Genomic DNA, 57,182 nt, shown 5'->3' with positions numbered 1-57,182 from the left:
AATCATACGCATAAGAAAATTACGTATTGAATTTCCCCTTTCCCATTGAGAAATATTTCCGATAGTCCGGCTTGTGTTGACAATATAATCTACTTTTTTCCTCCTGATGTTTTGAAACGACTCAAAAACCGCATTGAAATCCTGATTTTTCTCCAGTAATTTTCCAATGATATAAGCATCTTCAATCGCCTGGCAGGCCCCTTGTCCCATATTGGGAGTTGTGGCATGGGCAGCGTCTCCGATCAGGCATAGATTTTCAGAATGCCATTTGGAAATAGGAGCGAGGTCGGAAATGGTATTACAGATAATATTTTCGTCTGGTGTAGCGTCAATAAGTTGTAAAACCAAAGGATCAAAATCATTAAAAATCTCTGTGATTTCAACATATTCCCTAAAACTTCTTTCGTTCACGCAGGCGTACCAGTATACTTTTCTGTCAGAAATTTTTACAAATCCAAAACGTTTTCCTTTCCCCCACATTTCAAAGGCTTCCTGATGATGTTTCTCGGGAAGATCGAAATCTAAAAGACCGCGCCAGCATTTCTGTCCGGAGTTCCTTATGGTTCCGGTTTTCAGGACCTGATTTCGGATAGAAGATTTTATGCCATCTGCTCCAAAAACGATTTTACTTTCAATCCGATTTCCGTTTTCAAAGTCTAAAATATAATTTTCCTCTTTTTCAATTTTTTGTAGAGAATGATTCAGTTTAATGGAATCGGGAGCAAGGTTTTCAGCTAAAATCTTCTGAAGCTCAGCCCGGTGAATCGCAACATTGCATGAATTGTATTGAGTTTCCAGTTCCAGAATTTCTGTCTTGGAGATGGTCTGTAACGATTCAGTGGCAATAACAATTCTGTGAATTTTATTACCAGCTTTTTCAATTTTTTCTTTTAAACCCAAACGGTCAAAAACCTGCATTGCATTTACTGCCATCATAATCCCGGCTCCTACAGGTTTTATTTCAGGAGCAGATTCATAGATCGTGAAATCATACTGATGTTGCTTCAGGACATTTCCGAGGGTCAATCCCCCGATTCCGGCTCCGATGATTGAAATGGTGTTCATAAAGTTTAGGTTCTTGATAATGTAGATGAAAGAGATTTAATTTATATTGTTAAAATATAGCTTTCTGATACCTTTTTAAAACCATACTTGCTAAAAAAGTTGTGAGCGCCATGATTGTTGACCCCACTTTCCAATAGGATAAAGCTGATATTCCAGTTTTTAGATTCATGAATGGCTTTCTCCAAAAGCTTACTTCCAAGTGACTGACCTCTTACAGACTGATCCAGAAGCATGTCTTCCAAAATCGCATATTTTTTAAAAGGGCTGTTGATCACATTGAAAACCATCATTCCCACAATTTCTTCATTTTCGTTTTCTGCAATCAGAATATTCAGTTTAGAACTGCCATCTGAATTAAAATCGGTAATCAGCTGCTCGGTAAGAATCAGTTCAAGATCCGGATTCCAGTGATGGGAATCAATGGCTCTGCCGGACATCATTTCGCCATGGGAAATATAAGAGTCTGTTTTATGGGTAATAAAAAAGTCTACCAGCTCTTTAACGCGGGCTTTATCAGTGAGCCATTTTGTAATATATTTCATGAGGTGTAACAGTGTTTATTTTAATTTTTTCAGCTCTTCAAGCAATTTATTCTGTTTATTGATAAATTGATTAAGGCTGTCCGTTTTCAAAGGATGGGCATTCTGGTATTTTTCAATTTCAGGAATGGTCTTTCTGATTTTGAAAGCAGCATATAAGCTATAAATACTTTGCTTGTTACTATTAATTTTATGCTTAAGTTCTTTTATTTTTTGAACCTTTAGACCATATTTATCTGAACTTTCTTCGATAAGCTTAATCATTTCCTTTCTTAAAACGGAATCATTAATAGATTTTGCCTCATTTTTTGCAATCAAATAATAATCTTCTGAGTTAGAAATAATGTCATCATATATATATTGCATTTTTTTGGCATCCTCTTGCATTAAAGAAATTTTTTCATCCAGTTTCTTTAATCCTTCATCATTTTTTATTTTTTCATAATAAATACCATTGAATATATCCTGGGTTTTACCTAACCTCTTTATTGGCATACTGGATTCCGTATTCTCAGCTGCTTTTTCAACAATATCATGTTTTTGGGATTTATTTTCTCTACAAGAAAGTATAGATAACGCAAGGATAGAGGCGAAGAGTATTTTTTTCATAGAATGTTTTGTTTTGGTGTATTATCAACATCATATCTCAACAACTAAAATTAATCATTTAAATTTTAGTGCAAATGAGTAAAGGATATGATTTTGATTAGTTGAACAAATGATGGAGAATGTTACATAAATCTGCAGATTGAATGTAATTAGTCCTGTTTATAACCTCTGATGTAAACAAGAAAGCAGAGCCTGAAACCAGACTCCGCTTATAAAATTAATGACATATTTAAAAATGTCATACCTGTGCTATACCCATGTCATATCTGTGTAATAGGCATTTTTTAGAAGTGGGTTTTACTCTTTTGTATTATTGCGACTTAAATATTTAAAAATATGGTAATGAAAAAAAAAACTATTCTCATATGCTCTTTGATCATCTCATCAGTGGCATATTCTCAGGTTGGAATTAATACGACTAACCCTCAAGGCACTTTCCATGTTGATGGAGCTAAAGACAATCCTTCTACGGGAGCCCCTTCAGTAGCTCAACAGGCTAATGATTTTACTGTAACTCCTGCCGGAGCTGTGGGAATTGGAGTAACAGTTCCAACTAACACGCTTGATGTTAACGGGACTGCAAGAATAAGAACTATCAACCCTGCCTCATCAGGAACCGTTTTGTCTTCTGTTTATGTAGATGCTACGGGGGTTGTAATGAAACAAGAAAGTTCAACCACTGGTGAAGTAAGATCTCATAGCGGTACTATTGGTGCGGGCGTTAATGGCTTATATTTGTCAGGTATCCCGAATGGTTTATACAGGCTTACTATTACAAATGTTAACGGTTGTGGTGATGCTACTACTGTAAATTATTTGGTTCATAGTTATTCAACTAACAGTTATTACGGTCTTAAAGGAATAAATGGCTTTTTAACCAGTACTTTTGGTTCTCCAATATATACTCAGACAGCAAGGAATACTGTTGCTGTGACATGGTCAGGCCTTGGAGGATGTGCTGATGGTGGTAATGCAACAGCATTTAATTATACGGTAACTATGCCAACTGCAGGACAGATCAATATAATAAATAACGGAAACGTAGCGAGAAATTACAAAGTAACTCTTACTAGAAATGACTAAAACCAGCTTGTTTTTTTGAAATCGGGATATCGTCTCCGAATAAATTGACGATAATATTACGGTACTTAGTTATCCGGGGAAGGATATTTCTCCGGGTTTTTTGTGTATCTGATCTCAAAGAAAGTGAAATTGATGTATTGTTTGAACCAACTAAAAATGTTACATCAATTATACAATGCATTAAATAAGTTGCTTTATTGATGAATTACAATAAAAAAAACGGAGCCTGAAAAACAGACTCCGCCTATAAAATTTTTTTACGCTAAAATTATTTACCCAGGTAAGATTTAAGAATCTTGCTTCTGGTATTGTGTTTTAGTCTCTTAATTGCTTTTTCTTTGATCTGACGAACTCTCTCTCTTGTAAGATCGAAAGTTTCACCAATTTCCTCTAAAGTCATTGGGTGTTTTCCGTTCAGTCCGAAGTATAATCTTACCAGATCAGCCTCTCTTGGCGTCAGAGTATTCAATGCTCTTTCAATCTCAATTTGCAGAGATTCAAGCATCAGATCTTTATCAGGACTTGGAGATTCTCCTGAACGCAATACATCATAAAGATTAGAATCCTCACCTTCAACTAAAGGTGCATCCATAGACAAGTGTCTTCCGGAGTTTTTCATTGATTCTTTGATATCTTCCTCGCTCATGTCAAGAACTTCAGCCAATTCTTCCGGAGAAGGCGGTCTTTCATTTTCCTGCTCAAGGTGAGCGTATGCTTTATTGATTTTGTTGATAGAACCAATTTTGTTCAATGGCAGTCTTACAATTCTTGACTGCTCAGCCAATGCCTGTAAAATTGATTGACGGATCCACCATACTGCATAAGAGATAAATTTGAAACCTCTAGTTTCATCGTACCTTTTTGCCGCTTTCATTAATCCTAGGTTACCTTCATTGATCAAATCGGGTAAAGAAAGACCTTGATTTTGGTATTGCTTGGATACAGAAACTACGAAACGAAGGTTGGCTTTGATTAATTTCTCCAGTGCGGCTCTGTCGCCTGCACGTATTCTTTGTGCCAATTCTACTTCTTCGTCCGCAGTGATCAGTTCCACTTTACCAATTTCCTGCAAATACTTGTCTAATGAAGCAGTTTCCCTGTTGGTAACCTGCTTAGTGATTTTTAATTGTCTCATTTATTTTATCCTCAAAAAAAGAGTTACTATAATATATACGTATGAAAAGGTAAAAAGGTTACACAAGTTTTAATTTTTTTGTAAAATGTGCAAAGTAAAATAGGGTCATGTATTTTGTTTTTATGTAATTGGTTGATATAAAGTGAATTATCGTGATCTAAGTAGTGTGTTTTTGTACAATGTAAAAAATAAAATGGATGAATGTTTTGAGAAGTATTTTAATCAGTTGATAATAAGTGTATTATGTTTTATTTTATTTTATTTTATTTGAAAATTAAAGAATACATTCAATAGAGGAATAGAAATTCTTTAAAACCTAGTAATTTCCCTAAACCCTAAACCCTAAACCCTAAACCCTAAACTTTAAACAAAAAAAAACGAAACCGAAGTTCCGTTTTCATATCTCTTTGTCAAAATAAGTTTTTACTAGAAAAGCTCGTTTAATACTTTTGCCAGTCTCAGTCCCCCGTACAATAATTGTCTTTCTACTGTATCGTTGAACTTATACTGATAGTCGTAAGATAGCTTAGAGTCGTTAGGAGTCTGCGCATAGATCTTGTTGGCAATTTTATGAGAATCATACAGCCAGTCTTCAAGTGTTCCGGACTGTATCTGTGCTACTTCTTCTTTAGATTTGATATCTAAAAGTTTAGAATACTCTGTGTAGCTGTATTTTTGAGAATCTACCAATTTTCCGTCCCAAACAGAGTGTAAATTTGTTTTTTCCCCGAAATAGGTCACATTGATTTTGTTTCCACCTAAATCTTCTGCTCTTCCCACGTGAAGGGGTTGGGCAAGATCTCCCATAATATGGATAAGGAAGATTAAAGCAATTTTTCTGTCTTTTTCAGAAGTGTTTTTGTCTTTGATCTGGCTGGATAATGTGTTTACCTGAGTGTAAAGGCTTGGTCCTGCCTGTGCTTTTAAGTTTTGTTCAAAAGCTTTAAAGTCGGTCATCGGATCAATATTTACATAATGCCATGATGAAGCCTGTTTCCATGCTCCGGTGGTATCAGATTTGATGAAATCCGGCCAGTTGGCCCAGTAAGCCAGGCGCTCTTTTCCCATCATCTTTTTAATTTCTCTTCTTGCTTTCCGGGAAAGATGGTTTTCTGCAATGTCTGCAATAACCCTGTGTCCCGTTAATCCCCATGCATAAGAATAAAGTGAAGAGGCCATGAATGCTAAAATCAGAATTTTAGAATAAATACTTTTCATTTTAAATAACAATTTTCAGTCTGCAAAGATACGGCCCGCTTTCGGAATGAGCACGCATTATCCTGAATTTATTCTATGAGATGATGTTAATAAAATTTAATCTAAATAAAAGACCTTTTTATATTACGTTTGGAAACTTAATTTTTCAGAAGAAGATAGATAAATGATGAGAAGTAGAAGAGTATAGAATGAGAATAGCAGGACATAGGATTCTTTATATAAGGAAGACCTAAAAATCTTAATCCTAATCTTGCGCCCTGAATCCTGAATTTTTAACCTTTAACCATCTGATTCTGAATAATTAATTTTAAATTTTAAAAAGCAAATAAACTTTCTATTTACCGTATTTTTACGGAATTTGCTTAAAATTATTCCTTTTAATGTCAATAAATTATTATTTTTAGGATAAAATTATTCGTAAAATATTTTTTCAAACTTATGAGATATATTATCTTTACAAGTCATAATCAGAGGAAACACTATGTATGAGACTAATATTGTAGATATGCATTACAATAAGCTGCAGACAGACTTTAAGGCTGAAGCTGTGGCTGTTAATCTATTGAAATACCACCGTGCAGTAAGCAATATATTCATTGAGCGTGTTGGCGTGAATGACCGTGCTTACCTGAAGGATATAAAGAGCATTTCAAGCAGTTATTTGGGATTTGATGAGGAAGTATTCACTATAGAGAGTTACAGGGAGGGTATTTATGACTATCTTCCGGAAGGCTTATTTCATCCGCCATCTCTTGGAGCTTCCCGAAAGAATGTAGATACTGTGGTAAGGGAAATCCGCAAACAGAAAAGGGTAGAAGATGATGCCCGTAAGTTTTTCCGCCCTTTTGAACTGGAAGTTTTTTTTACGGAAATCAGTGCTTTACTTAAAGAATCTGAATTTGATATTACAAGCAATACAGATTCTTTATTGGAAACGGTAAGTGAGCTTTGGCCTCTGATAAAGATGCTGGATAAGCAGAGTGCTTATATCTTTATGCATATTCTTCCGTTTTTCCACCAGATAAGAGGGGATAAAAAATGGTTTGAAAGATGTATGACCGCTTTTCTGCAGGTGCCGGTAAATGTAACTTTTTCACCCAATATCATTGATGAAATTGAGAAAAATGATAACTCCATGCTATTGGGAAATTCAAGATTAGGAGTAACCTATATTCCAAGTGGCCCGCATATGGACGGGCAGCGAAACTGGGTGGTCAATATTGGTCCTATTCCTTATGAAGATATGAAAAAATATATCCCCGGAAGTCCGTTCAGAAATGTACTTCAGTCACTATATGATTATTTTCTTCCGGTAACAGTTGACGTGGAAGAGAATTTTGTTACAGAAAAAGAGGAATATTCATTCAGTCTTGAGGATGATGGAAGAAATGCCAGCCGCCTTGGATACTCTACATTCCTCTAAATTATTTTATTATATTTACAACTGCCAACAAAGTATAAATTCGAAAAGAAACAAATGGAAATTTCTTCAGTAAAAGGTATTTTTTTAAGGTATATCTTAATGCCTTTAATCGCAATTATTATGATGGTTATACTGGGTGTAATCCGGAGAAATAAGCCTGCGATAAAAATTAAAGTAATTATTATATACGTACTTCTGTGCAGTCTGTGCCTGGCTATTCCGGGATTTTTTGGATTTGCCGGAAATCTCTTTAATCCGTATTGGTATCTTATTGCACAGGTTATTTACCTTATTTTTGGGATTATTCATGTGAATTTGCTGCATAAGTATTTCAAAAAACACATCGAATCTCTGGCCATGAGCATTCTGTTTGAATCTATACTTTCATTAACGTGTATTGCTTTGGGAGGGTATCTTTTTACCCTGATCTTTAACTGGATGAGTAAAGGACTGGGATATTCTGTAATGGCAGCAACAAGTATGCTGATCTTTGTAGTTCCGATGGTGTTTTATTACTGTTATATCCAGTTTATCACGATTCCTTTTGATATTTATAAAACATGGAGATATTCACCGGAGCAGAAGCTGCCTGATTTTGAAGGTGCAGATTTTGACAGGTTAATGGTATTGAATGTTGAACTAAGCAAAAAATTAGAAGATACCAACCGTTTCAGAATCAAAGCGAAAACGCTTCCAACGGGAGTTACTTTCGGAGATTGGTTCTACAGGGTAGTAGATGATTACAACCATAAGAATCCGGGATCTGTCATTCATCTTTCAGACGAAGGAAATGAGCCTTATTACTGGATTTTTTACACTAAAAAATCGTTTTTCAGCTTTAGAAAATATATAGATTTCGACCACGACATTACAACAAACAGCATTTCTGAAAATGAAGTGGTGATTTGTAAGAGAGTTATTCAGCATGAAGAGGAGGGAGTCGCAAAAAGATCATAATCACAAAAATTAAAAAGTATTAAACATGATACAGCCTATTAAACATTTTGCAATCAATTGGGTGGATGGGATGAAGGTTTCCCAGAGACACCTGAATGATCAGGATAATTTCTTAATTGATACCATCAGAGATTCCAATTCACTTGGAATTACTACATATAATTACGGACTTCTGCCTATTTCCAACGAATTTACCGACCGTACTATTTTTGATGTTCACAATACGGCAACCAATGATGTACAGCTGGTAATTAAACGTTGCAGCGCTGTAACAATGGCTGGGTACCGTATTGAGCTGACAGACAGAAGAATCAGTGTGAAGTCTTTGGCAAAATCCATGAATGAAGAGCAGGCAGACGGAGAATATTATATCTTAATCTCGGTAAATCCTTTTGATAAAGTTCCTTTTGGAGATATTGACCCTGAAGAAATTCCGCCTCGACACCCAAGTGCACAGCCAAATCACCATATTGAACTGCTTCCTGTAACCTCCTTGAACAGCAGCTATTCGGGAGGGAATTACCTTATCATTGGAAAAGTAGATTTAAAAGGGAATATTGCGCAGGTAGATTCCAACTTTATTCCGCCTTGTACTTCTGTACAGAGTCATCCGGCTTTGGTTGAGTATTACAGCAGTTATGCAAAGTCTATCGGAAATCTTCAGCAGTATGCTTTTAAAATTATTCAGAAGACCTCTCACAAAAATCAAAATACAGCTTTGGCACAAAACGTTAAGTTTCTGTGCAGCACCATGGTGAATACCTTTGGGGATATGTATTTCCAGTTCCGAAATATTACCCCTTGGCAGCCGCCTGTATTTCTGATTGAGTCTTTTGCAAGATTGGCTCTTCATTTATATAATTCTACCCAGCTTCTTGTTCCTGCTGAATTGGAAGAAATGCTGAACTATAGCCTGGAGTGGAGTGAGATTGCTCCTCATACTTTACTGAACCAGCTTTCTATTGTAGCAGAAACCAATTATGATCATCATAACTGTGGTGAGCCATTGCTTTACATTCAGCAGATGTTGAGAAGCCTTGAAACAATTTTCTCTAAACTGAGCGAGCTTGACTACATCGGCCAGAGAAAAGAAAACATCATTGTTAATGAGCAGGAAGTTTCTACCAATACGAATCCTAAGAGAGGCTGGAGTGTATTAGATTAATACAGCCAGTCATTAAAATATAAATCCCGAATGAAAATTCGGGATTTTTTGTGGTATATAAATACATTATTATTCTGATTTTTTGTTTTTGTTAAGAAGATCAAGCGTATGTTCTACATGTCCGCCTCCTTTCCATTCATCGTGGCCAGGAATCACAAGAGTAGCTTGTGAATATTTATTTTTCAGCTTTGCCATGGTTTGTGGCCATTGTGCAACATTGGCTTCTCCGGTGTAGCCGAGATCAACGGCTGCTTTGCTTTTTATAAGACATCCTCCATCCAGTATTTTATATTTTGGGAACCATACCACTACATTATCAGCCGTATGACCTTCACCCAAAAAGTCTACGATAAATTCTTCACCACCAATACGGTAAGGTTTTCCTGTTTTGATAAGTTCAGTAGAGGTAGCTTTCCCATCTTTCTTTAAAAGCTCATTGGTTTTTGCTGTTGCATAAGTTTTAATTCCTTTATTGTTATAAAAGCTTAAATCTCCGGCTCTGTCTTCATGTGAATGCGTAGCAAATACTGCAATCACAGGAAGATTATGTCGTTTTTGAATGGTATCCAGCAAGCTTTGATATTGGGTTTTCTGCCATGGAACATCAAACAAAACAACCCCTTTTTTGGTAACCAGATAAACGGCATTGGTAGAATATTCTTTACCTCCAAATACTCCAAAAGTTTTGTAAATATAAAAGTTGGGTTTAATCTGAGGCTCAATCACAAAATCTCTTACCTGAGTAGTCTGAGCGTTTGTAAATGGGCTTAATAACATCGAAATAATAAAAAATGGAATGCTTTTTTTCATAATTTTTTTGGATAATAATTAAAATGTTGGAATTTGTCAGAAAGACAAAGTCTGTAGAATGTTTTACAAACCTAATTAAAAATTAATTTTCAGGTATTTTCTGAAAGAAAGTTTAACCGTTTTTTAACAGTTGCAGGAATAGAAACATACTGTTTTTAAAGATTTCAAAAACTTATTTTAAAGTGATGCCGCTGGAATGATAAGCCTCACGGATTGTACAATCTGTGAGGCTTATTTCGACCGTTAAGATTATTTCTTAACCAATATTTTTTCAGTTGCTTTTTTGCTTAGAATTTCTGTTTTGCCATCAATTTCTATGGTCATCGATTTATCAAAACTTTCCACTTTAACAATTTTTACTTTGGTATTAAGGAGCAGCTTCCTGTCATTAAGATAAGTCAGGAAAGCATCATCAGATAAAGTGACAGAGGCAAAAATAACATTTTCACCAACTTCACAGTTGCTTAGCTTCTGCAGATCCTGGGAAATGATATTTCCGTCTTTATCAGGAATAGGCTCTCCATGGGGATCAAATTTAGGATAATCCAGAATTTCATCCATTTTATCAAAGAAGATTTGAGAATGTACATGCTCAAGCTGTTCCGCAATTTCATGAACATTTTCCCAGCCAAAATTCATTTTTTTAACCAGAAACATTTCGGTAAGTCTATGTTTTCGGACTACCAGAGCAGCTTCCCGCCTTCCGCTTTCTGTAACGATTAAAGGTTTGTAGGTTTCATAAATGACCCACTTTTTCTCTGCAAACTTTTTCATCATATTATTGACACTCGGCATTTTTACATTCAAAAATTTGCTGAGCTCATTAATCGTAACCTTTCCTTCATTGTCAACTAAATGAAACAAAGCTTTCAGGTAATTCTCTTCTGTTAGGGTTGTTTTCAAAATGTTAGATGATTTTCAACACAAATCTAACAAAATAAAATGAAAAGTTCACTCTTGTTATTTTAACTTTTTTTACTTTTACTCTATGAAATTTTCATTTAAAAACGACTATTCTGAAGGGTGCCACCCCAATATTTTACAGGCTCTTTTACAGTATAATCTTGATCAGCAGGCCGGATATGGAGAAGATGAGTATTCATTAAAAGCAAAAACATTAATTAAAGAAAAAATTAACAATCACAATTCTGAAGTTTTTTTGGTCTCAGGAGGTACACAGGCTAACTTAATTGTTATTTCAGCAATCTTAAAGCCTTATCAATGTGTAATCTCTGCCGCTCCCGGCCACATTCTGAATAATGAAACAGGTGCTATTGAAGCCACAGGTCATAAAGTATTGAGTATTGACACTGCGGATGGAAAATTAAAACCATCGGACATCATCCCTGTTTTAGAAGGACATAGTAATGTACCGCATCAGGTGATGCCTAAGCTGGTGTATATATCCAATTCTACAGAGCTGGGAACTATTTATCAGGCAAAAGAACTGGAAGAGCTTTCGGTATTTTGTAAGCAAAATAAGCTATACCTGTTTATGGATGGAGCAAGGTTAGGACATGGGCTGACTTCAGAAATCAGTGATCTTACCCTGGAAAAAGTAGCTCTTCTGACAGATGTTTTTTACCTGGGAGGAACGAAAAACGGAGCGTTGATAGGAGAAGCTATTATCGTTAACAATCCGGTTCTTCAGGAGGATTTTGCATTTAATATTAAACAGAAAGGTGCATTATTAGCGAAAGGAAGACTGTTGGGAATACAGTTTATGGAACTGATGAAAGACAATCTGTATTTTGATCTGGCAAAGCATGCCAATCAGCAGGCAATGAAAATTAAGAATGCATTGCAGAAAAAAGGAGCTGCGTTTTTGTCAGATACCTATACCAATCAGATTTTTCCTATTCTGAGTAATGACCTTATTGAGACCCTGTCTGAAAAATTTGAGTTCTATGTCTGGAAAAAAGTAGATGAGAACTTTTCAGCAATTCGTCTTATTACTTCCTGGAATACAGGTGATGAAGCCGTGAACCGCTTTATTGAAATTATTGAAACGGAATTGCCCTAATAAAAAAACAGCCTATCTCAAGGCTGTTTTTTATTTTATAATGCGTTATTTTTTTAAGGCTTCACTTACCACTTTACAGTCTGCAGTGCTTAGCTTCTGTCCGTCTTTATAGCTGATTTTTTTCTCATCAGCATATTTAGACTGTCCGTCTTCTTCTTTATGATCCCCAATTCCTTCTGTCAAGGCATTGTCTTTCTGGATGAAGTAAATATCTCTTTTGCTTTTTTTGCCTTCTGAAGCAAATTCGTAAGTCAGTTTTAGGGTGTCTCCGGATTTGAAACCGGTTACATCTCCTGTTGAACTGTCTTTTTCACTGTTTTTATAAGATAATTTTCCGGTGATTGTTCCTAAATTGTCATCAATAGAAGCAAAAACACTGTCTTTTCCTGTTACCCCGATATAGCAGAACGATTTTGGTCCAAGAGTATCTATTACAGGTTCCTCAACAGCGATGATATCTGCAGCTGCCTTGGGAGCCGGAGCTTCAGTTTTCTTATTACAGTTGATTAAAAAAGCTGAAACAGCACCCAATAAGATTAATTTTTTCATATCCTTAATTGTTAAATCAAATTTCTATTCTGCTAAAATAACAATAGTATTTGTATATTGAAAATAGGATATAAAGAGATAATCATTTTATGATGAAAATTAGTGTTTTTTAAAAGAGATTTTAAGAAAAAATATTAATTAAAATGCGGTTTGATATGTTGAATTGTTTCTTATTTTTTGACCACAATACTCAATTCCTATAACCTTGTAATTCTGATCTTTAATTATTAAACAGGTTTAGGCACGGAAAATGATTGACTATGCAAAATTAATTGTAATGATAAAAATGACTAAAGGCCTGGGATTAGGTTTGCTTATGCTCGGTCTGCATTGTATGTCAGGTCAGACCCCTCAGAATTATATTTATACTTCTTCAGGAGATCTTAAGAACATAGAAAAAATGATTACCCGTCAGGATATTGGAGGCGTGCAGATTGTTTACAATTGGAGAGCTTTGGAAACATCAAAAGATGTGTATGATTTTTCTGTGATTGAAAAAGATTTGGAATATTTAACTTCTTTGCATAAAAAATTATTTATTCAGCTTCAGGACAGATTTTTTGAGCCACAGGCCAGATATATTCCTGATTACGTGTTGAATGATAAAGAGTATACGGGAGGACTGGTTCCTCAATATGATAATCCGGGGGAAGATAAACCTGTTGGAAGCGGATGGGTTACCCAGCAATGGAACCCTGCTGTCCGGGAACGGTTCCAGAAGCTTATAGGAGCGCTGGCACAGAAGTTTGACGGCAGAATTCAAGGAATTAATCTTCCCGAAACATCAATAGATATAGAAATGAAAGCAGATAAAACTGGTTTTAGCTGTGACCGTTATTTTCAGGCTGAACTGGAAAATCTAAAGTTTGCGAGAGATTCTTTCCATCAATCCAATGTCTTGCAATATGTCAATTTTTTTCCCTGTGAATGGGATAATGACCATGAATACATGTCCAGGCTGTTTGACTTTGCCTATAAAAATAATATAGGGTTGGGGGGACCTGATATTGTTCCGAATAAAAAAGGCCAGATGAAAAACTCTTACCCTTTCTTCAATCAATACAAAGGAAAGCTGTCCTTAGTTGCTATGGCAGTTCAGGAGCCGACTCTTACGTATAAAAATCCGAAAACTAAAAAACCTTTTACCAAAGAAGAATTTGTAGAATATGCTGAAAATTATCTTGGAGTAAAAATTATCTTCTGGAGTGTGGAATCTCCCTGGTTGAGAGATTCCTGATATATTCTGATAAAAAAGAGCTCTGTGAATTCTCCCTTTTATACTTTTAGTATTCCTCTAAACCCTCTTGCTGCATAATAAGAATCTGCACCATTGTGATAAGTGAATACAGTGTTGTACCTCCTGTCACAGAAAAGGGCACCTCCAAGTTCTCTTACCTGTGATGGTGTTTTTATCCAGCTTGAGGTCTTTTGATCGAACTTTCCAAGTTCCTGAAGGCTGCGGTATTGTTCTTCTGTTAAAAGCTCAATACCCATTTCTTTAGCTTTGTCGATGACATTGCTTTCTGGTTTATTGGCTTTTCTGGCATCCCAGGCCTGATAATCGTAGCAGAGGCTTCTGCGTTTCGGGCTTTCCGGAGAACAGTCAACGAAAAAATATTCATCTGTTTTTTTATTGTAATCTACGATGTCGGGTTCACCTTCTGTAGTTTCCATTTCATATAAAGACCATATTTTTTCAGGGTTTGCTTCCAGTTTTTGCTGGATTTTTTCCCATTTCAGGTCCTTATGGCGGTTCATATTTTTTTCAAAACGGGCTTTTAGTGTTTTTAAAAGTTCGTTGATTTGTTCTTGAGTGAGTTTATTTTTCATGTCAAATTTTGTTTTAAGGTTTGCTTTGTTGTGTTGTTGGAAATCGCAAAGGCGCAAATTATACTAATGAGAATTTTTTTAGGCACAAGGATTTTATCTTCGATAAAATTTCTGGCTTTTTATTTTAAAAATGATTAATCAATACTAATGATTTTTCTGTCTGCAGGTCTGAAATACCATGAAATAAGAACCAATACCAATAATAATACTGCCGGAAAAGTCCTTCCTGCGGTATCACCTACGATAATATGGGAGATTACAGCTCCTGACATGACAAAGAAAAATCCTGCATAGGCCCATTCTTTCAGGATCAGACGCTTAGGAATCAGTATGGCAATAACGCCTAGAATTTTCCATACTCCGATGATGGTCATCAGATAAGAAGGGTAGCCGAGGTTGGTGAAATTGGCCAGTTCATCTTTGTTTTTCATAAGTTGGACAATGGCTGTTGAAACCATTCCCAGTGCCATCCAGAGGGTAAATATCCAATAGATAATTTTTGTTCTTTTTTGTGATTGTTGTGGTGTGTTCATGATATATTTTTTTATAGTTAGTCGTTTAATCCTATTCCGTCCATGATTTGTGGAATGCATTTTTCAATGCGGGCTTCACGGGTCTTGGACTGTTTGGCAGAAGAAAAGTGGAGCAGGTAAGCTCTTTGTCTTCCGGGAGTTAATGCTTTGAAAGCTTCCTGTAATGCTGGGTTTTGATCCAGTTTTTCCTGGAATTCTTCGACCATTTCGAACTCTTTTGTTTTCTTCATTTCAACTTTAGCACCTGATTCTTCTATTTCAACAGCTTCAAACATATAGCTGCGAAGAATATCTTCCAAATCATTGATTTGCTCTACCTCTGTAAAACGAACCTGCCTTGCAGCCTGTACATTTTTAGACTGCTGGATCAGAATATGATCGGGATCTTTCATCAAAGCACCCTTAAAGAAAAGGATCGCACAATATTCTTTAAAACCGTGGATCAGGAAAATATTTTTCCCTTCATAGGTATAACACGGGCATCCCCATTTTAAATCTTCTACAAGTTCAGTGCTTAGGGCAATTGTTCTTAATTTTTCAAATTCTTTGTGCCATTGCTGGCTTTTATCAAAGAAGAAATTAACTTTTGGATTCATGTATTTTGGATTTGAGGGTTTGAGAGTATTAGAGTGGAAGAGTATAAGGGTTCAAGGTTTAACGTTTAAAGTTGTTATTCTTTCCCTGATCATTGACGATTCATTTGCAAAGCAAAATTCACTATTGACATTGATGTTCACAGTTTAAACTATGGCATCCATGTCCCTCATCTTTTTTTATCTGCTACCTGCCACCTACAATTTCCTGCAAACGATTATGAGCCATATTGATACCCTGTGCAAATGGCATTTTCAGATGCTGATCTCTGAAGTCTACGGATTTATAAATGGTTTGGATGGTAATTTTGCTGGTGGTATCTGTTAATTTTTCAAATTCTAAGAACTCCATTTGAACCGGAAAAGGAGTGTTTTCCATCTGAAAAGTTCTTATAATTTTCTCATTTTGAACAATGTCATGAATAGTTCCATTGGCGCTGAAAACTACATCTCCTTGTGGGTTGGAGGTTTCAAAACGATAACTTCCGTGTTGTTTGTTTTCAAATTTTGTCACCTTAGTTCCCATCCATTGTTCAAAAAGTTCAGCTTCTGTATACGCTTTGAAAAGGAGTTCTACCGGAAGATCAAATTCTCTGATGATGAAAATTTCCTGTTTTCCGTCTTCTGCTTGGATTTTTGTTTTAAGTTCCATATTTTAGTTTTGGTGTTTGAGGGTTTTCTGAGTATTAGAGTGGGAGAGTAGAAAAGTTCAAGGTTTAAAGTTTTAGTTAAGTTACTGGTTGCTGGTTTCTTTTGTTGCAAATTTATTTCGTTGATGCTTAAAATTAAAGATAGACGTTCTAACTCTATTAAAAAATTTACCATTCACTTGCAAAACAAAATTCACTATTGATAATGATGCTCTCAATTTAAACTTTTACGTCCATTGTCTCTCATCTCTTCGTCTATTATCTTTTTATCTCTTATCACTATTGTTCTGATACGCTTTCATTACACTTTCCAGCTTGTTGAATTTCTCGTCCCACATTTTGCGGAAAGGTTCTATAAAATCGGCTATTTCTTTCATTTTATTGGGATTTAGGTGATAAATAATTTCTCTTCCGTTTTGTTCAGATCTTAAAAGTTCACATTCCGTAAGGATCTGGAGATGCTTTGAAACAGTAGGTCTCGCTGTATCAAAATTGGAGGCAATGGCTCCCGCTGTCATCGACTGTGCCGCTACCAACATCAATATAGATCGTCTTGTAGGATCTGCTATCGCCTGAAATACATCTCTTCTTAAATTCATCGTGTAGTTATTTGACTACAAATATATGTGTAGTTATTTAGCTACGCAAGTTTTTTTGAGAAAATTTTTATTAAATAATTAAAATCCTGCCTGTTAAAAGAAAAATGGAGAACTAATTGCCCTCCATTTTATTAGCTAAATAAAGCTTGAGTATATTTTTTATTTACTACTTTGTCTCTCATTGAAGCTTTATCTGTGAAGTTTCTAGAAATATTTCTTATCATTTCACTGTAATTATCAGTTCCATCATCCTTTTTACGATAATAAGGTTTTACAGAACTACAGTTTTTGTGCTCAAAGAGAGTGTTAAGTAAAGTCCTATCTGAAATTCCACAAGAATGGCCGAATATGAAAACTTGATAATTATTTGAATTTATAAAATCCAGTAACCTTTTGTAAGAATCACTTTCAAGATATTTCATTGACTTAATATTTTGTAAATATTCGTTGTCATTAAGATTCTCAATTTCTAAGTAATCTTTATCTATCTCGTCTCCAAAACCAAAAATGATCTTATTATCTGTTTTGTTATTTAAAATTCCGTGGATATGTATAACATCTGTAGATATATCTCTACCAAATTCACGATCAATAGGAGGATTATCATAATAGACCTCAGTCGATGTATAATTAAAGTTTACAAATAAAACTTCTTTTGGCCTATGGCGGAAATAATTATTTGCAGCTTCCGATGTTAGTAATTCTTTTATTTTTTGCTTTTTATTTTGATTATTAATCAGAACCTGATATAATCTTAAATCTCTTTCTGATAATTCATTATCCGACAATGAAATATGCCCTTCTTCAATACTTTTTATTTCACTATAAACTCTTTGGAACTCTATTTCAGTCAAATTATTAATAGAGGTTTCTGAAAAGTCTCTGAGATTAAAATCCGAATATATGACTTCATTTATGGATCTCTTAAAACTTATTTCATCATCATTATTAGGAAATCCTTTTGAAAATTCTTTTTCTACTTTAGTAAGATATTCTTCAAGCAAACATTCAATGACAGAGAATTCTTTGTTTAATTGCGTTATTGTATATTTAGAAGGTTTTTTGTAACAATTTTTCAATAGAAAATAGTAATCATTTTCAATATCTACCCAATTTAAAAAAGACTTGTGTTTATTAAGAACAGCAAAAAATTCATTTTTAAAAACTATTTCATCGTCAGCATATCTTAAACTTCTCTGAATACTTTCATAGTCACTTTCAGGTAAACTATATTTTATATTTGGAACTCTTTTGATTAATATACAATCATCTTCAAATTCTTTACCTAGATAGTGGTTGAAAATTTCCTCTTTTTTGTTATACCAATAATCATCTATAAAGCTACCATAGCTTGTTGGCATCCCATGAGCAAGGTCGAACCCATTCCCAATTAAAATTATACGATTCATTGTTATTATTTTCTTAGTATGTTTTAATAGAGTAAGTCTTTGAAAATTAGCTAGGCTGTACTAATATTATTTCCTCAGCCTTAAGGCCTGGTTTAATAAATAATTCTGGTGTACTTTCTTCAGGAATATCTTCCATCATTAATAATCCTTTTGCTTGTTGGAATGCTTTTTCAACTGACAGACCAAAGCTTATTGCTGAATAAAACTGTGATGAAAATACTCTAGCTGCTTCATCCCCAATTGAGGTATTCATCCCTATTGTTGCATCTACAAATTGAGAAATAGCCTCTGCCTGATTCTTTGAAAAACATGTATTAAAGAATACAAGTCTGATATTATCAGAAGATGCCATCATTGTTTGTACAAGGGCTTCTTTTTTTACGAGTTTGGTAACTCCATCTTGGCTTTGAAATACTATTTCGTCATTATCTGAACCGTGTCCACTAAAATGTACAATAGTTGGATCATGCTCATTAATTGCTTGTAATAAATCTATTGTTTGAAGAGCCCAGCGTGATTCAAACTTAACTGAGTCACGGTGCCTAGCTTTTCTAATCATTTCGGTGATACTTCTTGCTTCCTCATCCAGCCTTAAAGGTGCTTGATCAATTGGATTCGAGGCTAAGAACAATACAGTTATTTTTTCAGGAATTTTCTTTAATTCTTGAATTTCGTTAAAAGTAGTTCTATGCAATGTGTTATGATGATTTAAGGTATCATTTATAGTTCTTAAACTTCTTTCTTGGTCTTTTTGAAGTTTATCATTTTCTATTCTTCTTTTTTTATCAATAGAATTTTGTTCATTATTAATCTTTTTTTGATAATCAAATATTTCTTTATTTTTCTTTACAATTTTAGATTCGAAATCGGCAATTTTTTTGGTAACATTTGCTATATCTTTATTATATCGTTCAATTTCTTTTAATTTCGAATTAATAGTACTTATAGTTTTTGTTCTTCGAATAGCATCGGAAGCAGAATTTATTTTTTTATTTAAATCGGCAATTTTTATTTGTTCTTTTGCTTTATCTGCTGTGAGTTTTGATAATTCATTTTGCCTATTCATTAACGAACTTCGATAAGAATCAATTTGTGCCATTATATTGTTATTAGTTTTAAGAAAGTACGTGCTTATTTCTTCTCAATCAACCTCTCCAATTTCTCAATCATTTCCTTTTGTTGTTCAAGCATACGCTCATAAAGCTCAACCATTTTATCAAGAGGATTAAAAGTAGGCTGTACATTTATTGCATTTAAAGTTGATGTATCATTACTTGTGAAAGTATTAGAAATAATATTCACGGCCTGTTCCTCATCAAAATTCTCAATCGCTTCTGCGGGAACTTTCAAAATTTGTGCTACCTGCGCCAGAATATCAGATTCTACGGTTTCTTTTTGTTCTAAAAGAGAAACTTTTTTCTGGTTCCAGTCATCACCCAGTTCAAAAGCCAATGCTTCCTGTTTGATGCCCAGCATTTCGCGAAAACGCTTTATATTTCTTCCCTGGTGTATTTTTTTATTTTGCATATCTGTGTAACTCATAATAACAAATATAAAGCTTTAGAACAAAAAAATGAAGCTCTGTTTTAAAATAAATACTATTCTAAAATATCCCTCTTTCTGAATAAAATATTCTGCCCTCAACTGGTTTATCTTTCTAATTATGTCTTGATTTGTTGGAAAATAACAAAGATGAAAAGAAAAAGAAGAATGAACAGCAGCAAATATAATGAACTGCACAATCGTAACCTTACGGTTTTCCTCAAATCGTTTTCAAGAGCTTATGGCAAAATAGTGTACTTCCCCGAAATAAGAACTGCAGGGAAGTGGGTACAGCAATGTGGTTTTCAGGCAGGAGATAAGATATTGGTTTCGGTAAGCAAAAACCAGATTATTTTGGAAAGGGAAGTGAATTATGAAGGATCAGTATAATTTTTTGATGGTCTCTCACAGATTTAGGAGATTGAGCAGCTTTTTTTAGAATTATAATTTGCGATATCTGTTTGATCTGCGGGAGATTATTTTTTTGAACCATTAAGTAGGATTTAAGGTTTTAATTAAAGTTAAGATTCAAATAAATCTGAATGAAGCGTTGTACTTTAGAATGTCTTTAGATATTCTCTTAATATTCTTAATTACTTATCTATTCCTAATGGTTTTTAAAATTAAGTATAGTTTTATCTCATCAATTGCGTTATTTAGCTCTGATGAGCGGAACATATTCTTTTACAAAAATGCCAATGTATTTCCCATTGTATTCTACAACAAAAGTGCTGATATCCATTCTATTGCAAAAATCCTGATAAGCGGAATTGTCACCAATATCATCACTGATAAACACAGCGCCAGGTCTAAGTTTTTTATAAATCTTATGATAAGCCCACATTCTTCCGTGGTAACTTTTATCAGAATCATAATGGAAAACATCAAATGAGGAAACTTTTTTTAAAATTTTCGGCAAAGATTCTCTGTCTGCAAAACGGAATAGCTGCCAATATTTTTTAAGGTGTTCAGGAACAACATAGCCTACATACTGATCACCATTCTGAGCAAGATAGGGCATATCTGAGCTATAGAGCGTACCATTTCTTTTTTTAACTGAAAGCAATATGGCTAAAGAAGACCATCCATAAGCCACTCCTGTTTCCAGAACGTTTTGTGCTTTGGTGAATTCACATGCATAATAAATAAGCTCCAATGCACCAGAGCCGCCCATTATAATAGGACATTCTTTTTCTTTTAAACTGGCTTTTTCCAGGATATCAGCATAGGTAGATCTGAAATGAGTGATATTCATAGAGAAAAGTCTGGAAATCACCTCTTCCTGTGAAACTGCTATGGATGCAGCCCAGAAATTTGCTTTTGCTTTTCCTTTGAACGGACTTCTTCTGCTTACCGTATTTTTAATGATTTTTCTGCCCAGTTCAGGATAAAGAGCAGGTCTTTTAAGATAGGCTACAAATGTTTTGAGAACTGTTGACATTTTGTTATTATGTTAAATTGTACAAGACAAATGTATTTTTTTTGAAACCATATTATATTGAGATAATGTTAATTTTAATATTAAATCTTTTAACAATATGATTTATCCGTGATAATATCTCATTTTAATTTAAAATAAAATTTTAAAGTGATGATTTTCTTTAATTTACGGAAATGAAGAATTGTAATGGGTACACAATGTAGTTTTCAGGCAGAAGATCAGTAATAGTTTTCAGTAAATAGAAACCAGATTATTTTGGAAAGGGAAGTAGTACAGTATGAAGATAGCAACAGGACCTAATGCTCACATCGTTTTGCTGTAAAAACAATGTTTTGAAATGGTGAACGAGAATGCATTTAAAGAGGATTGGGGAGTTTCGGCCGCCAAAGGCGGCCGAAATATGTTGTTATAAGGCTGCTATATTTAATTTGGAGTCTTTGTTTTTTCTTTACAAAAATGTCTGTCCAAAAATATATGAAGTACAGTCATCAGAACGGTGATTCTTTTCTTCTTTTTCATTGGGTAGGGTATTTTAACTTTCATTAACACACTAAAAAGTGTGTTGTTTGATGGCTGCAAATGTATAAAATTATTGTATAAATAGAAAAAAAATGATACGAAATTGTTCTGATAATTTTAATTGTCTGTCGCTGTTAATACCTTAAAATATAAAAACCTGTTATAATAAACAGGATACCATTTATTGGATCTTCTTCATAGGAAATGCCTGTCTGGCCATTTTTCCGTTCATAATTCCGGAAATTTCTGCAAATAAAGAATCTCTGCCCACTTTTTTATAGGTGATAGTTTGAGGGAAATCATGCTGGAGATTTTCAAAGACAAGCGAAGCCGGATCTTTCATCGGTTTAGAGGCAAAATCTACAGACTGCTCATTGTTCTGATTTTTTACAGAAACAATGTAGTGCAATTTTTTTTCTTTCTCTATCAGTCGGACAGTTTCAAAAAGAATAGTGTCTTTTTGTTTCAGATAATAGCTTTTTCCCTGAAATTCTGTATTACTTTTTCGGATCCAGGTTTCGTAGAGGTTTCCTTTGGAGGTTTTGGTTTCCCAGGTTCCGAGAAGCCATTCAATTTTTTTGGTTTCACTTTGTTGTTGTGCCCAGCTGCCTGCTATGGATAAACCGATTGCAAGGATTAATATTCTTTTCATTGCCTAATTATTTTATTTCAGCAAAGTTCAAGATAAGTGAGGTTTTAAAATTGTAAAAATGCGACATCAGGAATCTTTTCCGTAAAACAGGAGAGACATCTGGAGCGCATCTCCGTAAAATTCTTTGGGCGTGAGTCCTGTAAACTCTTTGAAATCTTTGATGAAATGAGCCTGATCATAATATTCCGATTCGTAGGCGAGCGCTGTAAGACTGACATATTCTTTATTGAGAAGATGTCTGAGTGTAGTTTGAAGCCGTATGGTTTTTGAAAGTTGTTTCGGACTTAATCCAATAGTAGATGAGAATTTGCGTTCCAGTTGTCTTCTGTTGATATTCGTTTGTCTGGAAAGTTCTTTTACGGATATTTTTCCTTCAACATTTAAAAGCAGGTCTACGGTAGACTGTACAATTCTGTCAATAGTTTCTCTATTAAGTCTTTCCAATAAAAAGGTTTCTATAATATGTATTCTTTCTTCTGTGGTGGAGGTTTGTAATACATTTTTTTCCAATTCAGTTCCCTGTATTCCGAAGAGTTTTTCCAGTGAAACAGCCTGATTATCCATTTCTTTAATAGGAATGGTAGCAAAAGGAATAAAACCATCATGATGAAAACGCACAGAGAAGATACCGGTAATCCCTGTCGGTTCTATTTTTAACGGCTCGGTTAGCTGCCCAAAAACACAGCTTCTGGGCTGCAGAACTGCTTTCCCGTCAATATATTGGTTGTAAAGATCACCATAATGAAAAATCATTTCCATACAGCCATCCGGAATAATGGTTTGTATCTGAGGAATGGCTTCCACAGGACTGTCCAGGGTCCAATAGCATTTTATTATAGAAGCCAGATCGGGCTGTGGCAGAAATGTTTGATAATCCATTGTACTTCATATTCTGAACTTATAAATTTATTAAATAAAAAATGAAATTGCTTCAAACAAACCTTTGAAAATGTATTGCAAAGGCGGTCATCAGGAAAATACCTACCTTTGTAATCCGATGTTTTCTATACATTAATCAATATTATATGAAGTTTTTACTAGACCTATTATTTCGTGTTTTACAGCTTTTTGCAGAACCTTATTTCTTATTATTTCTTGCGGTAGTAATAATCGCTCTTCTGAAAAGAAAAAATAAACGCAAAAATCTGAGAATAGGAATTGGTGTATTGGTAGTCTTAATGATCATCTTTATAGGAAATGGTTTTCTAGGGAAACTCATCTCAGGATATCTGCAGAAAAGCTACGTCAATACTTCTGAGATGAAGAACGCAGCGGGTCAGAATCCCGTTATTGTTGTATTAGGAGGTGGAGTTGTAGATATTAACAATACTGAAAAACTGCATACGATGTCTTTTTCCAGAATCGTTACAGCTTATCAATTGTATCATGAATTCAAGAAAAATAATATACCATGTAAAATAATCATTTCCGGAAAGGGAAAAGGGCATACAAGTGAAGCAGAATTATTCAGTGAAAACTTTAAAAAAATGGGCGTATCAGATTTTGATATTATAAAGGAAGATAAAAGTATGAATACGTATCAGAATGCAAAATTCTCAAGTCCGATTGTGAAAAAGATGGCTCCTACAAGTGTTTATCTGGTTACTTCGGGTTTTCATATGAAAAGATCTGTTGCTCTGTTTCAGACATTCGGATTAAAACCTATTCCGCAGGCATCAGATTTTATAAACACCGAAATAACGATCTTTCCCAATAGTTATAATGCTGCATTTACTTTTGTAATGCTTAAAGAAATACTGGGAATATGGCAGGTGCAGATATATAATAACCTGGGAATGAATGGATAAATCTAAATAAAAAACCTCTCATAATATTATTTCTGAGAGGCAAATGTTTTATTCGAAACCATGCGTTTGACGGTGGTATTGTAGATTTGAAAGATTCAATGTATGATTATCATTAATTGTTAGTTTTCCGGATAAACAACCAATTAATTGTAAGTCATCTTTAATTGAAAATACACCTTTATCAAACATGATATGATGATTAGGACAAAGACAAATAAGATTATTAGGATTATCATCTCCATCATGAGGTTTGCCTAAAGGTTTGATATGGGCGCCTTCTGCATAATGACCTAATTTGGTTGGAATAGAAATCTGACAAACTTGGCATTTAAAATCATATAATCTTTTTATCTGCCATGCTACTTTAGTATCTCGCACAATCCTTAAAACAGTACTTTCTATTCTTTTTTTTATTTTTTCAGAATAGTCTAATTCAATTTGATGTATTGTTTTTTTATGCTGATTATTACCTGAATATTCTAAGCGAAACCTACAAATTTTGAAACCGCTTTTACCAGTTTCTTCCCAAGCATCAACAACACTATATAATCCAGCATAAGAATAACCTTTTTTAGGCGAGAATTCGGATTTATGTGTTGATCCGCGAATAACTCTTACGGGTAATCCTTGATCCATACTTATGAGAAGCCCTGCATTTCCTTTTTCCCATGTTTGATCTCTTACTTGTTTTCCAGTATTGCTATCATTTCCGCCCGCACCCGTATAAACGATTTCTTCTCCAAAATCTAAATCATCTTCATATCCTCCAGAAAGAACAATTGCAGCGGTACCTTCTTTAGAATTTCCGTCAATTCCTGCTCCCCAATTTCTATGAAAGCTTGTTGGCATCATTTCTTTTCTATTATTAAAATGATATCCTTCTTCAATGTCTTCAATCTCACCAAATAGAATAGGTTTACTCACAGTTATTTTTGTTTACCAGCAAATATATGATTTTAGCGAAAAAAAATAGCTTTTAGTGATTTGTTTTAGAATATTTTATTTGTCAACATATTAGTCTCTAATATGTTTTTAATCGAAATCAACATCTATAAAATAACAGAAGCAATAAAACGTCCAAATAAGCCGTGTTTTTAAAAGCAGGAACTATGCTATCTTACTGGAAATAGAGTAGATATACGGGCAAAACGTTCCCGGAATAAAATATCACAATTATCTGGTAATAGTTGATCACTTTATTATAAGTGAAAACGAAATACAAAAAATATCTTTTGATTCTACATGAAAAATACATTAAACTTGTGTCCATCAGGATCTGCAAAAACAAACCCGTAATAGTTTTCTCCAAAACTTTCAGGTTCTGAAACAATAGTTCCTCCGGCATTTTTTACCTCTTGAGCCCAATCATCTACCTGTTCTTTATTTTCAGCAGAGAGGGTGAAAATGATTTCATTGGAACTTTGAGGGTCTCCAAATTTTATTGTTCTTAAATTTCTTTCGATGATATTTTTTAAGAAAAAGTGAATGACAAATTCATTGTCACCAGCAAAAAAACTTACCAATTCATTAGAGCTGTGCGGGTTATTGGGCCTGAATCCCAGCTCTGTATAAAATTTCTGTGTGCGTTCAAGGTTGGCTACAGCCAGATTGGCCCAGATCATTTTAGGTTTCATATTATATTTTTTTGGTTAAGATAAAGGTAATCTGTTTTGGTATTATAAAAACTGTCATGTGGCAATATTTTGTATTTTTTAAATCAAAAGAGGGACTCTTTAATAATTTTAATTTAACATAATATATGCGGGAAAATAAATTATAGCCGTGAATGAGAGTATTATAAAGAAAATCAAAAGTTAGGAGGAAATACAGACGCTGCACGGGCTGACAAAAATTTTGCCGAGAACTGGCGAAGTATTAGTTTCGGACATCATCTTTATGACAGAGATTGGGATATATCTGAACATTATTTTTCTGACCATGAATTGCCATATGGGCAATTTTTTTCAGAGACTGTTTTTTCACGCTGTTTAAAACGTACAGACGATTTACAGCACAGATCACGAAGTTTATTTTTCAGGAGATTGAAAATGAAGGTTACCTGGAAGATTTTCTGGATCGGTTTATGACTAAGAAGAGTTCTTAGAATCCGTTAATGGATATCTGGAAGGAAAAATTAAAATATAAGTGATTCTGGAGTGGTTAGTACACTCTTTTGAATAGCAAATTAAATATCCTATAATTTATATTATGTTAAATTGAATATAGTATTTGCTTTTCAATCACCTTTATGATATTCAGTATCAGTTACAGGTTTTAACCACATTACTGCGCCTTTGCCATTATTTGAAATTGCCAAATGAACAAGATGACTGCTTGGACTTGCTCCATGCCAATGTTCAACATTTGGTGGACATTTTATAACATCGCCTTTATGCAATACTTTTTTCAATTGACCTTTTTCTTGATAATATCCAATACCTTCAGTTACAAGTATAATCTGCCCTCCAGGATGCAAATGCCACTTGGTTCTTGCTCCTGGTTCAAAAGTTACATTACCTATACTCATTTGCTCATCCTGGGCCAGCATTTGCAGCCAGACGTTACCTGTAAAATTTTTATTGGTAACTTTTTCACCTTTTGGAAAAATGTAAGTCTTTCCAACTTCTAATATAGACTTAGTACAACAGCTTGATAACAATAACACTGATAGAAATAATACAACTGCTTGTTTCATTTTATATTAGAACTTATATTGGTTATAAATTTTTTTCAAAGAATTCAGTTAGTTTATGCATTGCTTTTTCTACATATTCTAGTCTCCAATAAGTTTGGATATGCGTTGCACCGTCAATAATGAACAATTCTTTTTCTTTTGCATTTACCGCTTTTAGAAATGCTTCATCTGTCATATATTTTGTATCTGCTTTACTGCCAGTCATCATCAATAAAGGTTGATTGATCAAATCCATATTTTCTACAGCATCCCAGGTCATTAAATCCATTAAATTACTGGTCGGATATAAAAATGTTGAATTGGGATGTGCATTGGTTCTGTAGTAATAAATATATCCTTCACGATAAAGATCTGTACTGATCTTTTTAATTTCTTCATCGGTAATGCTTGCAACACCGGAATAAAGAATTTCACCACCTGCAGCTTCCTGAGCTCTTGCGTCAGAAGCTTGTTTCAATCGTTCCTGGATTGTTTTTAATCCCGAATTTTGAAATCCGTTTCTTCGTACTTCACCGGAGTTAAACATACTTAAAGTAGCAACTGCTTTAAATCTTTTGTCAGACTGAGTCGCCTTCAAAGTATAGCCACCGCCGCCACAGATACCGAATGCGCCTATTCGATTGGTATCAACTCCGGGATATTGTGAAATAAAATCTGCCATTCCGTGAATGTCTTCTGTTCTATAAACAGGCTTATCTGTGTGACGAGGTTCTCCCCCACTTGCTCCCTGGTAAGATGCATCTGCAGCAATTGTAATATAGCCCGCTTCCGCTAAGCGTTGTGCATAAAGTCCCGCAGTCTGTTCCTTAACACCTCCGTTTGGGTGTGCAACAGTGATTGCTGCATATTTTTTTGAAGAGTCATAATTTGCAGGAGTGTAAACATTGGCTGCAATTTCAATTCCATTCAATTTATACTTTACAGGATGAATATTTACTTTTCCTGTTGTATTTTCTGTGATTGCACCATCATAAACCAATCCGAAAGGATTATTACGTTTGATTACTTCAATTTTTCCCATTTTTGATTGACTATTTTTTTTCGTTTGGGCATGAATACTAACGCTTGTAGCAATCAGGATGAATGCTATTATTGATATTGTTATCTTTTTCATTTTTTTATTTTTATGGCTTATTTAGATTTATTTTTTAAAACCTGATTTAAAACCATTTTTGCTGCATTTGATTTTTCAATACTAACGGTAGAGCTGATAACAGTAACAAACTCGTTCAACTGCGGTGGTGACCAACCAACGTTTAGTGAAATGCCTAGATGAGATTGCAACATTGGTTCTGCATTACCAATAGCACTGATTACAGAAATCGTCACCAGTTCTCTTTGCGCATAAGTCAAAAGATCTCTCTCGAAAATATCAGCAAATAGATGTTCTTTTAGAAATGTATCTATTGTCGGAGCAAATGCTGAATAGCCCGAAAGTTTGTCTGGTTGCTTTGTTTGGGTAGTAAGTTGACCAAGAATTTCCTTTCCACGTTCATACTTGTTGTTTTCACTCTCAACAATAGAAGCTTCTTTTCCAACAATATCATTAATTCCTTTTGCCTTCCTTTCATCAAGAACTTCCATAAAAGTCTGTAAACCTCTTATGCTTCTCGGAAAACCACAATAAGCATAAGTATGTACCAAAATTTCTTTTATTTCATTGATTGTTAATCCTGCATCCAGACCTTTATTTAAACTTGCTTTTAATTCCTCTAATTTACCTTGTGCCGTAAATGAAGAAATGATGATGATGTTTTTATCTTTTTCGCTTAGCTGCGAATTGGAGCTTGTCATTTTTTGTGCGTTTATGGTATTTGTAAATAGTGAAACACACATTAATACTGCTATAAAACCCAAATATTTCAGTTGTCTCATTCTTTTTACTTTTAAAAATTATTATAATTATGCTATTTTGACATCCCGATTTTATTCAGCCATTCTTTCACTTTCTTTTCCGCTTCAACTTTCTTCTTTCCTTCCATTACGAATAAAATTCCATCCCGTTCAACTCCTCCTTTAATCGTAAAACCTTCTAATATTCTGCTTTCAGGACTTAGCTCTTTCACAGTTTCAAAGCTGCTTCCAATCCCGTAGCCAGCATTGGTATTAAAAGGAATAATTGTTTTTCCTTTAAAATTATTCCGGCTCAAAAAACTTTTCATCGGAGGTGGTAACTGCATTCCCCAGGTTGGAAACCCTAAGAAGATCACGTCATATTTTTCAATATTTTCAATCTTTGTTTTAAGCGGAGGTAAAAAATTGGTTTCATTTTCCTTCGCCACCTGATCTACAATTGCTTTGTAATCTTTGGGATAAGGATTCTGTAATGCCAACTCAATTAAGGTTCCACCAATATTTTGATGAATGATGTCGGCAATTGTTTTTGTATTTTTTGTTCGTGATAGATAAACAATCAATACATTTTTGTCTTTCAGCATTTCCTTTTCTTCAGATATTGATTTCTGAGCTTTTGAGCAAGATGATAATAGTAGAAGTATTGCACAAAACCATACGCCAAAATTTTTCAACTTTTCCATATATCAATTATTGTTTAATCAATATTACTTATCCAAACCTTTCTCCTTCAGCCATTTTGATAAGAGCTCTGCAACTTCTACATTATTCAAATCAGACATTAGAAAATGGGTATTCCCCTTAATGCCCAGTTCAGGAAGATGAACAATAGTAACATCTCCACCGTGACTATTTACGATTTTTGCCCATTGTCTTGCTGTCGTAAGAACGTTTTTCCAAAAATTTAATGATGCTGCATTAGTTTCTTCAGTTGGAATATAATCCCCATAGTAAACTACAATGGGAATTTTAGTCAGTTTCATAAATTCGTTCATCGGAACACCCTTTCCTCCTCGGTTTCCTTCTGGTTCTTCACCTTCCGGAAATGTGAATCCTCCGGGTTCATAGGCAACGACAGCTTTAATTTTTTCATTTTTAATGGCTGTTTTCCATCCGGGTGAACCTCCTGCCGAATGTGTGAAAAGAATTCCGTTTCCGGATTTATCCATAACCGAAGACATTGCATTAACAATCGTTGCTTCATCTATATTTCCTGTATTAGGTGTCATCATACGGAAAAATTGATCCATAGAAGTGCTGTCTTTTGGAAACTGAACTCCTTCATTGAATTTGGGATATAGACCAATTCGAAATTGGGTAAACCAAGTCTGGTCATCTGGCGTACCGCTAATTTGTCCGGGTTTTGTAGTTTGCCCGGCCTCTCCACGACCTGGTTGATCAACCAGATAGACACTATAACCTTTTCTTAAAAAAATATTGGAAAAACCTTCTCTTCCATCCGCTGTGGTCTGCCAGCTTCGTCTAGACTGTCCGTAACCGTGCAGGAAAATCATCGAAAGTTTTTTAGATTTGACAGAAATTTGGTAAAAAACATCAGCGTGATCTCCGTGTCTTGTTTGCCCTCCTTGAGACACATTCCATGGTTTTAACGGATCGAAAACGCCTTCACTTTTGATAACCGAACCTCCGGCTGAGAAATTGCCTTGTGACGCAATAGTAATTGGTTTTTGTGTCACCTTATTTTGTGCTTTAACAAAAAAATTGGAGACTAAAATTAAGGTGATTAAACTTATATATTTTATTGTCTTATTTTTCATTGCTAACCTATTCATTTGATCATATTTTTACTGATGAAATTGGATTACAAGTCCAATTTTCTTTCACTTAGCCATTTAACCATGTTGGGGTCTCTATGATCAAAAAACAAGCTGGATTCAGTGTCTAAGGTTGCTATTGAATTCATATCTTCAGAAGAAAGTTCAAAATCAAAAATGTTGAAATTTTCAGCCATTCTTTCTTTTCTTACAGATTTTGGAATAACGATAACATTTCTACTCGTCAACCAGTTCAAAATGACCTGAGCTACAGATTTGTTATATTTTTCTGCGATCGTTTTTAAAACTTCATTATTAAAAATATCATTCTTTCCTTCTGCAAAAGGCCCCCAGGATTCAATCTGTACATTATTTTCAATTAAGAATTTTTGTGTTTCAACCTGTTGATGGAAAGGATGAGTCTCGATTTGATTGATTGCTGGTGTAAATCCACTGTTGGCAACCAAATCTGCGATCCTGTCAGGATGGAAATTGGAAACTCCTATAGCTCTTACTTTTCCTTGTTCATACAATTCCTGCATTGCTTTCCAGGATCCGAAAATATCTCCGTACGGCTGATGAATAAGGTATAAATCCAGATATTCCAACTGAAGTTTATTCAATGATGTTTCAAAAGCTTTTAAAGTTTTTTCATATCCTGTGTCTTGTACCCAAAGTTTTGTCGTGATAAATAAATCTTCTCTTGCAACTCCACTGTTTTTAATGGCATTACCAACCGCTTGTTCATTACCGTAAGATGCAGCAGTATCAATTAATCGATAGCCTGTATCAATTGCATCAATAACAGCTTTTTCACATTCTGCGGGATCCGGGACCTGAAATACTCCGAATCCTAAAACCGGCATTTCTATGCTATTGTTCAATATTACTTTTTTCATTTTTTATCTTATTTATTTTTTGTTTCGCAAAGAATAAAATTGGTTAATCAATTTGTTACTGCAAATTTCCAACTTATTGACAAGCCTGTTGGTAGATAGATTACGGAACTTGTAACCAATATTACTGTTCTGGGGAATAATGTAAAAAAGCGGGTATTTTTATCTTTAGATTTGTATTACAAAATGATACCGTTATGAGCCAATCAATCTATTTTGAAACAGTAAACGATTATAATCAATTTAATAATCACGAGACCCTTCACCCTTTGGTAAGTGTAATAGATTTTTCGAAAGCACATAAAAGAACAGGATCTAAAATGTATTTTAATCTGTACTGCATTTTTTTAAAAGATGTAAAATGTGGTGATCTGAAATATGGTCGGGCAACCTATGACTATCAGGAAGGAACATTGGTTTTTGTTTCTCCGGGACAAGTTGTTGATGTAGAAAACAAAATTGATAAGTATCAGCCTTTGGGGCATGGATTAGTATTTCATCCGGATTTAATTAAAGGAACTTCTTTAGGTAAGGGCATCTCTGAATATGGATTTTTTGGTTACCAGACCAATGAAGCGCTGCATCTATCAGCAAAAGAGCAACAAATGGTTTTGGAAATGTTTGCTGATATTCAATTTGAATTGAGCCGCCCAGTAGATAAACATAGTAAAAAAGTCATCACATCGAATATTGAACTTTTTCTTAATCACTGTGACCGCTTCTATGACCGTCAGTTTATCACTAGAGAAAATGTGAATAAAGGCATTTTAGAAAAATTTGAAGAATTATTAAACAACTACTTCTCATCTGAGAAACCTAATACTGTAGGGCTTCCATCTGTGGCATATTGTGCAGATGAATTACATTTATCACCCAACTATTTTGGAGATTTGATCAAGAAAGAAACAGGAAAAACTGCGCAGGAATATATTCAGAATAAAATTATTGATGTTGCCAAGCAAAGAGTATTCAATGTTGATAAATCTATTAGTCAGATTGCTTATGAATTGGGTTTTAAATATCCGCAGCATTTTATTCGATTATTCAAGCAGAGAACTGGTGTTACCCCTAATGAATTTCGGAATTTAAATTAAAATTTAATGAATCGTTTTTGAGATTTTTATATTCATTTTAAACGTTATTTTGTGGCTTTGTGATGGTGCAGCAATAAAATTCAAATCTTCAATTTTATACAAAAGTTGAATTGAAAAAATACCGTTGAACTTTGCAGTTTCGCACCACTATTGCAAAACCCTTGTTGAAGGAAGTTTTGTTATAATTAAATAATCATTGATAAGAAAGAAACTCCTACTGCCTCATTTTGTCTTATTTCTTTCATGGAGGCTAACACTACTTAAAAGTAATTGGTTTGTGATCAATAGGTACCGACAGAATAGAATAAGTTCTTGTTGTGCCAAATTTACTCAAGCGATCCAGGACTAAAGTAATTTCTTGTGTTGATTTCAGAAACATATGTAAAAAGAAACAATATTCTCCTATAGTATGTACCATTTTTACAATCCCCTCTATTTCTTCAGTTTCTTTTAAAAAGGACATAATCATAATACTAGGGTGTAATTTTATTGCAATTAAAACATTTTGTGTGTATTGCAATTCTGTATATTTCACAACAGCAGTATAGCCTTTTATTATCCCTGTTTCCTCCAGCTTTTTTATACGTGCTGCAACAGCCGGAGCTGTAAGTCCTATTTTTCGGCCTATTTCAGCATTGCTCGCTCTGGCGTTTAATTGTAGTTCGTTTAAAATTGCGTAGTGCAGTTTATCTAGTTGCATATCGAAATAAAAATAATTAAAAAACATTGATTCGAAAGTTTGAGGCAGCTACTTCTATCGAAATGATAGCCCGGTTTAAATGCCCCTATCAGATCTTTGTAAAGATAAAAATTTAATACTGAAACATACCTATAAGAATATGAAACATAAAGAATTACCTGGTGATGTTAGCTTGAATCATGGGATGGCAGTTATCAGCAGTACATTACGTATACATTACGCAGAAGCAGGAAATGGAGAGAATATAATTATTCTGATACATGGTTTTCCGCAGACATGGTGGGAATGGCGATTGGTAATACCTGCATTGGTTAATAAGGGATTTCGAGTTATTGCCTTGGATTACCGAGGAGCCGGAGATTCCTGGAAACCTGCGGGCGGATATGATAAACGCACTATGGCCAGTGATATTCACCACCTGTTAAAGGAACACCTTAAGATACAAACCCCTGTAGTCCTTATAGGACATGATATAGGTTTAATGATTGCGTATGCTTATGCACAAGAATACCGTACATCCGTATCTCAGCTGGTAGTAATAGACGCTCCTTTACCCGGCACAAAAATATTTGATAAAATAAGAACAGATCACAGGGTCTGGCATTTTGCATTCCATAACGTACACAACCTGCCTGAAATGCTTATTACTGGTCGTGAACGGGAATATTTACATTATTTTTTCAACTATCGTATTTATAATACAGCTGCCATTAATGAAACTGATATGGATGTTTTTAGTCAGGCATATTCTTCAGCCGGTGCTATGAAAGCCGGATTGGAAGTTTACCGGGCATTTGACCAAGATATACTGGACAATAAAGAAAGCTTGGCCAAAAATGGGAAACTAACTATTCCCGTTCTGGCAGTTGGAGGAGAAATAAGTACAAGTGGACCTTTTATGAAAGAAATGATGGAAGAAGTAGCCGAAAGGGTTACATCAGTACGCATTCCTAAAACAGCACATTGGGTAGCTGAAGAAAATCCGGAGGCATTTATAAAAGAACTCTTAACGTTTCTCGGTTAAACAATCATCACACGAATAAACTAAAAAATCAATAATTTAATTTTAATATAGAAGTTTTCAAAGGTATTTCATGCTGCCTGATCGCCTTCTATAACTGATAATTATGAAAAATATAATATTCTCTTTTTTACTAATATATATGCAAAGCTTAACATTTGGACAGAAATTACGGGCCAGGGATATAGGAATTCCATTTAGCGGAACCGTTGGCGCATTCAATTCTATAACAGACGTAAAGGGAGTTGAGGTAGGTTATAGTACAATTATTTCGGGAAAAGGTAAAAATACAATCGGGAAAGGACCTGTCCGGACAGGAGTTACAGCTATTTTACCAAGGGGCCGGAATAATAATCCTGTTTTTGCCAACTGGTACACACTGAACGGGAATGGCGAAATGACAGGTACTACCTGGGTAACGGAATCCGGTTTTTTAGAAACCCCTATCATGATTACCAATACCAATAGTGTGGGAGTAGTGAGAGATGCAGTTCTCAAATGGTTTGTGAAGGAACATTGGTATAAAGAAGATTGGTGGTACACTTATCCTGTAGTGGCTGAAACGTATGATGGTTTTTTAAACGACATCTATGGTTTTCAGGTAAAAGAAAGTAATGTTTACGAGGCGTTAAATAGTGCGAAATCCGGTAAAATCCAGGAAGGAAATGTTGGCGGAGGAACCGGAATGATGTGCCTTGGTTTTAAAGGCGGAACAGGAACGGCATCAAGGATTGTGAAAATCGGAGATTCTACTTATACGGTTGGCGCTCTGGTTCAGGCTAATTTTGGGAGGAAAGAATCCCTGAAGATCGCAGGTGTACCGGTAGGAAAAGAACTGGAGCATACAGTGGGCAGCGAATTAAAACTGCCTTCACAGTCTTACCGGCAGGAAGGTGACGGTTCCATCATTGTGGTCATTGCAACCGATGCGCCGTTATTACCCCATCAATTAAAACGTATTGCATCAAGAGTTCCTTTGGGAATCGGGAATGTAGGCGGCTATGGAATGAACAGTTCAGGGGACATTTTCATTGCTTTTTCAACAGCCAATCCCACAGCTTTCCAGAGGAAAGATTTTTCCACAGTGAAGGTGCTTCCCAATGATCTGATAGATCCTCTGTTTGATGCAACTGTACAAGCCGTTGAAGAATCTATCATTAATGCCATGATCGCCGCCGAAACAATGGAAGGTGTCAATGGAAATAAATCATATGCCCTTCCCCATCAGCCTGTAATTGATATCTTAAGAAAATATAAAAGAATACCATAAGAAGAGAAATTTATCTGTTTCAGTTTAATCTAATACTAACTCATTAAAATTTTTCTATGAAAAAACTATGGTTTCTAACATTTCTGACTGCTGCTTTTGCTGCGATGAATTCCTGCAGGGATGATCAATCTATTAATGTACCCACCGAGCACCCGAATGCAAAAAAATATCAGCGTATCGTTGATCAGTTTATAGCGGCCGGTGCTGTGGGTGTCAACATTACAGTCATTTCTCCTGAAGGAATATGGAGCGGTTCAGGCGGACTAGCCGACAGGGAAAAAGGTATCAGGATGTCTGCCAATAACAGGCTCCGCATCGGAAGTATGACGAAAATGTTTGCCTCCACAACTATTCTGAAATTGCAGGAAGAAGGTCTCCTGAATATCAAGGATAAAATCAATAAATATCTTCCTCACACTATTACAGATCATATTGCCAATGCCAATGAGGTAACGATTGAGCAGTGCCTTAATCACAGAGCGGGAATCCGGAATTATTTACAGGATATCGCCCCCGGTGTTTTTGACGGGAGTATTGTCAATTATTCCGCAGAGCAGACTCTTCAGCTGATCTATGATAAACCTGCCGACGATCCGGTTGGAAAGGGATATTATAGTAATTCCAATTATCTTCTGCTTTCCCTGGTTATAAAAAAAGTAACGGGAAAACCTTCCTATCGGGTAATTACCGAGAAAATAATCAACCCCCTGGGGCTGAAAAACACGACAGCAAGCACTCTGCTCCCCGATCAGCTCACCCGATCCTATTATGCTGAAACCGCTAATGAGGCATTGACTGAAGTAACGCATATAGATAATAACGGAATCGGTGGTGAAGGAGCAATTGACGGTGGAATGATTTCAACATCTTCTGATGTAGCTCAATTTTTGGAGACCCTGTTAACGAATAAAATACTTTCTCCTGCTTCAATGCAGCAGCTTCAGACTTTTGTAGATAATGATCCTGATCGCCTGGAACCAGACTTAAAATACAATAAACAATATGGATTGGGATTAATGAAACTGAATACCAATCAGGGAGCGGCCCTGGGCCATGACGGACACGTATTCGGCTTTGGAGGTAAATCCTATTATTTTCCAAAGCAAAAAGTAACGGTATGCATACTTCTCAACACATGGTCTCCAAAAGTAGTTGCATTACTTAATGCAAAAGACACTTTCAACTTATTGTTCTGATCTTTATCAATCTGGTAGTAAAAAATTTGATTCAAAGGTTTTTCGGCCTTTATTCTTTAGAAAATAAAGCATTATTAATCAATTATAATATGATCTTTACTCCAACGGTAATGATTATCCGTCCGAATCAAATCTCCAAAAAAGATCAAAATACATGATAGAAAAAATAAGTAATTATTCATAAATCATATAAATTATAACTAACCTAAAATTTTAAGAATGAAAAAATCACAAAACAGAAAGGTGCTCTCAAGAGAGTATTTAAAAAATGTAATGGGCAATGGAATGAATATCACTATCAAAGAATGTTTATATGAATGCTGCCCTCCTGCCGGGATCCCCCGGTGCCCAAGCCTTAGTGCATGCCCAGCAGTGGTATGTCCACAATAATTAACATATTTCTTAACCAAAAAATATTACAATGAAAAATTTAAAAAACAAAAAAAGCCTTTCCAGAGAACAATTGAAAAGCATTGCCGGAGGTAATGTACAAGGAGTCTGCAGACTTTCCAATGGTAGCTATGTGATAAGAGACTGTACATTAAAATGTCCAAACGGAGGATATCCTATCTGTCCTGCTTAAGGATTAATTTTTATTTAAACTTCAGTCAGCCCGGATAAACAAATAATCTATCCGGGCTGATTATATATACACATTCTGCATATAGCTCTATTGAGCGGGTTTCTGTTTATAGCTTTTCTCATTATAATTCAGGATATCTGCAGTACTATTTGGTTCGCGATGTAATACTTGTGATATCTCGAATGTCTTATTTAAATAGATTCATGATTAATTCATGAATTGTATACATGTATATTGTATAACAAGCTACATTGTAATGCATAAAATAAAAAACATAAATATATGAAACGTCTGATCCATTTAATCATTGTACTGAGCGGAACAATTGTAACTGCACAAGAAAAAAAAGATACAGCAGCAACAAAGAAAATAAATGAAATTGTACTGAAAAAAAATAAATTCCAGAGAAAAAATGACCGGTTTATATATGATGTAGGAGCTTCCCCGGCAGCAAAAGGGGCTACGGTCTTTAGTCTTTTAAAAGAAACTCCCCTGATTTCATCAATGGATGATAAAACTTTACGGATTGCCGGAAAATCAAATGCTGTAATCTATATCAATGGTAAAAAAAATCAAATGGATGCTGATGCTCTGGCAGCCTTTTTAAAAAGTATGCCATCTGATAGCATACAGAAAATAGAGATTATTACGATGCCCGGCAGCGAATTTCAAGTTGAATCTTCAGATGGGGTTATTAATATTATTCTAAAAAAGATAACAGAAAATGGCCTGAACGGAAGCTTAAGAATGAGCAATAATCAGGGATATTATAACAATCCGGGAATGGGATTTTCTATCAATTATAGAAAAAATAATCTCGGAATTAATTCAAGTTTTAATAGTAGTGAAAACACCAAACGGCAGTATTATATATTGGAAAATGGCAGCAATATAGCTTCAAATCGTTCGGAAGGGATCGTATCTATTCCGAACAAGGACTATGGAGGATATCTGAATATAGATTATGCTTTAAATGACAAAAGCAGCATTGCATTGAGCTATAACAACTGGTATAACAAAAATTTTACTTCGGTTACCAATTTATTTAACGCTGTAAATGTATTAAATGATACCGTCTGGAAAACTTCTTATAACCGAAGCATAAATCATGAAAACGCTGAATCTTATAATAATTCTGTCAATTTAAACTATGAATTAAAAACGGATTCTATCGGCAGTAAATTAAATCTAAATGCAGCCTATCTAAACTTCAGAAAAAAACAGAATGGCCTCAATACGACATCAGCATCAGATTCCAATGGAAATATGGGAGAAGATATAAGCCAGATTATTCAGGAAACACCACAGATTATTAACAGTTTTTCGGTAACGGTAGATTATTATAAGAAATTTAAAAATGATTTCACACTGTCTTTTGGAGGAAATTACAGCTATACGAAAACAGATAATGATACAGAAACAAGTCTATATCAATTGGCTACCGGTGTAGCAGTTAGAAATCCAAATCATTTTTTTTATCTGGAGAATATTTACGGAGGATATTTGACTGCTGAAAAAAAAGTAAACGATAAAATCTCTGCAAAAGCCGGAATCCGTTATGAATTAACACAAAATAAAGGAAACTCTTATAACGCTCAGGACGACAATTTAAAAAATCTTACGAGAAACTATCATAATATTTTACCTTACCTAAACCTGAACTACTCTATCAATAAAGATCATAATCTTTCATATTCTTTTTCAGGCCGTATGAAAAGACCTTCATTTTGGGAAGTAAACCCTGTAAGAACTTATTTAACGGAAACCAATTATGTTCAGAATAATCCGTTTATGAAAGCTTCCGCAGTTTATTCCCAGGAACTTAATTATATGTTCAAAAATTCATATTTTTTCATTGTCGGTCATAAATATTATAAAGATGTTATCCTGCAAATACCTTTGCAGGGAATAATTGAAAATAACGGCAGCCATGTAAATGTATTAAGGTATATAAGAACCAATTTTGGCAACCGTCAAGAATTCAACTTTATAATCGGTTTCCAGAAATCATTTTTTAAACAGTATTGGAATACCAATGTAAGTATTGGTTTACAGCATAATATTAATGATGGAAGTATTGATACGGATCCGTTAACAGGTGAAAAGTTTCCGGCATATATTAATTCCAGAAAATCAAATGGAATAACCATTTCAACTAATAATAATATAAGACTTGATCAGGCTAAAACATGGTTTGCCAGTATTAACTATTGGTACGTTGGCAATTACCAGATAGAACTGGGTCAGTTAAGGCCTCTCGGCAGTTTGGAAATAGGGCTCAAAAAAATATGGAATGACTGGACCTTTGCAGCCACTGTTTATGATGTTTTAAATACCAATAGGGTTATAATTGATGATCCGCAACAAAACGGAAACTACAATTATATCAATATTTATAACTATCCACGTCAATTAAATATTTCTATCTCTTATAACTTCGGAAACAAAAAAATTGGAAAAATACGTGATTTCAATAATGCTTCTGATGAAATCAAAAACAGAACAAAATAATAAAATTGTTATGTTAATCTAAATGGAATTCAGATTTGATGAGAGTTACTATTCAATTTTCTTTTTACAGTAAGCATTTGATTAGGGATGAATTATAAACGGAGAATTATTCTCAGATTCCTGCCCTTGTTCAAGAGAAACCAATTTTCCACCTTTAAAAGTTAAAATATTTGTTATTGATCTATTTCCCATATTTAAACTTTCTCTATAGTATAAAGATTCTTTAATTTCTCCGGCTTCTTTATTTTCTGTAAATGAAGATTTATAGGGTTTTCCAAATTTTGATATAACCTGTTCTTTTGTCATTCCAATGCTCAATGATTCAGAGGTGAATTTACTTCTTGAAGAGCAGGAAATTAACATTATACCTGTTATAATTAATGCTAATAATTTAAACTTTAAAACATTCATATTTAATTGTTTAGGATGTATTACTGCGGGACATTGAAAATCTGAACATCATAGTAATGAGCTATCATCACAGCATTTGTAAGTGCATGGGAAGATAAATCCATTTCCTGAAATTTCTTTCAATCGTTCGATTGAAAGAAATTTTCTGTTTACTGATTTTTTCACAAAACTTTGTATAGCTAAATTAATAAATTATTTCACTTTGACAAGAAAAAATAATTAATAGTAATTGCTCATTATCAGCATTATACAGTGTTGAAAAATGTTATTTTATATTAAATTAATTAAAATAAATATCTATTAAAAGTATTTTGCTTTCATTTATGCTGAATACTTTTATTATGATGAAAAAATGATCATTTTCGAGGCTGCTTTATTTCTTTATAATTTTTTAGTACTGGAAAGATTTATTTTGATCCTGCTGTCTAAAAATAAAAGGATTGCAGAAATACAACACATGATGAGTGAATGCCCATAATGATGATACTCCTGATGTGCCATGTGAGTAGTAAAGGCACCAATCGCAAAGGGAAACAGGAATAATATGCCTATAGTTCTGAATTGAGACCTGTAGAGTCCCAGAATCACCAGAACAACTCCGATCACTTCGGCAATTCCGATGGCCAGAGTCCATGTTTTGTTAAAACCTAATGATTCCATGCTTTGCATCATCGCCGGGCGTTGAAAAATTTTAAACAATGAGGATGGTACTATGATGTACAGGTATCCTATGTACAAAACCCAGTACAGAATGTTTTTAAAAGTTATTTTCATTCTTCAGTTGTTAATAATCCACACTTACTGCAATCTCTTCGGTTAATGCTATACAATTCTGTAAATCAGCAATTTTGGCTTTCATAGTTTCGATAGTACCCGCTGTAAGAGGTAACCTGAAGGTTGGAACATCATTATTTACAGCCCTGATGATAGCCTGTGCAGCGGCAACAGGATTACCGGGTTGATTACCGTTGATCTTTTTTGTATTTATCCTTATATCCCCTAATTTTTCTGCATATAGAGGAAATTTGTTCCGGGCATAATACACAGATTCCCCAAAAAAATCGGTACGCAGAGCCCCAGGCTCTACCAGCAACACTTTTATACCAAATGGTTTCACTTCCTGTTCAAGTGATTCACTCATTCCCTCAAGAGCAAATTTACTGGCTGCATAAATACCGTTCCCAATACCAGCCGTAATGCCAACCCTTGAAGAAAGCTGCACAATTACTCCCTGACCCTTATTTCTCATATATGGAATGACGGCCTGGCAAAGTTTCCATACAGACATAAAATTGACATTGAATTGCCTGATAATTTCCTGTTCCTCAAACTCTTCAATCATTCCAAATACACCGAAACCCGCATTGTTTACCAAAACATCAATCTGACCGTATTGTTCAATGACCTCATTAATAAGTGAATCAATATGATCTGTTTTGGTAAGATCAATAATAAAAGATTTTGCATTTACATTATTGTCGAAGGTCTGCTGGTCCTCCTCATTCCGCACAGTTCCTATAACAATATCCCCGGCATCAAGGATTTGTTTTGAAAGCTCTTTTCCCAATCCTTTGGAAACACCTGTAATTAGCCATACTTTTTGTCCCATTTTAATTTTGTTTTATATCTAGACAAAAATATTTTATACCTTTACCATAAACAAGTACCTACAAAATTGTATGTACCCACCCATGTATATGAGAAAAGAAAATTCAACAAATTTTTTAAACGAAACAGACCTTATTAAAAACTGCGGGATGTTCTATACCCTATCAGTTATCGGAGGCAGATGGAAAGTGGGAATACTGGCTTCGTTGCTGGATAATGATGAACTCCGATATTCTGAAATAAAAGGGAGGCTGCATAACATTACCGAAAGAATGCTGATCAAACAGCTTAAAGAACTGCAGGATGAAGGACTTATCATCCGGAAAGATTATAAAGAAGTGCCTCCCCGGGTTCATTACAGCATCAGTGATAAAGGCAGAAGCCTTCAGGATGTGCTGATAACCCTAAGATACTGGGGGAAAAAATACAGAAATGAGTAGATAATAACTGTTAAACCTATCCCTTTTAGTTGGTTACAAGTTTGTTATTAATCTCAATGTGGTTGTAAACAATCCATCGTTTTAAATTTCCAACCATTCTTTTTAAATGATCTTCATTCAAGAAAATATTTGTCCAATATTCAAATCTGTCACACTGAACGCTTATATAATAGGTCATAATTGCTAAACATGCGTAGGGTAAAAACTCTTTCTCTTCGCTACTAATTTTAGTTACAGTCTCGTAACCTTTTATGAAACTATCTGCTTTTACCTGATATTCCTCTTCGTTCAAATTGGTAGTAAATAACTGAAACAGGAAATAAGAAATGTCAAAGCATAAATAACCGTTGCCACAAAAATCAAAGTCAAAAAATGTTATTTCCTTTTCATCGTCAATGTGCAGATTGTCAAACCAAACGTCAAGATGAACGGCTCCATATCTCATTTTCTGTTTGTCTGTATTTTCCATTTTTAGCGTTAAAAAAGCAGAAAGGGTTTCTAAAAATTCAATTTCGGCAACATTTTTACTATAGAATTCTTTTGTTTTTAAGACAGGGTTCTTAAGCAGGTTTTGAACATTGTAAGACATTCTCATCAGTTCAATATTTTCTGTGGACTGATGAACTTTTGCTAATGCCTGTCCAATTAGAAAACTTGTTTGGGATGAAAATTTTGCTGTCTTTATGCCTTTAGCATACGAAAATAAAACGCCCAATCTCTTTCCTTCCGGAGTTTCAATTTCTTGAATAAATTTGTTCGATTGATCAGCTATTGGAAAAGCAACCTGTCGGTCTGCTTCTTTTAGCAGGATTAAAAGTCTTAATTCTTCCTCAATTTCTAATTTTGTCCGCCAGTTATGGGTGTACACTCTAAAAACGTATTTGTTTTCATCATCATGAACAATGTATAAATGATTCATAGCAAGCCGAAATATGCTGCATTCCGTTTTGTCGGTCAGTTTATATTTTTGTTGAATAAGTTTACCAAGTTCATTGGGTGAAAGGGTACTGTTTATTATAGGGAATTTCTCTGTCATCAATTCTTAGTGAGTCGTTGGTTATTCTTCTTAGTTGACACAAATATAACACACTTAACATTAAAGCTCCAAAGTACAAAGACTATGGAGCTTATTTGATAGAGGTAACCTTTCGGCTGATCTATTATTTCTTAATTATTTTACTGAAAATAGTATTTCCTTTTAAAAGATAATTCCCTGAAGGAAATTCGGTAAGATCGATCGTGTTTTTTCCTTTTATAAACGTCATATTTTTAATGAGTTTTCCAGTGATATCATATAAATAAGCATTTTCATTTGCAGTAGCCTCCACAGTGATCATTCCTGTTGTTGGATTTGGATACGCTGGAGTTTTTGTTTTTTTTGAAACTTCTGCTGTTGATAAAAAGCATCCTGGGTTATAGGTGTCTCCAACAATAGTAAAGCCTCTGTTAACCAATTGAGCTCTTGCCATAATGGCTTGTGGTGTGGAATAGATCAACCCTGTTGCATCTATACTTCCGGATGTCAATGTTGTGTTCACCCATGTAGGATTATTATTGAGAGCAATTAGAAAATTATTATAGTTTGTACATGATAAACCGGAGTTTTTTAATCCGAAAACGATTGAACCTCCGAAAAAATTTTGAAGTCGGATGTTCCAGCCAGAAATATCCTGATCAAAAAGTACAGCACCATTAAACATGTTAAAACCTGAGTAATAACTAATCTTGGCTACATTCCAGTTTCCAATAGGCTGGTTGAATGAGACTGCATTTTCAAACATATGTTCAAAATCTGTTACTTTAGCGGTGTTCCAATTATTAAGAGGCTGATTAAATGCTGCTGCATTAGAGAATACATAGCGAAAATTAGTAGCATTTGATGTGTTCCATGAATTTAATGGCTGGTTAAAAGCTACAGCATCCTTGAACATTGCCGAGAAGTTGGTTCCGGATGCAGTATTCCAACCGGAAATATTCTGATTAAAAGCAGATGCAAAAGAAAACATTCCATTAAAATCTTTTACATTCGCTGTATTCCAGCTTCCAATATTCTGATTAAATAGCTTTGCTCTGCTAAACATATTACTCATATTAGTAATTGTACTGGTGTTCCAACTTGAAAATGAATTATTGCCGATCAAAGACGAACAATTATAGAACATTTCTGATAAATTGTTTATCTGTGTCAGATTGGGAATATCTGCAGCTGTTACATTAAGGTTCGGACAGCCTGCAAATCCCTGATTAAATTGTTGAAGCCAAATGATGTCTCCCCACTGACTGATCTCGGTGAATTCCGGATTGGCATTTGGATCAATAGCGTTTGTGCTGGCTCTGAACCCGTAAAATAGCCCGCTGCCATTGGATACTTTCAATTTGTAGACTGCCTGGACAGGATTTGTATGTAAAGAGGTTCCAAAAGAAATGGTAATTGGATTGGTACTATTAGATGTAACAGAATTAAGGACTCCATTATGTTGTGGGTATCCTACTTCTTCCCAGCTAATGGTATAATTGGTTCCTGTACCGCCGAAAGATATTGCATGATCAATGGTACCGTTTACATTAGGTTTCCACAAAGTAATAAATTCAGTCTGTGCATAAGAACAGAAAAATAGAAAAAGGAAAATGATTACTAGTTGTTTTTTGTGCATAATTAAAAAAATAGTTGTTAAAAAGTTAATTTTGGTTTTAGTAAGACAATAATTTCCCGGGATTGTTTATCTTATCTCTAACATAAAGATATAGACGCGCAGCGACAGAACTTGTCGTATTAAAATTTTATTACTTTTTTTTTGATATTTTTTGAATAAATAAATGGGATAGAAACTGCACAAATGGTTTGCATTCTAAGACTGATTTTGAATAGATAACCTAAAAAAAATCTGCAGCTATTATTTATTAATGACAACTGCAGAAATAAGATTGATTTATATCGTTATTTTCACACCTGCTGAAACATTTATTCCAGGAAGCGGACTTATAAATTTTAACTGGGAGTTTTGTAGTCTTGCCTCGGTGTTCAGAAGATTATTTCCAATAATATAATATTCCAGCTCACCAAAGGCTAAACTGTTGTCTTTATATGCGAAGCGTACATTCAGTAATGAAAAAGCCGGCATAGGAAGCTCAGGATTGATATTTTTTCCTAAATATTTTTGTTGTAAATAATGATCCAGACTCAGATTCAGGCTGAAGTTCTGTAGAGTTCCTTCCAGATTGAATCCAAAACGGCTTGTAGGCATATTAGGCATATAATCGCCATCACTCCATTTTCTTATGGAACTGTCGGCAACGCTTATATTTCTTACCAGATCATAGTAAGCACCGATCTCCCACTTTCCTATTTTTCCGAGATCTGCTTTATAAGCAGCTTCAGCTTCAATTCCGTTGATTTCTGTATCATCAGAACGCCATTCTTTTACAAGAAAAACTTCCCTGGAAAGCCCTGTGTGGGCAAGGTAAATATAATTTTTATAAGAAGTATGGTACCAGTTGGCAGATACCCGAAGGTTCTTCAGGTTCAAGCCACCTCCTATTTCAACTGTGTTTGCCGTTTCCTTATCCAGCCTATCATCGCCATTTTCTTCTGTCAGAATAGCAAAATGATTGTTTCCAGAATAGAGTTCATTCACTTCCGGGGCTCTTTCAGAATGGTTGTATTGTACTTTCAGAAAACCTTTTTTAAAGATATCCCATTGAGCAGAACTGTGGAATTGATGAAGAGTAAAGTCTCTGTCACTGAGTTTCCCACCGGATAGTCCGCGGCTTGTGACATATTTACTATCTGCCTCTGCTCTTCGCTGTACATGATCGTTTCTATATCCAAGATCCAGCTGAACACTATTAAAATCAAGGTGCTGCATTGTAAATACTCCAATTTCGCGGCTTATATTATTGGGTAAATATCTCTGGCCCCCTGTTCCTTCCATATCTCTGTATTGAATTTCAAGACCTGTGGTCCCCGTAAGAAATTTTAATTTCTGTTGTGCAATCTCTAGACGTCCGTTATGCTGGTTTACAGCAAACTGATTAGCCCGGTAACGGTCGAGAAGTTCTGCGTTTTTTGAAAATACTCCCATGTAATTGAGTTTAATACCGGCTATTGGAGAATTGGTAAATTTATAGCCTGATTCAAACATGGCTTTGTGAGATAAACTTCTGATATTGATAGGGCGATACTCTATTTTTTGTGGCTTTCCATGAGTATGTGTGGGGATTTTTTGCATTGCATACCCGGGAACTCCAAAATATGAATAAGAGTTTTGATACGCTCCTCCGGCATATAATGATTTCCCTATATAACTGGTTCCCACATAAAAAGAATTGCTTTCTGAATGACTATTGGGTATGGTTCCGTCTTTTGTCTCTACATAATCCCTGATCCCGTTTACTTCACTTTTATAGTGATCTGTTGAAGGATCCTGACCCGGAACGTACAGGTCATTCTTCGGATTTGGATAAGTCTTACCATCTGCAGGGTTATAATAGGTGGGACTGAATGTATAAAGATCATCTTCCGAAAGTTCATAGTCTATCATATGATCTTTGGCGAACTGGCTGATGTAGGGGAAAAGACTCTTGTTGAGTACGCGTCTTGAATCTGCATTTATCTGGCATAGTGACTGTAAAACACTGTCGAAACCCACCAGCTTGGGATCATAACATCTGCTGTCTTTTGTTTTCCCGGGAATTCTGACTATTTCCTGCTTCTGATTGGATGCGCCTACAGTCCATACCCAGTTTTTGGCAATGATACCTCTGGCAGAAAAAGCCTGTTTCTGCCCGCTATTGCTTCCGCCTTCCAGAAGTCCGCGGAAATTTATCTTTTTCTCCGGTAGTTGTCTGGCTATATAATCGGTTTCAATATCTATGGCTCCTCCAATAGCTTTCCCTCCATATAAAACCGCTGCAGAGTTTTTGTAAATAGTAATATTTTGAACAGCATTCATCTCTATATCAGTAGTAAAATCCGGGCTTATTCCGGAAAGATCATTGACTGCTGTGCCATTTTCCAATATTTTTACGCGGTTTCCACTTAGGCTTCGGATAACCGGAGCCCCGGAATTAGGACCATATCCGGAGTTTTGTATACCAGGGATTTTGCTTAACGTTTCTCCCAACGTATTGGATTGAATAAAATCTAGTTTTTTTCTTGAAATATTTACAGATTTATAATTTGTTTTTCCCTGTACCTGGACAGATTCTATATCTTTTACAATTTTTTTTTCAGGGTTATTTTTCTGGGCTTTCAGAATGGATGGTGAGTAAATAAGTGTGCTACCCACCAAAAAATAAATAGTCCTTTTCATGTGCATATACTTTAATAATCCGGCAAAGCTAGATAATTAAATTTATTAATGCAACATTGTTGCTTTATTTGATTTTTATCAAAAATATACTTGATGAAAATAAGTGACTGACTATAAGTACTATATATTGATTTTTCTGTTTTCTGTATAGGTATAAAAAAATCCGCTCTGAAAAGAGCGGAATGATTTTTTAATGTCTATCCTTACTGATTAGCAAGTAGAACCACACTCAAGTAATTTGATGTGAATTACACCATTTACAACACATTGTGTTTGGCATAAAGCGTTAGTTACAACAGTGCTTACACCGCCAACTACACCACCAACAGTAGATCCAACGCCAGTAACTACACCACCAACGATAGTACCTACTCCGCCTACTACTCCACCAACTACACCTCCTAGTCCACCTAGTAAAGTACCGATTGGATCTAGTAATCCGTTACCTGAAATAGCTTTTAATTCGTTTCTGTCTAATTTTTTTAAGTTTTTCATAACTATAATTTTATATGATTATTACATCACGAATATATGAATAATAATAATACAATTGCAAATTATTTTCAATAAATTAATTATATGTTTTTATTATTTAATATTTCATTAATATATGTGTATTTTAGTATAGATATGATTTTCACTTATATGTGATTGATTTACTAAATGTTAAAAATAATAACTCAATTTATGAAATTTAGAGTTATTATTTTTGCACTAAATTCTATTTATCAATGATTATTGTTTAAACTATGTAAAGCCTTCTATATTTGTGCAGAAATCAATTTTTAATGCGTGAAAATTGATTGTTCAGATATGAAAATTTTCTACTTTTTAATAAAAATGGAGAGCAGACCAGTCAAATTTGCCTATATATTACAGTAAAACCTGTTCCGGTGGTTGATAACGTATTCAAATTTTGTATTTTTGCTCACATACTTTTATCAATGTCAATTTTTTCAAATAATATACGCTTCTTAAGAGCCAAGAGAAAGCTTTCCCAACAAAATGTAGCTGATGAACTGATGATTTCCAGAGTCCGGTATTCAAAATATGAAAACGGGATATCTGAACCTCCTATCGAGCTGCTTGTAAGAATTTCCAAATATTTTCATGTAAGTATTGATCTTATGCTGTCTGTAGATATTCAGAAGTATCCTATGGATGATATGCTGAAATTACCTGATAACAGAATTGTGCTTCCGGTGGCGGTAGATACCCATGGAAATGATACAATAGAAATTATTCCTCAAAAAGCTTCTATGGGATATCTGGAAGGTTACAGTGATGTAGATTATATTGAGAGTCTTCAGCGTATTGCGCTTCCCTTTCTTACTAACGGAAAATACAGAGCATTCCCTGCGGATGGAGATTCCATGCCTCCCTTCAGAAATGGGTCTTATATTGTAGGAAAATATGTGGAGGGAATCAATGATTTAAAACAGGGAAAAACCTATGTTTTTGTAACGTTGAATGATGGGATTACCTATAAGCGTTTTAAGGAAAAAAAAGAAAATACGATCTGTGTAAGTGCTGACAATTCTTTTTATGAGCCTTATGAAATTCCATTTGAAGAAGTTGTTGAAATCTGGCAATATGCTTCAGGAATTTTCCCGGAAGATTTTGAGCCTGGTGATTATGAAAGCTATAATTTTAAAGAAATGTTTCGTGAGCTGAGACAGGATATCAGGGATCTTGATAAAAAAGTTTCTGGCCGTCGCCGTAAACAGTCTTAGTATTCATATCAACCTTATAATATGCTCCTGATTTTATAAACCGGGAGTATATTATAATATTCTTGAGTTACAATTCGTCCGTAAGTTCAATCCATACCGGAGCATGATCGCTGCTTTTCTCCCAGCCGCGTACATGACTGTCTACTCCACCGGACTGAAGTCTGCTCTGAAGATAAGGGCTTAATAAAATATGGTCCAGCCTCATACCTACATTCCTGTCGTAAGCTTTATATAAGTAATCCCAGAATGTGTATACTTTTTCGCCAGGATAAAGATTTCGTATTGTATCAAGCCATCCCTTCTTTTGAAGGTCTTTGTAGGCTTTTCTTACTTCTGTTCTGAACAGGGCATCATTTTCCCAGCGTTCCGGTTTATACACGTCAATGGGCTCCGGAATGATATTAAAATCACCGATAAGAATGGCAGGAAGTTCCATAGTGATAAGTTGGCTGGTTCTTCTTTTAAAACGTTTGATCCATGATAATTTATAATCGAATTTAGGTCCGGGATAAGGATTTCCATTCGGAAGATAAAGACAGCAGATGACCATTTTATCAATAATTGCTTCAATATAGCGGCTTTGAATGTCTTCGGGATCACCGGGTAAAGATCTTTGTACCTCTGTGATCTCTTTGTTTTTTGCCAATATAGCAACTCCGTTCCAGCTTTTTTGTCCATTCCAGACAGCCTCATAACCCGCTTTGTTAATTTCCTCTACCGGAAAACGTTCCTGAGGTGCTTTTAGTTCCTGAAGGCAGACAATATCCGGCGAGGCTTCTTTCAGCCATTTCAGTAAAACAGGCAGGCGTCCATTGACTCCGTTGACATTATAAGTGGCTATTTTCATGACATTTTTTTTGAAGGAATCAGATTTTTTAATTACGGCAATAATTATTCCATCATAATTGCTTTTTAAGTGTTGTTTAATTGAAAAAGTACCACATCTGATGATATGGTACTTATAGTTGAAACCGTTAAATAAATCAGTACTCATAAGATCTGATGATAAATAACAAAAAAACAAGGCGGACACACTCAATCCGCCTCGTATCTCCCAAATAATTAAATATGAAAAATATGAATGTTTATATCAAACAGGCTTTTAGCATCAGATCATGCAGGTCTGTATTTTTAATAAAAGGCTGTAAAAGTTCATTTCCCGGACCATAAGCTGCCACTTCCACATAATCTCCGGAATGATCCATGCTGATCCATCCTACAGAATTTCTGCTTTTCTGAATTTCTGAGTACAGTTTAAAAGGCAGTTTCTTATAATTATAAAGTCCTTCTTCTTCCTTTTCAAGTCCGTTGTAAAAACTCAGAAGATGTTTGGCTTCATCATCATTCAGAATGATTTTGTTGCCTTCATAGATCCAGTCTTTAATATCTTTTACTGAATAGTCTTTCTGAATCCTGTTCAGAATATATTCATTGGTGTATTGATAGTCTGAAATGCTGTTAAAATTCTTAGTGGAATCAGTTCCGTAAATCGTTCCGGGATTGGCATTTCCATGATCGGTAGTGATGATGACTAACGTATTTCCGTCCTTTTCGGCAAAATCCATTACTGTTTTTACAGCTTCATCAAATGCCAGCTGATCGTGAATGAGTGCTGCTACATCATTGGCATGGGCTGACCAGTCTACTTTTCCGGCTTCTATCTGAAGAACGAAACCGCTGGGATGATCTTTTAACTGATCAATGGCGGTCTTTGCCATTTCAGCAAGAGTCGGTGTATTTTTGAATTCCGGAACATGTGTTCTGTCGATGCTGTAAGGGAGGGCTCCTGTACTGAATATTCCTAATAATTTTTCTCCTTTTTTGATTTCTTTAAGGTCATTTTGTGTTTTTAGAATCCTGTATCCTTTTTTGCTGTACACAGAATAGAGATCTTTCTTATCTTCTCTTTTGGCAGGATTGAAAAATTCGTCTCCGCCTCCCAACAGCACATCCAGTTCCAGCTCGGCATACATTTCAGCAATTTGGGGTTCTGCATTTCTTTTTGAAGAATTTACACAGAATCCTGCAGGAGTGGCATGGGTAATGGTAACGGTTGTCACACAGCCGGCTTTTTTCCCTGCTTTTTTATATTGCTGCCATATGGGAAGATGCTTTTCACCATTGGGTCCCACATTCAGAACTCCGTTCTTCACTCTTATTCCTCCTCCGAAAGCAGAACTTGCTGCTGCGGAATCCGTTACAATAGAACTTGCAGAAGCAGTGTCCATCAAAGCTCTTGTCACTTTTTTCTCATGATACAGATTGAGCCAGTTACTCCCTTTTCCCAAAATATTCCGGGAATACAGATCTGCCATGGAAAGCGTTCCAAGACTCATTCCATCACTTACCATAAAGATGATGTTCTTTGCTTTTCCTGAACGGGGATTTTCAATAGTTTTCCCGGAGCTCCAGAGATCAGACGGTGATAAGGTCAATAACCCTGAAAGTAATGCTGAACCTTTTATAAATTTTCTTCTGTCCATATTGTTTTGAAATAATGGGGAAAGTTATTGTATCTATCTTTTTATCGAAATTAAGTTGCATTAATTAAAAGTTAATTTTAAATATTGATAGGAAAAGGATCTTCAAAAGGCTTTTTTTGGTCAAGCAATTCTTTTTCCTGTTCATTAATAAGACAATACTGCAGGTCTGATACCATTTGATCTTTATCCAGATTCTGTCCGATAAATACAAGCTCATTGATTCTGTCACCCCAGTTTTTATCCCATCTGCTTTCTATGAATTTCTGATTTTCTGTAAATGAAGAATACTGTACCCTTTGATTCATGGGCATACTGCCCCACCATACCCCAGCCTTTTCAAGACGGAAAGAGCCTCCTGCTTGAGAAAAATTCAAAGCATCACCTGGCCTTGAGGCCAGCCAGAACAATCCTTTTGCCCTTATTGCTCCTTCAGGATAATGATGATTCAAATAGTTCCAGAGTCTTACAGGATGAAAAGGTTTTCTATCTCTGAAAACCAGTGAGCTGATTCCGTATTCTTCTGTTTCCGGAGTATGATGTCCGGATTGTAATTCTTTCTGCCAGCCAGCTGAAGATTGTGCTTTATCAAAGTCAAAAAGCTGGGTATTCAAAACCTGCTGGGGTTCAACTTTACCAAACTCGGAATGTAGAATAACAGCATCAGGGTTCAGTTTTTTAATGGCAGCTTTTAAAAATCCAAGTGTTTCGGAGTTGATAAGATCTATTTTGTTTAAAATAATCACATTGGCAAATTCAATCTGGTCGGTAAGAAGATTAACAATGGTTCTGTAATCTCCTTCCATATCGGTAAGGTCGCGATCTATCAATAATTCGCTGGACCCGAAATCTTTCATAAAATTGAAACAATCCACGACTGTTACCATTGTATCTACATAGCTGAAACGGGAAAGGTCTATTCCACTTTCTTCATCAATGTAGGTAAAGGTTTGGGCAACGGGAATGGGCTCACTGATTCCTGTACTCTCTATCAATAGGTAATCAAAACGATTTTCTTGAGCAAGACGTTCTACTTCTACCATCAGATCTTCGCGGAGTGTACAGCAAATGCATCCATTGCTCATTTCTACCAACTTTTCTTCCGTTCTTGAAAGGGTATTCTGATTTTCAACAAGACGGGCGTCAATATTGATTTCACTCATATCATTCACAATGACAGCTACTTTTAAGCCTTGCTTATTATGCAGGATATGATTGAGCAATGTGGTTTTCCCAGCTCCCAAAAAGCCACTGAGTACCGTTACAGGAAGTTTCTTCGTCATATTTTTTAATGTTTATGATTTTTAAAATTGATGATATGGCCTGTAATTAAACCTGCTGTTCCTACGTAGATCAGAGGAATATGTACTTCAAATATGAGATCTGTGAGTACAGAAATAAAGATGAGAGAAACGGATATCCAGAATAAAAGTTTCAGCCAGCGGTTGTTTATCTTTTTGGTTACTCTGAACACGATAATGGTACCAATACAAAGGAAACCTAAATCAATATAGGGATTATGTGATATTCCCAAAGGAACAATCAGTAATAATGGAAAGACAATACAATGAATCAGGCATAAAACAGCGGCGGAGATTCCTACAGCATCAAGAATTTTTGACTTCATATGAGTATGGATTAATTTTCTTATCGTAACTTTGTTGCAAAAGTATAGATAAAAAACCAAATAAAGCAACTTTGTTGCATTAAAATATGAAGCAAGTCAGAAATACACATGCTAAAACTGAAATTTTAAGTCTTATCAATGGCTCTGATATAGCCCTTACCCATTCTGATATTCAGAAAAAATTGGGTGATCTATGCAACAGAGTTACCATTTACAGGGTGTTGGAAAGACTTGAAAATGAAGGTGCTATACACAAGATCGTTAATATAGACGGTGTGGTGAATTTTGCAAAGTGCAGTGGTAAATGTACTCATGAGCAGCATTTTCACAATCATGTTCATTTTAACTGTAAAGAATGTCATTCTGTAACATGTATTGAAAACGCGATTCCGGAAATCAGTTTGCCTGAACATTTTATAGCACAGGAATTTAATTTTATTATCAGCGGGATCTGTCCGAAATGTGCTGATGCCTAGATGATCTATAATAAGCAGGCAGATTCGCTAATTTGCAAATCTGCCTGTATTTTTATCACAATGAAATCTCTGCTATAAAGAAGAGATATAAACTTCTATTTTGGTACCATCATAGTTGAAAGTGCCGTCAGAATTTCTTTTACCTAGTACCCATTTCATATCTACAGGCACAGACCATGCAGAACCTAATGAAAATCCGTTAACGGATCTTATTTCATTTCCTTTTCCTGTTGTTACTGCTGAATGGAACCAGCTTTTATCAATAAGCCTGTAGAAACCAATGGCTTTTCCAGCGGGAATAGGTGTATATCCGTCCCACTTTTCTCCTGAAGGATAGTTAAAAACGGTTAACCACTTTTGTCCGGCTGATTCTGCCAGCTGAGCAGGGCTTATGGAGGCGCCACGCATATATAAAGCATAGGCTACCACATCATGACATACTCCACTGTTGTATTTCGAAATATTCTCTGCTCCTGAGAGAATAGCATGCGCAACGGGCGCTCTTTCGGATAGGGATAGCTGAGCCTTCCTGGCTCCTTCCGGTGTAATAAATGACATATAATATTTTGTTTGGTAGTGTAAAGATACAGCTTTAAAATTTAATCACTGTTGTTGGAAAATAGATGTACTTCTTGATGAATAGAGAACCTTTCTTTAGGTTTTTGTTAAAGCCTTGTTGTTTTGCATAATAAAGTAAGCGGGCTAAAGCCCACCTCTATTGATACACAACCTCATTTCATATTATTCAAATATTTAATTAATAATGTTTGACAACTGTAAATATTCAATAGGAACGGGCTTTAGCCCGTTTTTATAATTAAATAAAAAATCCAATGGCTTTAGCCAAAACTTAATATCATTATTTATATAGGCATTATCAGTAAAAATTGGACTTTTACGATAATCTCTTTTCTTATTGTATGAATAAAAACAAGCTAGCAATAGTACATACACTCATAGCTGAAAAGCCTTCCATCTTTAAAAGTAAAAATAAGGAGTCCTGCATCTCCATTCTGAATATGATATTCATGAGGAGAAGTAATCCAGCGTGCAGAGAGTAGATCACCAAAACGGGTTACAAAATTTCTTTCATCATAATTGGAATCCATATGCTCATTTCCTAAGACTACAGTTTCACCACTGGTAAAAGACATTTTGTAGATACTTCCGGTAACTTTTCCTTTATATTCTTCAAAAGCAACAATGATATTGGGTGATCTGTAAAAATATTGAGGTTCCCAGCCGCATTCCGGCATATTGGGGATCTCTTTAACTTTCTGTATGTTTAGCTGTTTCATCTGGGTATCTGTAATTTTTCCGTCAAAAAGGGAGTTTCCTTTCCATAGGAAATGCATATTTAAGGCTTTCAATTTCTTTTCATAAGCCTGTGTACCTGGCTTTTTCGCGAATTGATCTGCCAGAAGAAGTTCAAAGTCGATATCTATCTTTAGATTTTCTATACCGGTGTTAGATTCTTTCCAATATTGTAAGGCTTGTTTAAGGTTTTTATCTTCAATCCATGCGATTTCGCGCAGTCTTCCAACCTGCGCCAGTTCTTTTTCCTTGTCTTTACCCTTTGCTGCCAGATAGTCTTTCAGAACTTTTTCGTAGGTAAGTTCAGTACCCAGATATTTCATTTGGATGTATTCGGGATTTTCGTGGAAATGATCTCCAATATATACCCAGCCATCCTGATATAAAGGGACATAATCAATACAGGCCATTTCATTTAAAGCTGCTTTCCTTACCGGGATACTTTCTGTTGTAGGAGCTTTTCTTACGCGCAATTCCGATACCTGCACATAATAATGCGGACACTGATATCCTTGTGTTCCTCTATAGAAATATTGAGCCGGTTCACCCGCAGATTTCTTTCCACGCATGGATTTTTGCAAAGGCTGGCGGTTTATAAAACCAATATCACCGTTGCTTACCTGTACTTTGTATTGTGTTCGCGTAGAATCCAGAAGATAAATTGGAGCTTCGGTAGAAAATATCCCCAGAAGGTCCTTATTATTTCCCTGATCTCGGTAGAGATGTCCCCATTCGGATGTATAAACGGGGTGTTGGCCGGGGCTCTGAGCCATAATATTGTAAAAGCAACAATGAATGATGCTGGCTCCTAAAAGTATTTTTTTCAGCATATAATAATTTGTAAAAGGCAAAAATCCTTAGTTTTTTCAAGTGAATTGGTTACTGCTATAGAATTATTTCCTTCAAAAATACTGAAAAATGAAGGGTTGTCCTATTCTTATTGTTATTCAGAATCGGTATAAATTCCATCCTATTCACTTACTTCCATTGGGTAGAGTAAATAAAAATACTATTTTTATCGGCCAAAAAAAGTAAAGACTAATTATGCCGACTGATGCTTCTCATAAGCTGATTCCGATGACCACTTTCGTGCTGGAGTATTATTCTCACGAAGGATATGCAGATCTTCAGATTTTGAATCTGATGAATAATTATGCCAATTTTTTAAAGAAGCGCCTGACTCTTGGAATGTTTGTTCCTTTAGATCGTGAAGGAAATATTCTGAAAGAACCTAAAAATTATGACTCATGGAAATCCCTTGACCATAATGACGGAAAAAGAACTGATATTACAGGTTTTGAAGAATACGCTGAATATCAGAAGGCAGAGCAGAACTGTATGTTTGAAGGTTTTAAAGTAGACTATAACGGATACTCAAAAGTGAGAATCATTGCTTCATATGATGCTTCTATTGAATTATCTTTTAATAAAAATGACCTGGTTCCTTCAGGATATAATGATGTAGAATCACTTACCGTTTTTGATGATATATTTTTAACATCCAGTGCATTAAAAGCGATCGGAATAAAGAGGTGAAATTTTAATATATACAAAACGTTTATCAGACTGATAAACGTTTTTTGTTTTGATATTTTATCTTACACATTCTCCTGAATGGCAGTGATAGCCTGAAGGACAGAGCCCGTTGATACACGGACCTGCTGCATTAGGATAGCATTTTTCATCTGCGCGGCAATGAGAATGAGGAGGACAAAGGGAAAGCAGATTTCCAAGACAGATGCCTACAGGAAGCGGGAGGTTCAGCTCTATACCGATTTCTCCAACAATGTTTTTTAATGTTTTTCTGTTTAATTTTTTCATGGTTTTGTTGTATTAAGTGTTATTGGTTTTTTACTATATTTTCAAGTTCTGTTATGAAATCTTTTTGTGCTGTATTGATCCGTTGTTGTGCTTCTTCTGAAGCAAACCATTCCCATTGGTCTATTTCGGGAATTTCTACTATTTTGCCGGATTTGGGTGGCCACTCCATAGAGAAGGTATTGCTGTAAAGTTCTGAAGTTTCAATATGTCCCT

General features: G+C 35.0%; 61 protein-coding genes (2 of these 61 cut by a window edge). 18 read left to right on the top strand and 43 right to left on the bottom strand.

The window, feature by feature from the left end; all coding sequences use genetic code 11:
* The 3 genes in view from FW781_RS01915 to FW781_RS01905 are tightly spaced (at most 41 nt apart) and all read right to left on the bottom strand, a layout consistent with a single transcriptional unit that may run on beyond the window.
* Positions 1-1,065, bottom strand: the 5' portion of a protein-coding gene (locus FW781_RS01915; protein ID WP_149385877.1) for an FAD-dependent monooxygenase. 54 nt of this gene lie to the left of the window's left edge; the window shows 1,065 of its 1,119 coding nt (coding positions 1-1,065); it begins with the start codon at positions 1,063-1,065; its stop codon lies beyond the left edge, outside the window.
* Positions 1,066-1,106: 41 nt separating this feature from the next.
* Complete coding sequence (locus tag FW781_RS01910) at positions 1,107-1,607, bottom strand: GNAT family N-acetyltransferase (RefSeq protein ID WP_149385876.1); 501 nt, start codon at positions 1,605-1,607, stop codon at positions 1,107-1,109.
* A 15-nt stretch (positions 1,608-1,622) separates the two neighbouring features.
* Positions 1,623-2,213: a hypothetical protein gene (locus tag FW781_RS01905; RefSeq protein ID WP_149385875.1), complete on the bottom strand. Its 591-nt coding sequence runs from the start codon at positions 2,211-2,213 to the stop codon at positions 1,623-1,625.
* A gap of 342 nt (positions 2,214-2,555) precedes the next feature.
* On the opposite strand from FW781_RS01905, the gene FW781_RS01900 reads away from it, so the two are divergent.
* Positions 2,556-3,296 (top strand): hypothetical protein, encoded by a 741-nt coding sequence (locus FW781_RS01900; protein WP_149385874.1) that lies wholly within the window; start codon positions 2,556-2,558, stop codon positions 3,294-3,296.
* Positions 3,297-3,564: 268 nt separating this feature from the next.
* On the opposite strand, the gene FW781_RS01895 is transcribed toward FW781_RS01900, so the two are convergent.
* Together FW781_RS01895 and FW781_RS01890 are read right to left on the bottom strand one after the other, a co-directional pair.
* On the bottom strand, positions 3,565-4,431 hold the full coding sequence (locus FW781_RS01895) for a sigma-70 family RNA polymerase sigma factor (RefSeq protein WP_002979276.1): 867 nt from the start codon (positions 4,429-4,431) through the stop codon (positions 3,565-3,567).
* Positions 4,432-4,857: 426 nt separating this feature from the next.
* Positions 4,858-5,649: a S1/P1 nuclease gene (locus tag FW781_RS01890; protein WP_047385189.1), complete on the bottom strand. Its 792-nt coding sequence runs from the start codon at positions 5,647-5,649 to the stop codon at positions 4,858-4,860.
* Positions 5,650-6,130: 481 nt separating this feature from the next.
* Between FW781_RS01890 and FW781_RS01885 the strand changes: the two genes are divergently transcribed.
* From FW781_RS01885 to FW781_RS01875, 3 genes are all read left to right on the top strand, one after another.
* Positions 6,131-7,072: a type VI secretion system baseplate subunit TssG gene (locus tag FW781_RS01885; RefSeq protein WP_149385873.1), complete on the top strand. Its 942-nt coding sequence runs from the start codon at positions 6,131-6,133 to the stop codon at positions 7,070-7,072.
* A 120-nt stretch (positions 7,073-7,192) separates the two neighbouring features.
* Complete coding sequence (locus tag FW781_RS01880) at positions 7,193-8,029, top strand: TssN family type VI secretion system protein (protein WP_394349706.1); 837 nt, start codon at positions 7,193-7,195, stop codon at positions 8,027-8,029.
* Between the two features lie 25 nt (positions 8,030-8,054).
* A complete protein-coding gene (locus FW781_RS01875; RefSeq protein ID WP_047374599.1) occupies positions 8,055-9,194 on the top strand; it encodes a hypothetical protein in 1,140 nt (379 codons plus the stop codon).
* 69 nt (positions 9,195-9,263) lie between these two features.
* Here the strand turns inward: FW781_RS01875 and blaIND are convergent, their stop codons facing one another.
* Together blaIND and FW781_RS01865 are read right to left on the bottom strand one after the other, a co-directional pair.
* A complete protein-coding gene (gene blaIND, locus FW781_RS01870; RefSeq protein ID WP_149385871.1) occupies positions 9,264-10,004 on the bottom strand; it encodes an IND family subclass B1 metallo-beta-lactamase in 741 nt (246 codons plus the stop codon).
* A 249-nt stretch (positions 10,005-10,253) separates the two neighbouring features.
* Positions 10,254-10,907: a metal-dependent transcriptional regulator gene (locus tag FW781_RS01865; RefSeq protein WP_149385870.1), complete on the bottom strand. Its 654-nt coding sequence runs from the start codon at positions 10,905-10,907 to the stop codon at positions 10,254-10,256.
* 85 nt (positions 10,908-10,992) lie between these two features.
* Here FW781_RS01865 and FW781_RS01860 point away from each other — a divergent pair, with 85 nt between their 5' ends.
* Positions 10,993-12,027: a threonine aldolase family protein gene (locus FW781_RS01860; protein ID WP_149385869.1), complete on the top strand. Its 1,035-nt coding sequence runs from the start codon at positions 10,993-10,995 to the stop codon at positions 12,025-12,027.
* 45 nt (positions 12,028-12,072) lie between these two features.
* Here the strand turns inward: FW781_RS01860 and FW781_RS01855 are convergent, their stop codons facing one another.
* The gene (locus FW781_RS01855) at positions 12,073-12,576 is read right to left on the bottom strand and encodes a hypothetical protein (protein ID WP_149385868.1); all 504 of its coding nucleotides are present in this window, start codon (positions 12,574-12,576) and stop codon (positions 12,073-12,075) included.
* Positions 12,577-12,892: 316 nt separating this feature from the next.
* Between FW781_RS01855 and FW781_RS01850 the strand changes: the two genes are divergently transcribed.
* Positions 12,893-13,813, top strand: coding sequence for a hypothetical protein (locus tag FW781_RS01850; protein ID WP_228720174.1), 921 nt, complete (start codon positions 12,893-12,895; stop codon positions 13,811-13,813).
* A gap of 38 nt (positions 13,814-13,851) precedes the next feature.
* On the opposite strand, the gene FW781_RS01845 is transcribed toward FW781_RS01850, so the two are convergent.
* The 8 genes from FW781_RS01845 to FW781_RS01810 form a co-directional block, all read right to left on the bottom strand.
* On the bottom strand, positions 13,852-14,406 hold the full coding sequence (locus FW781_RS01845; protein WP_149385866.1) for a DUF4256 domain-containing protein: 555 nt from the start codon (positions 14,404-14,406) through the stop codon (positions 13,852-13,854).
* Between the two features lie 134 nt (positions 14,407-14,540).
* Positions 14,541-14,939, bottom strand: a complete 399-nt coding sequence (locus FW781_RS01840) for a DoxX family protein (protein WP_149385865.1) — start codon at positions 14,937-14,939, stop codon at positions 14,541-14,543.
* 17 nt (positions 14,940-14,956) lie between these two features.
* Complete coding sequence (locus tag FW781_RS01835) at positions 14,957-15,535, bottom strand: YdeI/OmpD-associated family protein (RefSeq protein ID WP_149385864.1); 579 nt, start codon at positions 15,533-15,535, stop codon at positions 14,957-14,959.
* Positions 15,536-15,719: 184 nt separating this feature from the next.
* A complete protein-coding gene (locus FW781_RS01830) occupies positions 15,720-16,184 on the bottom strand; it encodes an SRPBCC family protein (RefSeq protein WP_149385863.1) in 465 nt (154 codons plus the stop codon).
* A gap of 264 nt (positions 16,185-16,448) precedes the next feature.
* Positions 16,449-16,781 (bottom strand): ArsR/SmtB family transcription factor, encoded by a 333-nt coding sequence (locus FW781_RS01825; RefSeq protein ID WP_149385862.1) that lies wholly within the window; start codon positions 16,779-16,781, stop codon positions 16,449-16,451.
* A 131-nt stretch (positions 16,782-16,912) separates the two neighbouring features.
* Positions 16,913-18,190 (bottom strand): AbiH family protein, encoded by a 1,278-nt coding sequence (locus FW781_RS01820; RefSeq protein ID WP_149385861.1) that lies wholly within the window; start codon positions 18,188-18,190, stop codon positions 16,913-16,915.
* Positions 18,191-18,236: 46 nt separating this feature from the next.
* Complete coding sequence (locus FW781_RS01815) at positions 18,237-19,289, bottom strand: CHAT domain-containing protein (protein WP_149385860.1); 1,053 nt, start codon at positions 19,287-19,289, stop codon at positions 18,237-18,239.
* 32 nt (positions 19,290-19,321) lie between these two features.
* Positions 19,322-19,732, bottom strand: a complete 411-nt coding sequence (locus tag FW781_RS01810; RefSeq protein ID WP_149385859.1) for a helix-turn-helix domain-containing protein — start codon at positions 19,730-19,732, stop codon at positions 19,322-19,324.
* A 150-nt stretch (positions 19,733-19,882) separates the two neighbouring features.
* Here FW781_RS01810 and FW781_RS01805 point away from each other — a divergent pair, with 150 nt between their 5' ends.
* Positions 19,883-20,122: a SymE family type I addiction module toxin gene (locus tag FW781_RS01805; RefSeq protein ID WP_149385858.1), complete on the top strand. Its 240-nt coding sequence runs from the start codon at positions 19,883-19,885 to the stop codon at positions 20,120-20,122.
* Between the two features lie 262 nt (positions 20,123-20,384).
* Here FW781_RS01805 and FW781_RS01800 read toward each other — a convergent pair whose 3' ends face one another.
* From FW781_RS01800 to FW781_RS01790, 3 genes are all read right to left on the bottom strand, one after another.
* Positions 20,385-21,173, bottom strand: coding sequence for an O-methyltransferase (locus FW781_RS01800; protein WP_149385857.1), 789 nt, complete (start codon positions 21,171-21,173; stop codon positions 20,385-20,387).
* A gap of 700 nt (positions 21,174-21,873) precedes the next feature.
* The gene (locus FW781_RS01795) at positions 21,874-22,344 is read right to left on the bottom strand and encodes a DUF6265 family protein (RefSeq protein ID WP_149385856.1); all 471 of its coding nucleotides are present in this window, start codon (positions 22,342-22,344) and stop codon (positions 21,874-21,876) included.
* A gap of 66 nt (positions 22,345-22,410) precedes the next feature.
* On the bottom strand, positions 22,411-23,223 hold the full coding sequence (locus FW781_RS01790) for a helix-turn-helix domain-containing protein (RefSeq protein WP_149385855.1): 813 nt from the start codon (positions 23,221-23,223) through the stop codon (positions 22,411-22,413).
* A 146-nt stretch (positions 23,224-23,369) separates the two neighbouring features.
* On the opposite strand from FW781_RS01790, the gene FW781_RS01785 reads away from it, so the two are divergent.
* Positions 23,370-24,152, top strand: a complete 783-nt coding sequence (locus tag FW781_RS01785; RefSeq protein WP_149385854.1) for a YdcF family protein — start codon at positions 23,370-23,372, stop codon at positions 24,150-24,152.
* Positions 24,153-24,200: 48 nt separating this feature from the next.
* On the opposite strand, the gene FW781_RS01780 is transcribed toward FW781_RS01785, so the two are convergent.
* From FW781_RS01780 to FW781_RS01745, 8 genes are all read right to left on the bottom strand, one after another.
* Complete coding sequence (locus FW781_RS01780) at positions 24,201-25,076, bottom strand: YDG/SRA domain-containing protein (protein WP_228720118.1); 876 nt, start codon at positions 25,074-25,076, stop codon at positions 24,201-24,203.
* A 314-nt stretch (positions 25,077-25,390) separates the two neighbouring features.
* Complete coding sequence (locus FW781_RS01775; RefSeq protein ID WP_149385853.1) at positions 25,391-25,786, bottom strand: VOC family protein; 396 nt, start codon at positions 25,784-25,786, stop codon at positions 25,391-25,393.
* Positions 25,787-26,388: 602 nt separating this feature from the next.
* A complete protein-coding gene (locus FW781_RS01770; protein ID WP_149385852.1) occupies positions 26,389-26,847 on the bottom strand; it encodes a (R)-mandelonitrile lyase in 459 nt (152 codons plus the stop codon).
* A 22-nt stretch (positions 26,848-26,869) separates the two neighbouring features.
* The gene (locus FW781_RS01765; protein WP_228720173.1) at positions 26,870-27,868 is read right to left on the bottom strand and encodes an alpha/beta hydrolase; all 999 of its coding nucleotides are present in this window, start codon (positions 27,866-27,868) and stop codon (positions 26,870-26,872) included.
* A 110-nt stretch (positions 27,869-27,978) separates the two neighbouring features.
* The gene (locus FW781_RS01760) at positions 27,979-28,722 is read right to left on the bottom strand and encodes a carboxymuconolactone decarboxylase family protein (RefSeq protein ID WP_149385850.1); all 744 of its coding nucleotides are present in this window, start codon (positions 28,720-28,722) and stop codon (positions 27,979-27,981) included.
* Positions 28,723-28,754: 32 nt separating this feature from the next.
* On the bottom strand, positions 28,755-29,384 hold the full coding sequence (locus tag FW781_RS01755) for a flavodoxin family protein (RefSeq protein ID WP_149385849.1): 630 nt from the start codon (positions 29,382-29,384) through the stop codon (positions 28,755-28,757).
* A 24-nt stretch (positions 29,385-29,408) separates the two neighbouring features.
* Entirely contained in the window at positions 29,409-30,479 is a 1,071-nt protein-coding gene (locus tag FW781_RS01750; protein WP_149387339.1) for an alpha/beta hydrolase, read from the bottom strand.
* A 44-nt stretch (positions 30,480-30,523) separates the two neighbouring features.
* Positions 30,524-31,375, bottom strand: coding sequence for an aldo/keto reductase (locus FW781_RS01745; RefSeq protein WP_149385848.1), 852 nt, complete (start codon positions 31,373-31,375; stop codon positions 30,524-30,526).
* Between the two features lie 194 nt (positions 31,376-31,569).
* Between FW781_RS01745 and FW781_RS01740 the strand changes: the two genes are divergently transcribed.
* The gene (locus tag FW781_RS01740) at positions 31,570-32,466 is read left to right on the top strand and encodes a helix-turn-helix domain-containing protein (protein WP_149385847.1); all 897 of its coding nucleotides are present in this window, start codon (positions 31,570-31,572) and stop codon (positions 32,464-32,466) included.
* A gap of 256 nt (positions 32,467-32,722) precedes the next feature.
* Here FW781_RS01740 and FW781_RS01735 read toward each other — a convergent pair whose 3' ends face one another.
* Positions 32,723-33,166: an Lrp/AsnC family transcriptional regulator gene (locus tag FW781_RS01735; RefSeq protein WP_172625641.1), complete on the bottom strand. Its 444-nt coding sequence runs from the start codon at positions 33,164-33,166 to the stop codon at positions 32,723-32,725.
* A 79-nt stretch (positions 33,167-33,245) separates the two neighbouring features.
* Between FW781_RS01735 and FW781_RS01730 the strand changes: the two genes are divergently transcribed.
* The 5 genes from FW781_RS01730 (at position 33,246) to FW781_RS01715 (ending at position 39,747) form a co-directional block, all read left to right on the top strand.
* The gene (locus tag FW781_RS01730) at positions 33,246-34,190 is read left to right on the top strand and encodes an alpha/beta fold hydrolase (protein ID WP_228720116.1); all 945 of its coding nucleotides are present in this window, start codon (positions 33,246-33,248) and stop codon (positions 34,188-34,190) included.
* Between the two features lie 103 nt (positions 34,191-34,293).
* A complete protein-coding gene (locus tag FW781_RS01725; RefSeq protein WP_149385845.1) occupies positions 34,294-35,457 on the top strand; it encodes a DmpA family aminopeptidase in 1,164 nt (387 codons plus the stop codon).
* 56 nt (positions 35,458-35,513) lie between these two features.
* A complete protein-coding gene (locus tag FW781_RS01720; RefSeq protein WP_149385844.1) occupies positions 35,514-36,653 on the top strand; it encodes a serine hydrolase domain-containing protein in 1,140 nt (379 codons plus the stop codon).
* Between the two features lie 421 nt (positions 36,654-37,074).
* The gene (locus FW781_RS22260) at positions 37,075-37,236 is read left to right on the top strand and encodes a hypothetical protein (RefSeq protein ID WP_172625640.1); all 162 of its coding nucleotides are present in this window, start codon (positions 37,075-37,077) and stop codon (positions 37,234-37,236) included.
* Positions 37,237-37,518: 282 nt separating this feature from the next.
* Complete coding sequence (locus FW781_RS01715) at positions 37,519-39,747, top strand: TonB-dependent receptor domain-containing protein (RefSeq protein WP_149385843.1); 2,229 nt, start codon at positions 37,519-37,521, stop codon at positions 39,745-39,747.
* Positions 39,748-39,828: 81 nt separating this feature from the next.
* Here FW781_RS01715 and FW781_RS01710 read toward each other — a convergent pair whose 3' ends face one another.
* The 3 genes from FW781_RS01710 to FW781_RS01700 all read right to left on the bottom strand — a co-directional run bounded on the left by FW781_RS01710 (position 39,829) and on the right by FW781_RS01700 (position 41,767).
* On the bottom strand, positions 39,829-40,158 hold the full coding sequence (locus FW781_RS01710; RefSeq protein WP_149385842.1) for a DUF2845 domain-containing protein: 330 nt from the start codon (positions 40,156-40,158) through the stop codon (positions 39,829-39,831).
* A 381-nt stretch (positions 40,159-40,539) separates the two neighbouring features.
* Positions 40,540-40,932, bottom strand: coding sequence for a DoxX family protein (locus tag FW781_RS01705; protein ID WP_149385841.1), 393 nt, complete (start codon positions 40,930-40,932; stop codon positions 40,540-40,542).
* Positions 40,933-40,942: 10 nt separating this feature from the next.
* Positions 40,943-41,767, bottom strand: a complete 825-nt coding sequence (locus FW781_RS01700; RefSeq protein WP_149385840.1) for an SDR family NAD(P)-dependent oxidoreductase — start codon at positions 41,765-41,767, stop codon at positions 40,943-40,945.
* Between the two features lie 148 nt (positions 41,768-41,915).
* Between FW781_RS01700 and FW781_RS01695 the strand changes: the two genes are divergently transcribed.
* Positions 41,916-42,206 carry a winged helix-turn-helix transcriptional regulator gene (locus tag FW781_RS01695; RefSeq protein ID WP_228720114.1) on the top strand — a complete coding sequence of 97 codons (291 nt, stop codon included), beginning with the start codon at positions 41,916-41,918 and terminating at the stop codon, positions 42,204-42,206.
* 25 nt (positions 42,207-42,231) lie between these two features.
* On the opposite strand, the gene FW781_RS01690 is transcribed toward FW781_RS01695, so the two are convergent.
* The 4 genes from FW781_RS01690 to FW781_RS22255 all read right to left on the bottom strand — a co-directional run bounded on the left by FW781_RS01690 (position 42,232) and on the right by FW781_RS22255 (position 48,013).
* Positions 42,232-43,125 carry a phosphotransferase gene (locus FW781_RS01690; protein ID WP_228720113.1) on the bottom strand — a complete coding sequence of 298 codons (894 nt, stop codon included), beginning with the start codon at positions 43,123-43,125 and terminating at the stop codon, positions 42,232-42,234.
* Positions 43,126-43,366: 241 nt separating this feature from the next.
* Positions 43,367-44,860 (bottom strand): BspA family leucine-rich repeat surface protein, encoded by a 1,494-nt coding sequence (locus FW781_RS01685; protein WP_149385838.1) that lies wholly within the window; start codon positions 44,858-44,860, stop codon positions 43,367-43,369.
* Between the two features lie 276 nt (positions 44,861-45,136).
* Positions 45,137-47,518, bottom strand: a complete 2,382-nt coding sequence (locus FW781_RS01680; protein WP_149385837.1) for a TonB-dependent receptor — start codon at positions 47,516-47,518, stop codon at positions 45,137-45,139.
* Positions 47,519-47,728: 210 nt separating this feature from the next.
* Positions 47,729-48,013: a bacteriocin-like protein gene (locus tag FW781_RS22255; RefSeq protein ID WP_047374658.1), complete on the bottom strand. Its 285-nt coding sequence runs from the start codon at positions 48,011-48,013 to the stop codon at positions 47,729-47,731.
* 449 nt (positions 48,014-48,462) lie between these two features.
* Between FW781_RS22255 and FW781_RS01670 the strand changes: the two genes are divergently transcribed.
* Complete coding sequence (locus FW781_RS01670; protein ID WP_149385836.1) at positions 48,463-49,251, top strand: XRE family transcriptional regulator; 789 nt, start codon at positions 48,463-48,465, stop codon at positions 49,249-49,251.
* A 67-nt stretch (positions 49,252-49,318) separates the two neighbouring features.
* Here the strand turns inward: FW781_RS01670 and xth are convergent, their stop codons facing one another.
* The 4 genes from xth to FW781_RS01650 all read right to left on the bottom strand — a co-directional run bounded on the left by xth (position 49,319) and on the right by FW781_RS01650 (position 53,358).
* Positions 49,319-50,098, bottom strand: coding sequence for an exodeoxyribonuclease III (gene xth, locus FW781_RS01665; protein WP_149385835.1), 780 nt, complete (start codon positions 50,096-50,098; stop codon positions 49,319-49,321).
* Positions 50,099-50,336: 238 nt separating this feature from the next.
* Complete coding sequence (locus FW781_RS01660; protein WP_149385834.1) at positions 50,337-51,734, bottom strand: alkaline phosphatase; 1,398 nt, start codon at positions 51,732-51,734, stop codon at positions 50,337-50,339.
* Positions 51,735-51,811: 77 nt separating this feature from the next.
* On the bottom strand, positions 51,812-53,014 hold the full coding sequence (locus FW781_RS01655; protein WP_149385833.1) for a GTP-binding protein: 1,203 nt from the start codon (positions 53,012-53,014) through the stop codon (positions 51,812-51,814).
* 5 nt (positions 53,015-53,019) lie between these two features.
* Positions 53,020-53,358, bottom strand: coding sequence for a MerC domain-containing protein (locus FW781_RS01650; protein WP_149385832.1), 339 nt, complete (start codon positions 53,356-53,358; stop codon positions 53,020-53,022).
* An 86-nt stretch (positions 53,359-53,444) separates the two neighbouring features.
* On the opposite strand from FW781_RS01650, the gene FW781_RS01645 reads away from it, so the two are divergent.
* Complete coding sequence (locus FW781_RS01645) at positions 53,445-53,834, top strand: Fur family transcriptional regulator (RefSeq protein ID WP_149385831.1); 390 nt, start codon at positions 53,445-53,447, stop codon at positions 53,832-53,834.
* 72 nt (positions 53,835-53,906) lie between these two features.
* Here FW781_RS01645 and FW781_RS01640 read toward each other — a convergent pair whose 3' ends face one another.
* Both FW781_RS01640 and FW781_RS01635 read right to left on the bottom strand, forming a co-directional pair.
* Complete coding sequence (locus tag FW781_RS01640; RefSeq protein ID WP_149385830.1) at positions 53,907-54,392, bottom strand: hypothetical protein; 486 nt, start codon at positions 54,390-54,392, stop codon at positions 53,907-53,909.
* Between the two features lie 377 nt (positions 54,393-54,769).
* Entirely contained in the window at positions 54,770-55,978 is a 1,209-nt protein-coding gene (locus FW781_RS01635; protein WP_149385829.1) for a hypothetical protein, read from the bottom strand.
* A gap of 214 nt (positions 55,979-56,192) precedes the next feature.
* Here FW781_RS01635 and FW781_RS01630 point away from each other — a divergent pair, with 214 nt between their 5' ends.
* On the top strand, positions 56,193-56,684 hold the full coding sequence (locus FW781_RS01630) for a hypothetical protein (RefSeq protein WP_149385828.1): 492 nt from the start codon (positions 56,193-56,195) through the stop codon (positions 56,682-56,684).
* 57 nt (positions 56,685-56,741) lie between these two features.
* On the opposite strand, the gene FW781_RS01625 is transcribed toward FW781_RS01630, so the two are convergent.
* Positions 56,742-56,969, bottom strand: coding sequence for a hypothetical protein (locus tag FW781_RS01625; RefSeq protein ID WP_149385827.1), 228 nt, complete (start codon positions 56,967-56,969; stop codon positions 56,742-56,744).
* A gap of 19 nt (positions 56,970-56,988) precedes the next feature.
* Positions 56,989-57,182 carry the 3' end of an NUDIX hydrolase gene (locus FW781_RS01620; RefSeq protein WP_149385826.1) on the bottom strand. 268 nt of this gene lie beyond the right edge of the window, so 194 of the gene's 462 nt are visible here — the last part of the coding sequence; its start codon lies beyond the right edge, outside the window; it ends in the stop codon at positions 56,989-56,991.

This window comes from Chryseobacterium panacisoli (assembly GCF_008274625.1).
Classification (GTDB): Bacteria; Bacteroidota; Bacteroidia; order Flavobacteriales; family Weeksellaceae; genus Chryseobacterium; species Chryseobacterium panacisoli.
Note: the sequence above shows the minus strand (reverse complement) of the source record. Positions and strands in the feature narration are given on the sequence as shown.

Excerpts from the sequence above, each read along its gene's own strand:
- FW781_RS01910 (WP_149385876.1), bottom strand. The coding sequence starts at position 1,607 with ATGAAATATATTACAAAATGGCTCACTGATAAAGCCCGCGTTAAAGAG.
- FW781_RS01905 (WP_149385875.1), bottom strand. The coding sequence starts at position 2,213 with ATGAAAAAAATACTCTTCGCCTCTATCCTTGCGTTATCTATACTTTCT.
- FW781_RS01900 (WP_149385874.1), top strand. The coding sequence starts at position 2,556 with ATGAAAAAAAAAACTATTCTCATATGCTCTTTGATCATCTCATCAGTG.
- FW781_RS01895 (WP_002979276.1), bottom strand. The coding sequence starts at position 4,431 with ATGAGACAATTAAAAATCACTAAGCAGGTTACCAACAGGGAAACTGCT.
- FW781_RS01890 (WP_047385189.1), bottom strand. The coding sequence starts at position 5,649 with ATGAAAAGTATTTATTCTAAAATTCTGATTTTAGCATTCATGGCCTCT.
- FW781_RS01885 (WP_149385873.1), top strand. The coding sequence starts at position 6,131 with ATGTATGAGACTAATATTGTAGATATGCATTACAATAAGCTGCAGACA.
- FW781_RS01880 (WP_394349706.1), top strand. The coding sequence starts at position 7,193 with ATGATGGTTATACTGGGTGTAATCCGGAGAAATAAGCCTGCGATAAAA.
- FW781_RS01875 (WP_047374599.1), top strand. The coding sequence starts at position 8,055 with ATGATACAGCCTATTAAACATTTTGCAATCAATTGGGTGGATGGGATG.
- blaIND (WP_149385871.1), bottom strand. The coding sequence starts at position 10,004 with ATGAAAAAAAGCATTCCATTTTTTATTATTTCGATGTTATTAAGCCCA.
- FW781_RS01860 (WP_149385869.1), top strand. The coding sequence starts at position 10,993 with ATGAAATTTTCATTTAAAAACGACTATTCTGAAGGGTGCCACCCCAAT.
- FW781_RS01855 (WP_149385868.1), bottom strand. The coding sequence starts at position 12,576 with ATGAAAAAATTAATCTTATTGGGTGCTGTTTCAGCTTTTTTAATCAAC.
- FW781_RS01850 (WP_228720174.1), top strand. The coding sequence starts at position 12,893 with ATGCTCGGTCTGCATTGTATGTCAGGTCAGACCCCTCAGAATTATATT.
- FW781_RS01845 (WP_149385866.1), bottom strand. The coding sequence starts at position 14,406 with ATGAAAAATAAACTCACTCAAGAACAAATCAACGAACTTTTAAAAACA.
- FW781_RS01840 (WP_149385865.1), bottom strand. The coding sequence starts at position 14,939 with ATGAACACACCACAACAATCACAAAAAAGAACAAAAATTATCTATTGG.
- FW781_RS01835 (WP_149385864.1), bottom strand. The coding sequence starts at position 15,535 with ATGAATCCAAAAGTTAATTTCTTCTTTGATAAAAGCCAGCAATGGCAC.
- FW781_RS01830 (WP_149385863.1), bottom strand. The coding sequence starts at position 16,184 with ATGGAACTTAAAACAAAAATCCAAGCAGAAGACGGAAAACAGGAAATT.
- FW781_RS01825 (WP_149385862.1), bottom strand. The coding sequence starts at position 16,781 with ATGAATTTAAGAAGAGATGTATTTCAGGCGATAGCAGATCCTACAAGA.
- FW781_RS01820 (WP_149385861.1), bottom strand. The coding sequence starts at position 18,190 with ATGAATCGTATAATTTTAATTGGGAATGGGTTCGACCTTGCTCATGGG.
- FW781_RS01815 (WP_149385860.1), bottom strand. The coding sequence starts at position 19,289 with ATGGCACAAATTGATTCTTATCGAAGTTCGTTAATGAATAGGCAAAAT.
- FW781_RS01810 (WP_149385859.1), bottom strand. The coding sequence starts at position 19,732 with ATGAGTTACACAGATATGCAAAATAAAAAAATACACCAGGGAAGAAAT.
- FW781_RS01805 (WP_149385858.1), top strand. The coding sequence starts at position 19,883 with ATGAAAAGAAAAAGAAGAATGAACAGCAGCAAATATAATGAACTGCAC.
- FW781_RS01800 (WP_149385857.1), bottom strand. The coding sequence starts at position 21,173 with ATGTCAACAGTTCTCAAAACATTTGTAGCCTATCTTAAAAGACCTGCT.
- FW781_RS01795 (WP_149385856.1), bottom strand. The coding sequence starts at position 22,344 with ATGAAAAGAATATTAATCCTTGCAATCGGTTTATCCATAGCAGGCAGC.
- FW781_RS01790 (WP_149385855.1), bottom strand. The coding sequence starts at position 23,223 with ATGGATTATCAAACATTTCTGCCACAGCCCGATCTGGCTTCTATAATA.
- FW781_RS01785 (WP_149385854.1), top strand. The coding sequence starts at position 23,370 with ATGAAGTTTTTACTAGACCTATTATTTCGTGTTTTACAGCTTTTTGCA.
- FW781_RS01775 (WP_149385853.1), bottom strand. The coding sequence starts at position 25,786 with ATGAAACCTAAAATGATCTGGGCCAATCTGGCTGTAGCCAACCTTGAA.
- FW781_RS01770 (WP_149385852.1), bottom strand. The coding sequence starts at position 26,847 with ATGAAACAAGCAGTTGTATTATTTCTATCAGTGTTATTGTTATCAAGC.
- FW781_RS01765 (WP_228720173.1), bottom strand. The coding sequence starts at position 27,868 with ATGGGAAAAATTGAAGTAATCAAACGTAATAATCCTTTCGGATTGGTT.
- FW781_RS01760 (WP_149385850.1), bottom strand. The coding sequence starts at position 28,722 with ATGAGACAACTGAAATATTTGGGTTTTATAGCAGTATTAATGTGTGTT.
- FW781_RS01755 (WP_149385849.1), bottom strand. The coding sequence starts at position 29,384 with ATGGAAAAGTTGAAAAATTTTGGCGTATGGTTTTGTGCAATACTTCTA.
- FW781_RS01750 (WP_149387339.1), bottom strand. The coding sequence starts at position 30,479 with ATGAAAAATAAGACAATAAAATATATAAGTTTAATCACCTTAATTTTA.
- FW781_RS01745 (WP_149385848.1), bottom strand. The coding sequence starts at position 31,375 with ATGAAAAAAGTAATATTGAACAATAGCATAGAAATGCCGGTTTTAGGA.
- FW781_RS01740 (WP_149385847.1), top strand. The coding sequence starts at position 31,570 with ATGAGCCAATCAATCTATTTTGAAACAGTAAACGATTATAATCAATTT.
- FW781_RS01735 (WP_172625641.1), bottom strand. The coding sequence starts at position 33,166 with ATGCAACTAGATAAACTGCACTACGCAATTTTAAACGAACTACAATTA.
- FW781_RS01730 (WP_228720116.1), top strand. The coding sequence starts at position 33,246 with ATGCCCCTATCAGATCTTTGTAAAGATAAAAATTTAATACTGAAACAT.
- FW781_RS01725 (WP_149385845.1), top strand. The coding sequence starts at position 34,294 with ATGAAAAATATAATATTCTCTTTTTTACTAATATATATGCAAAGCTTA.
- FW781_RS01720 (WP_149385844.1), top strand. The coding sequence starts at position 35,514 with ATGAAAAAACTATGGTTTCTAACATTTCTGACTGCTGCTTTTGCTGCG.
- FW781_RS22260 (WP_172625640.1), top strand. The coding sequence starts at position 37,075 with ATGAAAAATTTAAAAAACAAAAAAAGCCTTTCCAGAGAACAATTGAAA.
- FW781_RS01715 (WP_149385843.1), top strand. The coding sequence starts at position 37,519 with ATGAAACGTCTGATCCATTTAATCATTGTACTGAGCGGAACAATTGTA.
- FW781_RS01710 (WP_149385842.1), bottom strand. The coding sequence starts at position 40,158 with ATGAATGTTTTAAAGTTTAAATTATTAGCATTAATTATAACAGGTATA.
- FW781_RS01705 (WP_149385841.1), bottom strand. The coding sequence starts at position 40,932 with ATGAAAATAACTTTTAAAAACATTCTGTACTGGGTTTTGTACATAGGA.
- FW781_RS01700 (WP_149385840.1), bottom strand. The coding sequence starts at position 41,767 with ATGGGACAAAAAGTATGGCTAATTACAGGTGTTTCCAAAGGATTGGGA.
- FW781_RS01695 (WP_228720114.1), top strand. The coding sequence starts at position 41,916 with ATGTTCTATACCCTATCAGTTATCGGAGGCAGATGGAAAGTGGGAATA.
- FW781_RS01690 (WP_228720113.1), bottom strand. The coding sequence starts at position 43,125 with ATGAATCATTTATACATTGTTCATGATGATGAAAACAAATACGTTTTT.
- FW781_RS01685 (WP_149385838.1), bottom strand. The coding sequence starts at position 44,860 with ATGCACAAAAAACAACTAGTAATCATTTTCCTTTTTCTATTTTTCTGT.
- FW781_RS01680 (WP_149385837.1), bottom strand. The coding sequence starts at position 47,518 with ATGAAAAGGACTATTTATTTTTTGGTGGGTAGCACACTTATTTACTCA.
- FW781_RS22255 (WP_047374658.1), bottom strand. The coding sequence starts at position 48,013 with ATGAAAAACTTAAAAAAATTAGACAGAAACGAATTAAAAGCTATTTCA.
- FW781_RS01670 (WP_149385836.1), top strand. The coding sequence starts at position 48,463 with ATGTCAATTTTTTCAAATAATATACGCTTCTTAAGAGCCAAGAGAAAG.
- xth (WP_149385835.1), bottom strand. The coding sequence starts at position 50,098 with ATGAAAATAGCCACTTATAATGTCAACGGAGTCAATGGACGCCTGCCT.
- FW781_RS01660 (WP_149385834.1), bottom strand. The coding sequence starts at position 51,734 with ATGGACAGAAGAAAATTTATAAAAGGTTCAGCATTACTTTCAGGGTTA.
- FW781_RS01655 (WP_149385833.1), bottom strand. The coding sequence starts at position 53,014 with ATGACGAAGAAACTTCCTGTAACGGTACTCAGTGGCTTTTTGGGAGCT.
- FW781_RS01650 (WP_149385832.1), bottom strand. The coding sequence starts at position 53,358 with ATGAAGTCAAAAATTCTTGATGCTGTAGGAATCTCCGCCGCTGTTTTA.
- FW781_RS01645 (WP_149385831.1), top strand. The coding sequence starts at position 53,445 with ATGAAGCAAGTCAGAAATACACATGCTAAAACTGAAATTTTAAGTCTT.
- FW781_RS01640 (WP_149385830.1), bottom strand. The coding sequence starts at position 54,392 with ATGTCATTTATTACACCGGAAGGAGCCAGGAAGGCTCAGCTATCCCTA.
- FW781_RS01635 (WP_149385829.1), bottom strand. The coding sequence starts at position 55,978 with ATGCTGAAAAAAATACTTTTAGGAGCCAGCATCATTCATTGTTGCTTT.
- FW781_RS01630 (WP_149385828.1), top strand. The coding sequence starts at position 56,193 with ATGCCGACTGATGCTTCTCATAAGCTGATTCCGATGACCACTTTCGTG.
- FW781_RS01625 (WP_149385827.1), bottom strand. The coding sequence starts at position 56,969 with ATGAAAAAATTAAACAGAAAAACATTAAAAAACATTGTTGGAGAAATC.